This is a genomic window from Pseudomonas sp. P7548, from assembly GCF_013386585.1.
GTDB lineage: Bacteria > Pseudomonadota > Gammaproteobacteria > Pseudomonadales > Pseudomonadaceae > Aquipseudomonas.
Genome location: NZ_JACARO010000098.1, coordinates 1 through 53,259, shown reverse-complemented (window position 1 = coordinate 53,259; position 53,259 = coordinate 1). Strand labels below are relative to the sequence as shown.

Sequence of the window (53,259 nt, the reverse complement as noted above, 5' to 3'; positions counted from 1 at the left end):
TGGGGTGTGTGGGAGCCGGGCTTGCCCGCGATGCAGCCACCTCGGTGTGTCAGTCACACCGCGGTGGCTGCATCGCAGGCAAGCCAGCTCCCACACACCCCAGCTCCCACATTTTAGATCCGGTCTCTACAGCGACCGTGTCTTAACCGCCGAGGTACGCCTCGCGCACTTTCGGATCGGTCAGCAACTGCTCACCCGTGCCCTGCATCACCACCCGGCCGTTTTCCAGCACATAGGCACGGTCAGCGATTTTCAGCGCCTGGTTGGCGTTCTGCTCCACCAAAAACACCGTTACACCGTCCTTGCGCAGCTGTTCGATGATGTCGAAGATCTGCTGGATGATGATCGGGGCCAGTCCCAGGGACGGTTCGTCCAGCAGCAGCAGCTTGGGCTTGCTCATCAGCGCGCGGCCGATGGCGAGCATTTGCTGTTCGCCGCCGGACATGGTGCCGCCACGTTGGCTGAAGCGCTCCTTGAGCCGAGGGAACAGGTGCAGCACCTTGTCCATCTGCTCCTGGTAGTCGCCCTTGTCGGTGAAGAACCCACCCATGGCCAGGTTCTCTTCCACCGTCAGGCGCGAAAACACGCGGCGGCCTTCCGGCACGACCGCAATGCTCTTGCGCATGATTTCGGCGGAGTGCTTGCCGACCAGCTCCTCACCCATGTAGCGGATGCTGCCGCTGTGAGCCTGGGGCGAACCGCACAGCGTCATCAGCAAGGTCGACTTGCCAGCACCGTTGGCGCCGATCAGCGTGACGATCTCACCCTGGCGCACTTCCACGTTGACGCTGTGCAGGGCCTGGATCTTGCCGTAGAAAGTGGAAACGTTTTCGAATTGCAGCATTTTACGCTTCCCCCAGATAGGCTTTGATCACGTCAGGATTGTCGCGGATCTGCTCCGGCGTCCCGTCTGCCAGTGGCGTGCCCTGGTTGATCACCACGATGTGGTCGGAAATGCTCATGACCAGTTTCATGTCGTGTTCGATCAACAGCACCGTGGCGTTGTTTTCCTCACGCAACACGCTGATCAGTGCCTTGAGGTCTTCGGTTTCCTTGGGGTTCAGGCCGGCAGCCGGTTCGTCGAGCATGAGGATCCGCGGGCGGGTCATCATGCAGCGGGCGATTTCCAGGCGGCGTTGCTGACCATAGGCCAAGGTGCCAGCAGGGCGGTTGGCGAACTCAGTCAGGTTGACCTTGTCGAGCCAGTACTCTGCGTATTCCATGGCCTCGCGTTCGCTTTTGCGGAACGAAGGGGTCTTGAACAGGCCGGCGAAGAAGTTGGTGTTCAAGTGACGGTGCTGGGCGATCAGCAGGTTCTCGACCGCCGTCATGTCCTTGAACAACCGCACGTTCTGGAACGTACGCACCACGCCCTTGCGGGCGATCTCGTGACCGGCCAGGCCCTGGATCGGCTGGCCGTCCAGCAGGATGCTACCGCCGCTTGGCTTGTAGAAACCGGTGAGGCAGTTGAACACGGTGGTCTTGCCGGCGCCGTTAGGGCCGATCAAGGCAACCACTTGTTTTTCTTTCACGGTCAGGGCCACGCCATTGACCGCCAGCAAGCCGCCGAAGCGCATGCTCAAGTTTTCGACTTTCAGGATCTCGCGGCTCATTTGCGCAGCTCCATGTGTGGACGTTGCATGGGCAGCAGGCCTTGAGGGCGCCAGATCATCATCAGCACCATCATGGCGCCGAACATCAACATGCGGTATTCGCTGAACTCACGCATCATTTCTGGCAGCAGGATCATCACGATGGCCGCCAGGATCACGCCCAGCTGCGAGCCCATGCCACCCAGTACCACGATGGCGAGGATGATCGCCGATTCGATGAAGGTGAATGACTCCGGTGTCACCAGGCCTTGGCGAGCGGCGAAGAAGCTGCCGGCGAAACCGGCGAACGCGGCGCCCAGGGTGAACGCGGAGAGTTTGATGATGGTCGGGTTCAAGCCCAGGGCACGGCAGGCAATTTCATCTTCGCGCAACGCTTCCCACGCACGACCGATCGGCATGCGCAGCAGGCGGTTGATCACGAACAAGGCCGCCAGCGCCAGCAACAGCGCCACCAGGTACAGGAACACCACTTTGCTCACCGGGTTGTAGTCGATCCCGAAGTACTCGTGGAAGGTCTGCATGCCTTCAGCAGCGCTACGGTCGAACGACAGCCCGAAGAACGTTGGCTTGGGGATGCTACTGATACCGTTGGGGCCGCCAGTGATATCGGTGAGGTTACGCAGGAACAGTCGGATGATTTCACCGAAGCCCAGGGTCACGATCGCCAGATAGTCACCGCGCAAGCGCAGTACCGGGAAGCCCAGCAGGAAGCCGAACGTGGCCGCCGCCATGCCGGCCAGCGGCAGGCAGATCCAGAAGCTCCAGCCCAGGTAATGCGACAGCAGCGCGTAGGTGTAGGCACCCACCGCGTAGAAGCCCACATAACCCAGGTCAAGCAGCCCAGCCAGGCCCACCACGATGTTCAGGCCCAGGCCCAGCAACACGTAGATCAGGATCAGGGTGGCAATGTCGACTGCGCCGCGCGAGCCGAAGAACGGCCAGATCAACGCCGCGATGATCAACGCGATGATGATGTAGCGCTGGGTGCGCGGCAGGGTCAGGAATTGGCTGACCTTGGGCGATACCAACGGGCCACGGTTGCTCTTGAGCAAGGCATTGAACTGATCGCTGAACAACACGCGCAGGAACATCAGCACCGAACACAGGGCGATGACGGTCAGGGTCACGGGACCTGTGCCATGCACTTCAAGGTTGATGCCCACAATGCTCAGCTTGAGGCCGAGTACCGGGAAGGCCACTGCCCATACCAGCAAGGCGCTGAAAAACGCCGATTTAAGATATCTGCTCATACTTTCTCAACCTCCGGACGGCCCAGGATGCCGGTCGGACGGAACAACAGCACCAGAACCAACAGGCCGAACGCCACGACGTCCTTGTATTGGTCTCCGAAAATATCGGCGCCGAACGCTTCGGCCACACCCAGCACCAGGCCACCGAGCATCGCGCCCGGGATACTGCCGATGCCGCCCAATACCGCCGCGGTAAAGGCCTTGAGGCCTACCAGGAAGCCGGCGTTGGGGTTGATCACGCCGTACTGCATGCTCAGCAGCACTGCCGCGACGGCGGCCAGCGCAGCACCGATCACGAAGGTCAGGGCGATGATGTTATTGGTGTTGATGCCCAACAGGTTGGCCATCTTGATGTCTTCGGCGCAGGCCCGGCAGGCGCGCCCCAGACGGGAGCGGGAGATGAACAGCGTCAGGCCCAGCATCGCCACCAGGGTGACGACGAAAACGAGGACCTGCATGTACGAAATCAGCACTTCTTGTGCGCCACCTGGGCCGAAGGAGAAGCTCCCCGGAATCAGGTTGGGAATGGACTTGTCCTTGGAGTCCTGGGACAGCAATACAGTGTTCTGCAGGAAGATCGACATGCCGATGGCGGAAATCAGCGGGATCAAACGGTTGCTGCCACGCAAGGGGCGGTACGCAACGCGCTCGATACTGTAGCCATAGGCACTGGTCACGATGATCGATGCAAGGAACGCAGCAGTCATCAACAGCGGCAGGGAGTGGATACCCATCATGGCCAGCCCGGCAAGGGCGATGAAGGCCACGTAGGAGCCAATCATGTACACCTCGCCATGGGCGAAGTTAATCATTCCAATGATGCCGTAAACCATTGTGTAGCCAATGGCTATCAAGGCATAGGTGCTGCCAACGGTCATCCCGTTAACCAGCGTTTGGAAAAAATGATAGATCTCAGGCATTACAACGCTCCTAAAAACCCGATACGCATTTCACTGGTGGAGTCATGTTCCGGCCCTGTGCTGTGTTCTATGAGCACATTTGCACAAAGCGTTTGCCAGCGAACCGCTGGTGACGGTTTTAAGATTTTCAGGTGAGCCAGCGCCCGGATCGCGGGTGTCAGGCCCATAAACCTCGTAAAACAAAGCCCACTGCTCTCACAGTGGGCTTGTTGGACCAGTAACGCCTGGCTTACTGAGGGGAAACTTCGGTTTTTGGTTTACCGAAGTGCCATTCGTAGACCACGAACTTGAAGTCCTTCAGGTCGCCCTTGGCGTCGAAGCTCAGGTCGCCGGTTGGGGTCTTGAAGGTGCCTGCGTGGATGGCAGCAGCCACTTTGGCAGTGTCTTCGGACTTCGCGGCAGCGATACCGCCAGCGATGACTTCAACAGCCGAGTAGGCCGGGAACACGAACGGACCGGTTGGGTCCTGCTTGTTCTTGGTGAATTCTTCAACGATTGCCTTGTTGGCTGGATCGGTGTCGAACGACTTCGGCAGGGTGACCAGCAGGCCTTCGGAAGCGTTCTGGGCGATCTGCGAGATGGAGTCGTTGCCGACGCCTTCCGGGCCCATGAACTTGGCGTTCACGCCTTTTTCCTTGGCTTGGCGCAGGATCAGGCCCAGCTCCGGGTGGTAGCCGCCGTAGTAGACGAAGTCGACGTTGGCTTGCTTGAGCTTCTGGATGAGCGAGCCGAAGTCTTTGTCGCCCGCGTTGATGCCTTCGAAGAGGGCAACTTTCACGCCTTTCTTCTCAAGGGTCTGTTTAACGGCGGTGGCGATGCCTTCACCGTACTGCTGTTTGTCGTGGATGACCGCAACGACTTTTGGCTTCACGTGGTCGGCGATGTAGTTACCGGCTGCAGGGCCTTGGGCGCTGTCCAGGCCGATGGTGCGGAACACCAGTTTGTAACCACGGGAAGTGATTTCCGGGCTGGTGGCAGCCGGGGTAATCATGATGACGCCTTCGTCTTCATAGATATCCGACGCTGGCTGAGTGGAGCTGGAGCACAGGTGACCGACCACGAACTTGACGCCGTCGTTGACCACTTTGTTGGCGACGGCCACGGCTTGTTTAGGATCGCAAGCGTCGTCGTATTCCTTGGCTTCAAGCATCTTGCCATCTACGCCGCCTTTGGCGTTGATGTCGGCGATGGCTTGCTTGGCACCCATGAATTGCATGTCGCCGTATTGCGTCACAGGACCGGTTTTAGGGCCTGCGATGCCGATCTTGATGGTGTCGGCTGCGAACGAATGGCCGGCAACCCCAGCCAGGACCATAGCGGCAAACAGTTTGGAAATCTGCTTAGTAGCCTTATTCATAGTGCTCCACTCTTACTGTTGTATTTTTTATAGTTCTAGCGGCCTTGTGAGCTGCAGAACCGGATCAGATATCTCGGATATCCCCCCGGCAGTGCCCTGGCAACTGTACCGGTACAGTGTAGAGCGCCGGTTGATCGCTTGAAAAGCTGGCTGCTGGGGGCAAAACCCGGGGGTGTCGCTTTAATGAAAGAAAAAGACAGAATTGCGGCGGGGTGATGCCAGAGTTTCGGGCAATCCTTGGCTTTCCTGACACTTTCGTTCGATGACTCATTTGCAACTGGGTTTTTCTGCCTTGGGTTTTGCTGCAAGAGCCACGACGTTATGATTGCGCCGATTTTTTCCCAAGGTGAATTCCCATGACGCAAGAACCTAGCACCCTCTATGCCAAGCTGCTCGGTGAAACCGCCGAAATATCCTGGAAGGAGCTTGAGCCGTTCTTCGCCAAGGGTGCCCTATTGTGGGTCGACGCCGGCCTGGATTTGATCGAAGCCGCCGAGGGGATGGCCGAGGACAACCGCGACAAAGTCGCTGCGTGGCTGGCTTCCGGGAGCCTTGGCGAGGTGTCTGCGACGCGGGCATTGGACCTGGTGGAGCGCGATCCGAGCCTGTGGGCGGTGGTGGTTTCGCCGTGGATTCTGATCCAGGAAAGAGCAGCGTAAGAAAAGCCTGCACGAAAAAGGTGCGTCTTTTTTGCTGCCGTAAGTGTGTAGCGGAGTAACCGCTGAAGCGGTGATGGCATCTTGCCGTAGAGAAAGGTCACAGCCGAGGGTGACGTGCGCGTCACGGGAACAGTTGAAGCGGTGCTGGAATCGTCGAGGAATTGTTTCCAAGCGTGCCAGAGTTGTAGATATTTGTTGCTTGGACTAACGCATTCGCGAGCAAGCCCGCTCCCACATTTGACCGTCTGCATCCTGCAGGAATGCGGTCGAATGGGGGAGCGGGCTTGCTCGCGAAGGGCGCGCCTCGGTCTAGGCCGTCTTGCCGGTATGGTTATTCAAGGAAATGACCTTGGTCTTGCCAATCCGGTGACGGTAGATCTCGCGCAGGTACTTGATCGACTTCTTCACGCAATCCCGTGACAGGCGAATGTCATTGATCGACACGAACTTCTCCTTGTCGTTGATCAGCTCGCGGTACTTCTTCTCATACATCGGCTTGATCGCGTACCAGTTGGTATCGAGGATCTTCGCCGGGTTTTCGAACTCGTTGAGCAATTCGTCGATACGATCTTCGTCAAAGTTTTCGTGGATGATGAAGTCCAGGATCGAGTTGTCCAGCGTGTCGTCGAAGCGGTACGGGGTGCGTGCAAAGCAGCGTTTGATGAACGCCACGATCAGCGTCAGGAAATCATCCGACAGGCACGGGCTTTTGGCGATCAACGTGGTCAGCGACAGGTTGGCCGACGCGCCGATCACCAGGGCGTAGCGCTTGAGCGTGGTGTTGGGGAACAGGCTGTTGAGGTGGGTCTTGAGCCGATTCAGGTCCATGTAGGACAGCTTGTAGTCCTTGGGCAGCGAGACGATCGACACCACCGACGAGCAGTTCTTGAAGAAGTGCAGGTCGTGCAGCGCGGCGGCGTCGTAACCGGAATTCTTGTATTGCTCCAGGGAGGCCTTGTAACGCTTGGACTCGATCGGCAACAGGCTGATGCCCTCGATGGCCTGGGTGACCTTGTTGAAGTGCGGCAGGTCGATGGAGCGGAAGAACAGGTCGTCGATGTTCAGGCGCTGCGGCTCTTTATCGAACACCTTGAACTTGTCGTTGGACGGCGGCGGGGTTTCCGGTACCACGGATTCGGCGTAGGCAATGGCGACCGGGCCGGCCAGGCTCATGAACAGGTCGTTGGCATCCAGGCGGATGGTTTCGCCGATGTCGATGCCGGCACGCCGGAAATAGTTCTGGTCGTAGTCGGTGGTCACGGCCTGGGCCGTGAGGATGTTGAAGATCTGCTGGGAGATGTACTGGTTGGCGTGTTTTTCCATGGCATTGACGTCAATGTTCTGGATATTGCCGTCATCGCTCTCTTCGGCGTAACGCATGATGTCGTTGGAGATCAGCATCATGGCGTTCCATGGCCGGATACGCCCCTTCACGCTGGCTTCGCTGCTGTCTTCATTGGCGAAGTTGTACGAGAAATCCCATTCTTCCGACAGGTATTTGCACAGCAGTCGCCCGGCGTTGATATGCAGCGCCTCGGACATTTCGCTGCGGTGATCGGAAATATTCGGCAGCACGCAGATGCCGCTGGTGAAGATCGGCTCGAACACAAAGGCGTGGCCGCTCTTGCTGTCATGCTCGTCGGCGGGCTTGGTGTCGAACGTCTTGTTCATGTACGAGTGCTGCTGCGCCAGGCCGAACTCCGAGGCCATGCCCGAACCGGTACCGCCGCCGGCACTGAAGATCGAGAAGTACAGGCGCGACTGGTTGGCCTTGATGCCGCAGGAGTCGATCAGGTACGAATGGATCATCTTCCAGTCGGGGCTGGAAAAACGCTGGGTATCTTTATTGAGGATGATCTTGGCCAGGTACTGGCCGAGGATCGGCGCGTTACCGGCGCCACCGGCATGGACTTCCGAGAGGTCCATGATTTTCATCTTGCTGTAGTCGCGCAAAAAGCCGCTTTTTTCGCCTTTGCGCGAGAAGCGGATACGCCCGGCGATGTCCTTGTCCAGGTCGCCCAGCATCACCAGGGGTTCCACCAGGAACACCGGTTTGCTGGCCTTGCCACTGCCCAGGCGCAGGTTGTTGCGGATCCACTGGGCCGGGCTGTAGCCCTTGTCTTGCGATTTGTCTTCGTTGCTGAATTCGTTCAGGTAGAACTTGCGCGCGTTGTACACCAGTTCCGCCACGTCCAACGCGATGTTGGAGCCGCAACGGCCCAGGCCGATCAGGCACACCGAGGGAAATTCCTGTTCATTGCGCGGGTCGCCGTCGCCTTCCTGCTGGGGCAGGCGCGGGAACACCATGTCGCGCAGGCCGTCGAGGTTGTCGAGGATGCGATCAGTGTTGGTTTCGGTGAAGTACAAGTATTGCTGGGTCGCCAGCGGACGGGCGCTGCCCAATGACTTGGAACCTGAGGGTTTTTCCGCAGGAGCTGTCAGCAACACGTCGGAGACCACGGTGGCAGAGTTATTGTTGGAAGTCATTGGGCGCCATGTACCTGGACGGATGGCCGAAAAGAATCGAGGAGCCATCACTGAATGAGAGTTCGCGACTTTTACAGTGCGTCTTAGTCCGGGACAGTCGGGTTCAACCCTGATTTTTCACGGGAAATCCTGGCCGGACTCTGATGAATCGGCCGTTCGTCGGCGTTCTTTAGCCCAATGATGGCTAAATGCCAAAGTTTAGGCGTCAGCGAATTGGCCTGACGATCGAGGCGGGGCTTGCCCGTGTGGGGGAGGGATCCTTGGGTGATGGCGCCTCCTTGTTGCCTTCCACGCTGAAGGGGTAAAGCGGGTTGCGCATCTGGATGCCCTGCATCACGCCAATGATGTCGCTGGCCGCTACGGCCGGGCTCAGCAGGTAGCCTTGGATGTAGTCGCAACCATGTTTGAGCAGCAAATCGAATTGCGCCTGGGTTTCCACGCCTTCGGTGACGACTTGCAGGTGCAGGGTATGGGCCATGCCGATAATGGCCTGGACGATTTCGATGTCGGCGGTGGACTTGGGGATGTCCTGGATAAACGAGCGGTCGATCTTCAAGGTATTGAGGGGCAGGCGCTTGAGGTAGGCCAGGGAGGAATAACCCGTGCCGAAGTCGTCGATGGCCAGTGACACGCCCAGCGAGCGAATTTGCCGCAACAACGCCAGGGTGCTGCTGATATTGCCCATCAACGCGTTTTCGGTGACCTCCAGTTCCAGGCGGTTGGCGGCGACACCGGCGAAGCGCAGGGCGTCTTCGATTTCATCGGCCAATTCGTCTCGGGCCAGGTTCAGGGCCGAGCAGTTCACCGCCATGGTCAGTTCGGTGTAACCGCGATCCGACAACAGGCTCAAGTCGTGGCAGGCCTGGCGCAACACCCAGTGATCCAGTTCGGCAATCAGCCCGTTGCTTTCGGCGATGCCGATGAAGCGGTCCGGGGCGAGCAAGCCGTGTTGCGGATGCTGCCAGCGCACCAGCGCTTCCAGGCGGGTCACCTTGCCCAGTTTCATGTCAAAGATTGGCTGGTAGAACAGCACCAACTCATTGCGTGAACGCAGGGCGGCGCGCAGCTCTTCTTCCAATTGCAGTTCGAGAAAGGCGCGGGTTTTCAGATTGGAGCTGAAGAAGTTCAGGCTGTTGCGCCCGGTGTCCTTGGATTGATACAGCGCCAGGTCTGCGGTTTTCAGCAGCTCTTCGCAGGTCAGGCCGTCATCGGGGAACAGGCTGATGCCGATGCTGGTGGTCATCACCATGCGCCGTCCCGCCAGTTCGATGGGGTCTTTCATCCTTTGCATGATGCGCTGGGCCAGGTGCCGCGCTTCATCGCGATGGTGGATGCTGATCAGAATGCAGAACTCATCCCCGCCAAAGCGCGCGACCACGTCTTCATGGCTGCGCACTGAGCCCTTGATATGCCCGGCCAGCACGGTGAGCAGTTGGTCACCGGCGTCGTGGCCAAGGCTGTCGTTGATGCGCTTGAAGTGGTCTATATCGAGGAAGATGACCGCCATCATGCCGTGTGAGGCGGTTTTTTCGGCGAGTTTTTCCGCGAAGATCTGATTGAAACCGCGACGGTTGAGCAGGCTGGTCAGCGCATCGAAGTGCGCCACCTGCTGCAGCGAGGCCCGCGCCTGATCGAGTTCACTGAGCAGGGCGTTCACCCGGCGCAGGTCGCGCTCCTTGTGCTGCAGCTTCTTGTCCGCCAGGGCGGCACTGACGCTGCTGCCGATCACCAGCAAGGTGATCACCGCCACCGACAGGCCGAGTTGAATGGGGTTGTTGTCCACCGGCAACGACAGGTCGGCGCCATTGGGCACCAGCATTTGCATGGCGGCCATGCCGGTGAAGTGCATGCTCAGGATGCCTGCGCCCAGCACCAGGCTGGCGGCGTATTTGAGCAACTGGTGAAACACACCAGAGCCGTTGCGCAGGTAGCTGGACAGCAGCAACGCCGCCAGGCTTGCGCCAATCGCAATGCCGACCGAGGCCATGAACAGTCCCGACTCGAAATACACCTGGGCCTGGGAGCGCATCGCCGACATGCCGACGTAATGCATCAAGGCGATACCAAGCCCCATCCACACCGAGGCCAGCAGGTACTGATGGAACTTGAGCTGGGCGTGACTGAGGGTTTGCATGGCAAACAGCGATGCGATCAGGGCGATCAGCAGCGAGGCGAACGTCATGAGCAATTCGTAATGAATGGCGATCGGCGCCTGGAAGGCCAGCATGCTGATGAAGTGAGTCGACCAGATCCCCCCGGCGAGGCACCCCGCACCCAGCCAGCGCCAATGGCGGCGGGCGGTGGGGTCTTCCACATGGCCGACTCGTTCGGCCATGTCCAGCGTGCCGAACCCGGCCGCACACGCGACCAGATAGGCCAGTAGCACCAGAAAGGGGTTATGACTGCAATTGAGTAATAAGTGCCCGTTGTCTGGAAGGTCGGTAAAAAAATGCAGACCAAGCCATTCCATAGCATGTCCCGTCATAGCGTCATTACGTCATTGCCTACGGCGATGACCTACGCCTTCGAGTATAGAAGCCTCACGGGGTTTGCCATGGATAATGGCACTTTGCTCTCAACGATTTTGGCATGCTGACCATAGCGTTTGATGCTAAGCGCTGATGGGCAGCTCGATCTCGAATGGCGCTTCCAGGGGCGCCAGGCCAAAGGCGGCGCGGGCTGCATCGCAGTCGACGTTCTGCTCGCCTTGGCTCCAGGACGCATCGAATTCGCGGCAAGGGCTCGAGCGCAGCTCGTATATCGAGCAACGGGTGCTTTTGCCCACTTCTCCTTCAAGGCTGCAGCAGCGGGCGGGCTTCTGGTCGGTGCCGATCATTGCCACACGGGTGGGGTTGATCTGCACCACCAAGTCATCGGGCACCGTGCCCCCCGATGAGGCGCACTCACCCCAGAAGAAAGACACACGAAAGTGTGAACAGCAGGCACCGCAATTCAGACACGGACTGGCTTCGGACATGGGCGTCATCGATAAGAAAAGTAGGATTGGGGGGATACGGAAGGCTCGCCATTCTATCCGGGCCATGGCCGTTGGGAAGGGGGGCAGGAACTTATATTTTTGTAGGCGAAGTCCCGCGCTGCCGGGTGAAATCATGCCCTATCAGCTTTACGAATCATTACAGACAACCGGAGCCCGCCTGACTATGTTGCAGGTACCGGGCAGGATGCATCGGGCATCGCAGCTCTCATAACAATAAAAGAGACGGACCCATGCAGAACTCGACCCAAGCGGCGAATGCCTGGCGCATTCTGTTCCTGCTGTTCCTCGCCAACCTGTTCAACTTCTTCGATCGCACCATCCCGGCGATCATCATCGAACCCATCCGCATGGAATGGCACCTGAGCGACTTCCAGCTCGGCATCATCGGCACCGCTTTCACCATCGTCTACGCCATTGCCGGCCTGCCCCTCGGGCGCCTGGCCGACACCGGCTCGCGCAGCAAGCTGATGGGCTGGGGCCTGTTCGCCTGGAGCGGGCTGACGGCGGTCAATGGCATGGTCGGCAGTTTCTGGACGTTCCTGCTGGTGCGCATGGGCATCGGCATTGGCGAGGCCAGCTACGCGCCGGCCGCCAATTCGCTGATTGGCGATCTGTTCCCGGCCCATCGTCGCGCCCGGGCCATGGGAATTTTCATGCTCGGCCTGCCCCTGGGCCTGCTGCTGGCATTCTTCACCATCGGCGCGATGGTCAAGGCGTTCGACAGCTGGCGAGCGCCGTTCTTTATCGCGGCGGTACCGGGGCTGATCCTCGCGGTGTTCATGTTCTACATCAAGGAGCCCAAGCGTGGCGCGGCCGAAACCGTGCAAGTTTCCCAAGAGCGCGTCGACCGCCCGATCCGCCGCGTGCTCGCGGTGCCGACGTTCCTCTGGCTGGTGCTGGCCGGGTTGTGCTTCAACTTCGCCACCTATGCGTGCAACTCGTTCCTGGTGCCGATGCTGCAACGTTATTTCCTGCTGCCGTTGCAGGACGCGGCGGTGGCCACCGGTGTCATCGTCGGCATCACCGGCCTGGTGGGCCTGACCCTGGGCGGTTGGATAGCCGACAAGATCCACCAGCGCGTCGCCAATGGACGACTGTTGTTTGCCGCATTCAGCCTGATCATCTCCACCGTCACCACTGCCTGGGCGTTGCACGCCGGGCGCATCGAGATCGGTGTGTTCGTGGCGTTGTTCAGTGTGGGCTGGCTGTTTGCTTATAACTTCTACACCTGCGTGTACACGGCGATCCAGGACGTGGTGGAACCGCGCCTGCGGGCGACGGCGATGGCGCTGTTCTTTGCTGGCTTGTACCTGTTGGGCGGTGGCATGGGGCCGATTGTCGTCGGCGGCTTGTCCGATCATTTTGCCCAATCGGCGATGTATGCGGCGGGGGCGGAGCAGATGACCGAGGCCTATAAAGCGGTGGGGTTGCATGACGCCATGTACCTGATTCCGGTGGCGCTGTTCTTGACCATGCTGTTTCTGTTCCAGGCGTCGCGCAGTTTTGTACGCGATGCCAAGAAGATGAAGGAAGGGTTGGGGGCTGTGGAGGTGCCGGCTGAGGGGGTTCCGGCTTGAGACCGAGATGACGCCATCGCAGGCAAGCCAGCTCCCACAGTTGAATGTGTTCGCGATTCAAAATGTGGGAGCTGGCTTGCCTGCGATGAGGCCCTGAAGGCCAATAAAAAAAGGCCCGCATTGCGCGGGCCTTGTTTTTAGCAGGGCAGTGCAGTGATCAACCCGCGACCAGCACTCGAATCGCTTCCAATCGCAACGCCGCCTTATCCAGCATCGCCAAACCTTGCTCACGCTGATTACGCAACGCCACCAGCTCACTGTCACGCACGGTCGGGTTGACCGCTTGCAACGCGGTCAGGCGCGCCAGCTCTTCGTCGGTGTCTGCGGCCAGGCGACGTTTGGCCTCGGCCACGCGCTCGGCGTGTTGCGGGGTGACCTTGTCCTCACCGGCGTTGATCCGTGGCGTCAGCTGATCGCGCTGGGCCTGGATGAACTTGTTGGCGCTGGCCCGTGGCACGCTTTCGAGCTGGTCGTTGAGGGTCACGAAGGACACACGGCTCGACAGGTCGTTGCCATTGGTATCCAGCAGGCAACGCAGCGCAGCCGGTGGCAGGTAGCGGCCCAACTGCAGCGAACGTGGGGCAACCACTTCGCTGACGTAGAGCAGTTCCAGCAACACGGTGCCCGGCTTGAGCGCCTTGTTCTTGATCAGCGCCACGGCGGTGTTGCCCATGGAGCCGGACAGCACCAGGTCCATGCCGCCCTGCACCATTGGGTGTTCCCAGGTGATGAACTGCATGTCTTCGCGCGACAGCGCCTGGTTGCGGTCGTAGGTGATGGTCACACCTTCGTCGTCGCCCAGGGGGAAGCTGGCGTCGAGCATTTTTTCGCTCGGCTTGAGGATCAGCGCGTTTTCCGAATGGTCTTCGCTGTCGATGCCAAAGGCGTCGAACAGGGTTTCCATGTAGATCGGCAGGGCGAACTGGTCGTCTTGCTCAAGGATGTCTTCCACCAGCGCATCGCCTTCACCGGCACCACCGGAGTTGAGCTCCAGCAGGCGGTCGCGGCCGGTGTGCAGCTCTTCTTCCAGGCGCTCGCGCTCGGCACGGGCTTCGTCGATCAGGGCTTGCCACTCGCCATCGTCGGCATTTTCCAGCAGCGGCAGCAGGCGTGGGCCGAACTGATGCTGCAGGGCGTTGCCGGTCGGGCAGGTGTTGAGGAAGGCGTTGAGTGCCTCGTTGTACCACTGGAACAGACGCTCTTGCGGGCTGGTTTCCAGGTACGGCACGTGCAGTTCGATCACGTGTTTCTGGCCGATCCGGTCCAGACGGCCGATCCGCTGTTCCAGCAGGTCGGGGTGGGACGGCAGGTCGAACAGCACCAGGTGGTGGGAGAACTGGAAGTTGCGACCTTCACTGCCGATCTCGGAGCAGATCAGCACCTGGGCGCCGAATTCTTCGTCTGCGAAGTAGGCGGCGGCGCGGTCACGCTCAAGGATGTTCATGCCCTCGTGGAACACCGTGGCCGGGATGCCAGAGCGCACGCGCAGGGCGTCTTCCAGGTCCATGGCGGTTTCGGCGTGGGCGCAGATCACCAGGACCTTGGTGCGCTTGAGCATCTTCAGCTGATCGATCAGCCACTCGACACGCGGGTCGAAGCGCCACCAGCGGTTTTCTTCTTCGATGTCCGGCTGGGACTGGAAGCTGACTTCTGGGTACAGCTCGGCGTGTTCGCCCAGCGGCAGTTCCAGGTATTCGTCCGGGTTCGGCAGCGGGTAGGCGTGCAGCTTGCGCTCCGGGAAGCCTTGCACCGCGGCGCGGGTGTTGCGGAACAGCACGCGGCCGGTGCCGTGGCGGTCGAGCAGCTCGCGCACCAGGCGTGCACTGGCTTCGGTGTCGCCATCGTTGACGGCGGTGAGCAGGGCTTCGCCTTCGTCACCGAGGAAACCCTGAATGGTCTTGTGGGCGGCCGGCGACAGGCGGCCCTTGTCCAGCAGCTCCTGCACGGCTTCGGCCACCGGGCGATAGTTCTCGCTCTCGGCGCGGAAGGCGGCCAGGTCATGGAAACGGTTCGGGTCCAGCAGGCGCAGGCGCGCAAAGTGGCTGTCCTGGCCCAGTTGTTCCGGGGTGGCGGTGAGCAACAGGACGCCGGGAATCACTTCGGCCAGTTGCTCGACCAGCGCGTATTCCGGGCTGACCTTGTCTTCATGCCACACCAGGTGGTGGGCTTCGTCGACCACCAGCAGGTCCCAGCCGGCGGCGAACAGCGCATCCTGGGCTTTCTCGTCGTCCACCAGCCACTCCAGGGCCACGAGGGCGAGCTGGGTGTCTTCGAACGGGTTGGTGGCATCGCTTTCGATGAAGCGTTCTTCGTCGAACAGGGCCACTTGCAGGTTGAAGCGGCGGCGCATTTCCACCAGCCACTGGTGCTGCAGGTTTTCCGGCACCAGGATCAGCACGCGGTTGGCGCGGCCCGACAGCAGTTGGCGGTGGATCACCAGACCGGCTTCGATGGTCTTGCCCAGGCCTACTTCGTCAGCCAGCAATACCCGTGGCGCGATACGGTCGGCGACTTCACGGGCAATGTGCAGTTGGTGAGCAATGGGTTGTGCACGCACGCCACCCAGGCCCCACAGCGAGGACTGCAATTGGCGGCTGGTGTGTTCCAGGGTGTGGTAGCGCAGGGAGAACCAGGCCAGCGGGTCGATCTGCCCGGCGAACAGGCGGTCGCTGGCCAAGCGGAACTGGATGAAGTTGGAGAGTTGGGTTTCCGGCAGGGTGACCTGCTCGTTCTGCCCATTGAGGCCGTGGTACACCAGCAGGCCGTCGACGTCGTCGACTTCCTGGACGGTCATTTTCCAGCCTTCGAAATGGGTAATGGTGTCACCCGGCGAGAACCGCACGCGGGTGAGGGGCGCATTCCGTAGCGCGTACTGGCGCGTGTCGCCAGTGGCCGGATAGAGCACGGTCAACAAGCGGCCGTCCTGTGCCAGAACGGTGCCTAACCCCAGCTCTGCTTCGCTGTCACTAATCCAGCGTTGCCCCGGTTGATACTGCTGCGCCATGCTGCCTGACTCCCGCCGTGAAAAAGCCGACTATCTTAACGGAACAAGGCCCTCATCCAAAGGACTCTGGCAAAAACTACTCCGTTTGAATGGGCAACCGGGAGTCGAATCGACGGGTGGCGGGCACTTGCAAGTGTCGACTGAGTCACAGCTTGGCGAGCCTATGCTCAAGTCGCCCTGCAACCCGCCGACAGCCTGTTGATCAGGAGAACAAACCTTATGCTGCCACCCATGCTGCCCGTCAGCGTTGTGCCGGTCACGTCACAACTCGATCCGGTGCGCCAGAAGCCGGATATCCCGCCCGTGGTGCCAGTCCAGGCGGGCTCCAACGAAAGCACGATCGACCTGAAAAAGGGCGATGCCGAGCAGTCGACCTTTCTGCTGCGCGAAGAACAACGCCGCCAGCAGGAGCAGCAGAAGCGCCGGCGTGAAGCCGACGAAGACCCCGAGGCGCACCTGGCAATCCCCGGCGATGTGCTTAACGCCGACAACACCGTGCCGGTGGTGCCGCTGATTGAAGATGCGCCGCGCCAGGGCCTGTGGGTGGACATCGAGATTTAATCGCGCAGCTCCCGCAGCGCCGCCATCAACAATTCAACGTCGTTTTCGGTGTTGAGTGGGCTGACGGAAATTCGCGCAATGCTGGCAAGGCCCCGCGCCTGCATGTCCAGCGGGGTGTAGGCCACACCGTTGGCGCCAATGTTGATGCGCTTGAGCCCCAGCCGTCGCTTGAGTTCAAAGGCGTCCCAGCCGTCCAGGTTGAAGGCGATCAGCCCTGAATGCTGCGTGCCCAGGTCATGCAGGGAAATCCCTGGCATCTCGCGCAACGCTTCGCGAATGTGCCCACTGATGTGCAGAACCCTTTCCCACGTCCGTTCCACCCCCAGTCGATTGGCTTCCTGTAACGCATTGCCCAATCCGGCCAACAGGGCGTAGGAGGCTTCGCTGGTTTCAAAGCGTCGGGCGTCGTCGCGCAGGTCGAAACCTTCCTCGGTCCAAGGCGCGGAGAGCACATCGCGCTGGGCCGGGTTCAAGCGCGGGAGAAAATCCGGCCGCACATACAACAGCGCCGTGCCCCGTGGCCCGCGCAGGTGTTTGCGACCGGCCGACTTGAGCACATCGCAGTGCAAGGCCTGTACATCCACCGGCAACTGGCCGACGGCCTGGCCGGCGTCGATGAAGTAGGCGATGCCGTGGCGCCGGGCCACTTCACCGATAGCCTGGGCCGGGTTGATCAGGCCGCCGTTGGCCGGCAGCCAGGTCAGGTCGATCAGCTTTACGCGCGCGTCGATCATGGCGTCCAGCGCCTGTGGGCACACCGCGCCCGTCTCATCGCAGGGGATCACTTCCACCTGTGCGCCGGCTTGCAATGCCACCTGCATGCTCGCCAGGTTGCCGCCCCATTCATGGCGGCCCACCAGAATGCGATCACCCGGTTGCCACGGGCCCAAGGCCTGGAACGCCATGCTCCAGGCGGTCGAGCCGCTGCTGGTGAAGGCAATCGAGGACGCCGGCGCGTTGAGCAATTGCCCGGCTGCGCGACGGGCTTTTTCCACCAGTACGGCGCCATGTTCACCGGCTTCCATCGGGCCATCGCGGGCTTCACGTTGAAGTTGGTCGATGATGGCATCGAGGGTCGCCTGGCTCGGCAGGGACGCACCGGCGTGGTTGAAGTGCACGATGCCGGATTGGCAGCCGGGCGTGTCGTCGCGCAGGTGCTGGACTTCCAGCGGGCTCACGGCAGTAACTCGAAAATCCCGTCCACCTCCACCGCAACCCCGGCCGGCAGGCTGGACACCCCCACGGCGGTCCGCACATGGCGGCCCTTGTCGCCCAGGGCGTTGACCACCAGGTTCGAAGCGCCATTGGCGACCACGCTCTGACGCTGGAAGGCGCCGCTGCTGGCGATGAAGACGCCCAAGCGCACGGTGCGCATCAGACGCGACAAGTCATCGCCCAAGGCGTGGCTCAATTGCCCCAGCAGGCCCAATGCGGCCAACTCTGCGGCCTGGGCGCCTTCTTCATCGCTGAGGGATTCGCCCAGGCGGCCGACGTAGGCAGGGTTGCCGTCCACCAGCGGGATTTGCCCGGAAACGAACAGTTGGTTCCCGCTAACCATATAGTTGATGTAGTTGGCGATCGGCTGGCCGGGCGTGGGCAGGGTCAGGCCGAGGGCTTGCACGCGTTCGCGGATGGAGTTGCTCATGGTGAATCCTCCTGGGTTGAGAGGTTCCAGCATGTTGGCTGCATCGATGGGCGACAAACGGATAGATCTCACCCGACGTATCAAAATAACTCACGCGTCGTTGCAGGCTTCTTTCAACCACGCGCTGAAGCAGGCCGCCGCTTCGCTGGATGGGCCTTGCGGGGCGATCAGCCAGTAGCCGATTTCACTGTGGTAGGGCGGCCAGTCGAAGGCTTCTACCAGGCTGCCGTCCTGGAGCCTGCGCTCGATCAAGCGATGGCGGCCCATGGCGATGCCTTGTCCGGCCACGGCGGCTTCGACCACGATGTTGTAGTCATGCAGCATGACGCGGGGGTGGCGCTCCAGGTCGACCTGATAATGGGCGGACCAATCCGTCCATTCAAACGGGCGATGGGAGGTGGCCATCAGCAGCGGCCCGTTTTGCAGGTGGCTGGCCTTGAACGCCGGGCTGCACACCGGGGAGATCACTTCGGGCATCAGTCGTGTGGCCTGCACGTCGGGCCAGTCGCCCTTGCCGTAGCGGATCGCCAGGTCGACCTCGGCGGCCGCGACGTCTGCCAGTTGAATCGCCGGCAGCAGTTCCACCTGGATGTGCGGGTAGCGATTGAGAAAACCCGCCAGGCGCGGTGCCAGCCACAGCGTGGCAAAGGAGGCCAGCAAACCGACGCGTAGCACGGTGCTGCTGGGGGCTGTTTTCTGGGCGCGGGTGGCGGCGGCGATGGCATCGAGGGCAGGGCGGATTTCGTCGTAGTAGTGTTGGCCGTCGGTGGTCAGGTCGATCGCACGGGTGCGTCGGATAAACAGCGCTTTGCCCAAGTGCTGTTCCAGTTTTTGCACCTGATGGCTCAGGGCACTCTGGGTCACTGACAATTCGTTCGCCGCCTTGATAAAGCTCAAGTGCCGCGCCACGGCTTCAAAGGCGCGCAGGGCCAGCAGCGGGGGAAGGTCCTTGTGCAGTGCCACCAGAATGCGCCTCTTGAGCCGGGGAGATGGGCCGATTTTGTGCGATGGCCCGCCTTTTGTCGCCCGCTGATTTGCCGTCGAGAAGAGGAGGCCGCATTATTGAGCCATTCCCGCCACGACGTAAGCCAAGCCATGAGTGATGACGACAAGCTGATCGACCTGAATGCCGAACGAGCCAAACGGGTTCATGACCTGAACGACAAGCGCCTGAATGAAGTGCGCCAGGCGTTTGAACAGGCGATGCCGCTCGGCAAAGTTAAGAAAAAGCCAAAGAATAAACCGAAAAAGCGTTGAAGCACCCTGCATCTATTGATGCAGGTCAGTTATTGCCCTTCTTTACGCCCCGTTGCGGGCGACATTGATCCCCGTCAATTTTCCAATGTGCCTTCTCCATTAACTTAGCCCTATCGCAACAGGGCAAGCACGGGAGGCCGGTCATGTTTATCGATAATGTGGTATTCGCCGGAGTGCTGACAGTAAGCCTCATGGTGATGTTTTTTGTAGGGTTTGGAATTTTTATCTGGAAAGACGCGAATAAGCGGAAAAAACCTTAGTTCTTTCCAGGTTACATGAGCACGCAAGGCATTTTGGGCGACTTCGGTCGCCCTTTTTTTTGGCTGCTATTTAACAATCGAAGATCAACTGTGGGAGCCGGGCTTGCCCGCGATTGCGGAGTGTCAGTCGATGATGTTTTGGCTGACCCCGCGCAATCGCGGGCAAGCCCGGCTCCCACAGTTGGACCGCGACGGGTCAAAAGTCGTTAAATAAAAAAGGTGCGAACCTCGCGGATCGCACCTTTTTTCATGGCCGGGACACTATCAACTGCCCAGCGCCTTCGACGCCAGCCAGAACAAACCGGCCGACAGGCCAACGGTGGCGGGCAGGGTCAACACCCAGGCCATCAGGATGGTCTTGACGGTGCCGCCTTGCAGGCCGCTCTTGTTGGCAACCATGGTGCCGGCCACACCGGACGACAGCACGTGGGTGGTCGACACCGGCAGGCTGAAGATGTTGGCCAGGCCGATCATGCTGGCGGTGGTGATCTGTGCCGACATGCCTTGGGCGTAGGTCATGCCTTGCTTGCCGATCTTCTCACCGATGGTCAGTACCACGCGCTTCCAGCCGACCATGGTGCCCAGGCCCAGGGCCAGTGCAACGGCCAGGATCACCCAGAACGGCGCGTACTCGGTGGTGGCGGTCAGGTCTTTGCGCAGCTTGTCCAGATCGGACTTCTCACGCGCATCCAGGCCCGGCAGCTTGCCGACTTTCTTCGCGGTGTCGTCCAGGCAGAGCAGGTAGCGACGCACTTCAATGCGGTGCTCGGCGGTCAGCGAGTGGTAGTCGGACACACCTTTGAGGGTCTCCATCAGCGCGCTGATGGTCGGTTCGGTCTGCTGCGGGTTGCACTGGAACTTGCCCGGCAGGTCGTTCTTCACGCTTTTGCCCAGGGCCAGGAACTCGCCGAGGGTGGCGTTGTTGCGCTGGTAGAACTGGCTCAGGTGCACGGTGGCGTCACGGGTGCGTTCGATCTGGTAGGTGGTGCTGCCCAGGTCGAGCACGAACTGCGCCGGCACGATACCGATGAGCACCAGCATGATCAGGCCGATGCCTTTCTGGCCATCGTTGGAGCCATGTACGAAACTCACGGCCATGGCGGAAATCACCAGCACCAGGCGGTTCCAGAACGGCGGGTGTTTCTTGTCGTCAAGCTTGCGGCGCTGGTCCGGGGTCTTGTGCATCTTCGACAGCGGGCGCCACCATTTCAGGCCGATCAGCACCAGGGCTGCGACCAGGAAACCGGCCATCGGCGAGAACACCAGGGAAGCGCCGATGTCGATCGCTTTCTGCCAGTTCACACCGTCCGCCAGGGGAATGTCGTTGATCAGGGCATTGGCCAGGCCGACACCGAGGATCGAGCCGATCAAGGTGTGGGAGCTGGATGCCGGGATCCCGAAGTACCAGGTGCCCAGGTTCCAGGTGATCGCGGCTGCCAATAATGAGAAGACCATGGCCAAACCGTGGCCGGTGTTCACATTGATCAGCAACTCCACCGGCAGCAGGTGCACTATGGCGTAGGCGACGCCCACACCGCCGAGCAACACGCCGAGGAAGTTGAACACCCCGGAGAAGAACACGGCCAGGTGCGGCGGCATGGCTTTGGTATAGATGACTGTGGCCACCGCGTTAGCGGTGTCATGAAAGCCATTGATGAACTCGAAGGCGAGGACAAAGGCCAGGGCGAGCAACAGGCTCACTAGAACCCAAGCATCCAGTCCGCTGAATAAATCGATCATGAAGGTTTTCTGACCCGGTCGTAAGGGGGCGCGATTATGCCAGAAAACCTCAGTAATCGATGCATTAGCTGCTCATCGGTAACATTTCTCGACCCAAAAACGCGCAGAAAAGGGGCGCATCCCAGGGTTTTCGGGGCTTTGGCAAGTCTTTGATTTCTAACGTGCGGGGCTGAAAAGGCGGGTTTTTGTCAGGCAAATGCCTTGCGTGAAACATTTGTATGAAATTTCGCTGCAGGCAGCAGAAAATTGAATAATCACGTGTAAGCCAGGTGCCCTCCGCCGGCGGTGGACCGGCAGAGACAGCAAACCCTGGAGGCTCGAATCGAAGGGCTTATGGCTCTTCGGCTTTGAGCTCCTGTTCAATCTTTTGGATTTCCTGGGCAAATGCCTGATCCAACAGGCTGGCTCGTTTGCGCCATGGCTTGCGCTCAGGTTCAGGCTGGGCGGCGTAGGTGGTGACTTCCCCGCCGTAAACGTCCTTGTAACGTTGCTCCTGGCGCTCAAGTTCCGCGCGCAGTTCATCTTTCGTCACAGTGTTACCTAATTGAGTTGAGTTTAATTACCGTGCAGCGTCTTGCCTGAAAGTCGCCCTCGGGGTGTTTCAAGTTGAACGATTGAGCGGTTCAAGTTTGAAAGGGCTGCCGAACGTGATTTCGTTTAATCCGGTACTTGTGGTCGGTGATGCACATAGCCTGCATCGTCCGGCGAGCTCCGATCCCGATAATGACACCGGGCCGACCTCCGCACAGGTTGCATTATAGCGGCGTGTTTGAATAACACTATCTCCATCCAGTTAAAAGGTGCCAGCGTTGTGTGAGCTTTTTGTTACATGCCTGCGCCAGTAGTTGCACAATTCTGACGCCATAAATTCCGCGCGTGTTCTAACTGCCCCGGTATGCGCTCTTTTTATCGCGTTATTGGGTAACGCCCGAACTTGTTCAATCTGCCCGTCGCCGGCGCGGGGCGGCCAAATTGCGATAATCGAATGATCGTCCGATAATCGCCCAATGTTGCCGGCCCCGCCTTGTGCATCCCAAGCGGCGCGGCTTGTAATAGCGGCCAACCCTCCCTGCGGTTGAAAACAAGAGAAAGGACCCTTGAAATGAACGATCAATTGCGCAACTCCTTCGCGTCAGTGGCGCCGCCGATCGTGGCCTCGCCGGCCAAGCGCATCCAGGCGTTCACCGGTGATCCGGATTTCATGACGTCCCTGGCCCGTGGCCTGGCGGTGGTGCAGGCCTTCCAGGAGCGCAAGCGCCACCTGACCATTGCCCAGATCAGCCATCGCACGGAAATCCCGCGCGCCGCCGTGCGCCGTTGCCTGCACACCTTGATCAAGCTCGGTTACGCCACCACCGACGGGCGTACCTACTCACTGTTGCCCAAGGTGCTGACCCTGGGCCATGCCTATTTATCTTCCACGCCACTGGCGGTGTCGGCCCAACCCTACTTGGACCGCATGAGCGAGCAGCTCCACGAAGCCTGCAACATGGCGACCCTGGAAGGCGATGACATCCTCTACATCGCCCGTTCGGCGACGACCCAGCGCCTGATTTCCGTGGACCTGTCGGTGGGCGGGCGGCTGCCGGCGTATTGCACGTCCATGGGCCGCATCCTGCTGGCGGCGCTGGATGACGCGTCGCTGCGTGACTACCTTGACCACGCCGACCTGCAAACCAAGACCAGCCGCACTCTCACCACGCCTGACGCCTTGCTCGAATGCCTGCAACAGGTGCGTCAGCAGGGCTGGTGCATTGTCGACCAGGAGTTGGAGCAGGGCCTGCGCTCCATCGCCGTGCCGGTGTATGACGCATCCGGCCAGGTGCTGGCCGCGCTGAACGTCAGTACCCACGCCGCACGGGTCAGCCGCAGCGAGCTTGAACAGCGCTTTTTGCCGAACATGCTCAGTGCCAGCCGTGAGCTGAGTGCGCAGTTATTTGCCTAAGTGTGCGGTGACCGCACAGATCCCGGTTCGATGAATTGACGGTGTTTCCCCAGGCTTATTAAGGTGCGGCAGCGCTCTGTGCGCCGCCCAATAATAATGACGACCCCAGGTCGTTAGCCCGCCCATCGGTGTGGAAATAAGAATAATGAATCAGCCTTCTGTCGGTACCAACCTGGACGTACAGTCCTTTATCAACGCCCAGCCGCTGTCGCGCTATCAGTGGCGCGTGGTCATCCTGTGTTTCCTGATCGTCTTCCTCGACGGCCTCGACACCGCCGCCATGGGTTTTATCGCGCCCGCCCTGTCCCAGGACTGGGGCATCGACCGCGCCAGCCTTGGCCCGGTGATGAGCGCTGCGCTGATCGGCATGGTGTTCGGCGCACTGGGCTCCGGCCCGTTGGCCGATCGCTTCGGGCGCAAAGTAGTATTGGTGGGCGCGGTGTTGGTATTCGGTGCGTTCAGCCTGGCCTCGGCCTACAGCAGCAACGTTGACCAGTTGCTGGTGCTGCGCTTCCTCACCGGGCTGGGCCTGGGGGCTGGCATGCCGAACGCCACCACGCTGCTCTCCGAATACACGCCTGAACGCCACAAGTCGCTGTTGGTGACCAGCATGTTCTGCGGCTTCAACCTGGGCATGGCCGGTGGCGGGTTTATCTCGGCCAAGCTGATCCCGGCGTTCGGCTGGCACGCGTTGTTGATGATCGGCGGCATCTTGCCGTTGATCCTGGTGGTGGTCCTGATGCTGTGGCTGCCGGAGTCGGCGCGCTACCTGGTGGTGCGCAACCGTGGCACTGACAAGGTGCGCAAGACCCTGTCGCCCATCGAGCCCAATGTGGTTGCGCAGGCCACCCGCTTCAGTGTCCCCGAACAGAAGAGCGTGAAGGCACGCAACGTCTTCGCGGTGATTTTTTCCGGCACCTACAGCGCCGGCACCTTGTTGTTGTGGCTTACCTACTTCATGGGGCTGGTGATTGTTTACCTGCTGACCAGTTGGCTGCCGACCCTGATGCGCGACAGCGGCGCCAGCCTGGAGCAGGCCGCCTTCATCGGCGCGCTGTTCCAGTTTGGCGGGGTCCTCAGCGCCGTGGGCGTGGGCTGGGCGATGGACCGGTTCAACCCCCACAAGGTCATTGGCACTTTCTACTTGCTGGCGGGGCTGTTTGCCTACGCAGTAGGGCAGAGCCTGGGCAACATCACGCTGCTGGCGACCCTGGTGTTGATCGCGGGGATGTGTGTGAACGGCGCGCAATCGGCGATGCCGTCACTGGCAGCACGTTTCTACCCGACCCAGGGGCGGGCCACCGGTGTGTCGTGGATGCTCGGCATTGGTCGCTTTGGCGCCATTCTTGGTGCCTGGATGGGCGCCACTTTGCTGGGCCTGGGCTGGAACTTCGAGCAGGTGCTCACCGCGCTCGTCATCCCCGCCGCACTGGCCACCACCGCCGTCGTGATCAAGGGCATGGTCAGCCACGCCGACGCTACCTGAGGCCTGACGCGGTAAAAAAAGTGGGGGCGGGCTTGCTCGCGAAAGCTGTGTATCAGCCAACACATATGGCGACTGACATTGCGCATTCGCGAGCAAGCCCGCTCCCACATTGACCGAGTCAGCACAAAAGGTTAGCAAGACAACAATCCGTTCGATAATCGAACACTGCGTCGATTATCGGATTGTTTGGGCCATTTCCCCGGCTTAATCTTCAAGCACTCCGGCGCCACCTCAGCGCCTTTTTCGATCCACACCGGGAGCCCGAACCCCATGGCTGAAATTCTTGCGCTGCGCGACGCGGTGAAGCGATTCGTGAACGACGGCGATACCGTCGCACTGGAAGGCTTCACCCACCTGATCCCTACGGCAGCGGGTCATGAAATCATTCGTCAGGGCAAGAAAGACCTGACACTGGTACGTATGACGCCTGACTTGATCTACGACCAACTGATCGGTGCCGGTTGCGCAAAAAAGCTGATTTTCTCCTGGGGCGGTAACCCAGGTGTGGGTTCCTTGCATCGCCTGCGGGATGCGGTCGAGAAACAATGGCCGCAGCCGTTGGAGATTGAAGAACACAGCCATGCCGACCTGGCCAACGCCTACGTCGCCGGGGCATCCGGCCTGCCCTTCGCGGTGCTGCGTGCCTACGCCGGTTCCGACCTACCCAAGGTCAACCCGCTGATCAAGACCGTGACCTGCCCCTTCACCGGCGAAGTGCTGGCGGCGGTGCCGTCGGTCCGTCCGGATGTCACCGTGATCCATGCGCAAAAGGCCGACCGCAAGGGCAACGTGCTGCTCTGGGGCATCCTGGGTGTGCAGAAAGAAGCGGCCCTGGCGGCCAAGCGTTGCATCGTCACCGTCGAGGAAATCGTCGATGACCTCAACGCCCCCATGAACAGCTGCGTGCTGCCGACCTGGGCCCTGACAGCGGTGTGCCATGTACCCGGTGGCGCGCATCCGTCCTACGCCCATGGCTACAACGAGCGTGATAACCGCTTCTACCAGGCGTGGGATCCGATTGCCCGCGACCGTGGGACCTTTACCGCCTGGATCGACGAATACATCCACGGCACTGCCGACTTCACCGAATTCCAGGCCAAGCTGGCCACCGCGCAGGAGGCCAAGTAATGGCTTACTCCACCAATGAAATGATGACCGTCGCCGCCGCGCGCCGCCTCAAGAATGGCTCTGTCTGCTTTGTCGGCATTGGCCTGCCGTCGAAGGCGGCCAACCTGGCGCGCCTGACCTCGTCGCCGGACGTGGTGCTGATCTACGAGTCCGGCCCGATTGGCGCCAAACCTTCGGTACTGCCGCTGTCCATCGGTGACGGCGAACTGGCAGAAACCGCCGACACCGTGGTGCCGACCGGCGAGATCTTCCGCTACTGGCTGCAAGGCGGGCGCATTGATGTGGGCTTCCTCGGCGCGGCCCAGGTCGACCGCTTCGGCAATATCAACACCACCGTGGTCGGTGACTATCACCAGCCCAAAGTGCGCCTGCCGGGTGCCGGTGGCGCGCCGGAGATCGCCGGTTCGGCCAAGAGCGTGTTGATCATCCTCAAGCAGTCGGCCCGTTCGTTTGTCGACAAGCTGGACTTCATCACCTCCGTGGGCCACGGCGAGGGCGGCGATTCGCGCAAGCGCCTGGGCCTGCCGGGCGCTGGGCCCGTGGGAATCATTACCGACCTGTGCATCATGGAACCCGAAGCCGGCACCCATGAATTTGTCGTCACCGCCTTGCACCCTGGCGTGACCCGCGAGCAAGTGGTTGCCGCTACGGGCTGGCCGATCCGGTTTGCCCCGCAAGTGAGCACTACCGACGAACCCACCGAAATCGAATTGACGGCCTTGCGTGACCTCGAAGCCCGCACCGCCGCCGCCCATGGCCAAGCGCCGGGAGAAGCCTGATGCGCGACGTATTTATCTGTGATGCCATTCGTACCCCCATCGGCCGTTTTGGCGGTGGCCTGTCCACCGTGCGCGCCGATGACCTGGCAGCGCTGCCGATCAAGGCACTGATCGAGCGCAATCCGTCGGTGGACTGGAGCGCGGTCGATGAAGTATTCCTCGGCTGCGCCAACCAGGCCGGCGAAGACAACCGCAACGTGGCGCGCATGGCGCTGTTGCTGGCGGGCTTGCCGGAGAGCATTCCCGGCGTGACGCTCAACCGTTTGTGCGCCTCGGGGATGGACGCCATTGGCACCGCTTTCCGCGCCATTGCCAGCGGCGAAATGGAACTGGCGATTGCCGGTGGCGTCGAGTCGATGTCCCGCGCCCCGTTCGTGATGGGCAAGGCCGACGCGGCGTTCTCGCGCAATATGAAGCTGGAAGACACCACCATCGGCTGGCGTTTTATCAACCCGCTGATGAAGGCCCAATACGGTGTGGATGCGATGCCGCAGACCGCCGATAACGTTGCCGATGACTACAGCGTGTCCCGTGCCGACCAGGACGCGTTTGCCTTGCGCAGCCAGCAACGCACCGCTGCCGCCCAGGCTGCCGGTTTCTTCGCCGAGGAAATCGTACCGGTACGCATCGCCCATAAAAAAGGCGAGACCGTGGTGGAGCAGGATGAGCATCCCCGCGCCGACACCACCCTGGAAGCCCTGGCCAAACTCAAGCCCGTCAACGGCCCGGACAAAACCGTGACCGCCGGCAATGCCTCGGGAGTGAACGACGGCGCGGCGGCGCTGATTCTGGCCTCCGCCGAAGCCGTCAAGAAACATGGCCTGACCGCCCGCGCCCGGGTACTGGGCATGGCCAGCGCTGGCGTGGCGCCACGGGTGATGGGCATCGGCCCGGTGCCTGCGGTGCGCAAGCTGGTGGAGCGCCTGGGTTTGGCGGTCACCGATTTTGACGTGATCGAACTCAACGAAGCCTTCGCCAGCCAAGGCCTGGCGGTGTTGCGCGAGCTGGGCATTGCCGACGACGCGCCGCAGGTCAACCCGAATGGCGGCGCCATTGCCCTCGGTCACCCGCTGGGCATGAGCGGCGCGCGGTTGGTACTGACAGCCCTGCATCAGCTGGAAAAAACCGGCGGCAGCAAAGGCCTGGCAACCATGTGTGTGGGCGTCGGCCAAGGCCTGGCGCTGGCGATTGAACGCGTCTAATAAGAGAGGATTGCTCCATGAGTGACAAGCCCGGTTACCGGCGCCCGCAAGCGGGCACTCAACCTGATTACCTGCACCCGGCCTATCAGTCGACGAACCTGCGTTCGCCGTCTCAGCCGTTGGTGTTCCTGCCCCATTCGTTGTCGGAAATCACCGGCCCGACCCTCGGTGCCGAGCGGGTCAATGAGAAGGATAATGACCTCACCGCCCAGCATGACGGCGAGCCGCAAGGCGAGCGCATCATCATCCACGGCCGCGTGCTGGATGAAAACGGCTTGCCGGTGCCGGGCATCCTCGTGGAAATCTGGCAGGCCAACGCGGCCGGCCGCTACAACCACAAGCGCGATGTGCACGACGCGCCCCTGGACCCGAACTTCACCGGCACCGGGCGTACCGTCACCGATGCCGACGGCTGGTACCAGTTCCAGACCATCAAGCCCGGCGCCTACCCCTGGGGCAACCACCACAACGCGTGGCGCCCGGCGCATATCCACTTTTCGCTGTTCGGCCCTAGCGTGCTGACGCGCCTGGTCACGCAGATGTATTTCCCCGGCGACCCGCTGCTGGAATACGACCCGATCTACAACTGCGTGCCGGACACTTCGGCCAAGGAGCGCCTGATCGCGCGCTTCGACTTGGAAAAAACCATTCCTTCCTATGCCCTCGGCTACCGCTGGGACATCGTCCTGCGCGGCCGCGACGCCACGCCGATGGAGAAATGAGATGACACTCAACGCGACCACGTCCCACACCGTCGGGCCGTATTACCACATCGGCCTGACCTGGCTGAACCGTGAAGACTTGACCACCGCCGCCACCCTCGGCGAACGCGTGGCAATCAGCGGGCAAGTGGTGGATGGCAACGGTGATGTCGTCAACGACGCCATGCTGGAAGTCTGGCAGGCCAACGCCGCCGGCAAGTACGACCACCCGGAAGATGAACAAGACAAGGCCGTTGACCCGCACTTCGAAGGCTTCGGCCGGGTGCCGGTGGATGGGGAAGGGCGGTTTCGCTTTACCACCATCAAGCCCGGTGCCGTACCGGGGTTAAAGGGCACGACTCAAGCGCCGCACTTGGTGGTGTTGGTGTTCGCCCGTGGGTTGGTGAAGCACCTGCTGACGCGGATCTATTTCGACGGTGAAGCGTTGAATGGGGATGACCCGCTGTTGGCCTGTGTACCGGCAGAGCGGCGTGGCACCTTGATTGCCAAGCCTGATGCAGAGGGTGTGCATCAGTGGAATGTGATTTTGCAGGGTACCGATAAGGAAACGGTGTTCTTCGATTATTGAGATGGCCTTGAGGACGCTATCGCAGGCAAGCCAGCTCCCACATTTGATCGAGTTCCAACTCTGGAATGCAGTCAACTGTGGGAGCCGGCTTGCCGGCGATGAGGCCCGCTCAGGCAACTCCTATCCAAAAGTCTTCTTGCGGAACATGGTTGTTGCAAAGTATGTCTAGGCTATAACCGTTCCCACTGAGTGAAAAAAACATGACAACAACAACGAGTCACTACACCGGAGAAGAACGCAGCAAACGGATTTTTGCGATTGTCGGTGCTTCCTCCGGCAACCTTGTCGAATGGTTCGACTTCTACGTCTACGCCTTCTGCGCCATCTATTTCGCCCCGGCGTTTTTCCCCTCGGATGACCCGACGGTGCAGCTGCTCAACACCGCCGGTGTGTTCGCCGCCGGCTTCCTGATGCGCCCCATCGGCGGCTGGTTGTTTGGCCGGGTAGCCGACAAGCACGGGCGTAAGAACTCGATGATGATCTCGGTGCTGATGATGTGCGCCGGTTCCCTGGTCATCGCCTTCCTGCCGACCTACAAAGACATTGGCGCCTGGGCCCCGGCCTTGCTGCTGGTGGCGCGCCTGTTCCAAGGCCTGTCGGTGGGGGGTGAATACGGCACCACCGCGACCTATATGAGTGAAGTCGCGCTCAAGGGCCAGCGCGGCTTCTTCGCCTCGTTCCAGTACGTGACCCTGATCGGTGGGCAACTGCTGGCGGTGCTGGTGGTGGTGATCCTGCAACAAATCCTCACCGAGGAAGAGTTGCGCGCCTGGGGCTGGCGGATTCCGTTCGTGATCGGCGCCATTGCGGCGGTGATTTCCCTGCTGCTGCGTCGTACCCTCAAGGAAACCACCAGCAAGGAAACGCGCCAAGACAAAGACGCCGGCAGCATGGCGGCGCTGTTCCGTAACCACAAAGCGGCGTTCATCACCGTGCTGGGCTACACCGCTGGCGGTTCGCTGATTTTCTACACCTTTACCACGTACATGCAGAAGTACCTGGTGAACACCGCCGGCATGCACGCCAAGACCGCCAGCTACATCATGACCGGCGCGCTGTTCGTGTACATGTGCATGCAGCCGCTGTTCGGCATGCTCTCGGACAAGATCGGCCGTCGTAACTCCATGCTCTGGTTCGGCGCCCTCGGCACCCTGTGCACCGTGCCGATCCTGCTGACCCTGAAAACCGTCACCAGCCCGATCCTGGCGTTTGTGTTGATCTCCCTGGCCCTGGCCATCGTGAGTTTCTACACCTCCATCAGCGGCCTGGTGAAAGCCGAGATGTTCCCGCCGCACGTGCGTGCCCTGGGTGTGGGCCTGGCCTACGCGGTGGCCAACGCGATCTTCGGTGGTTCGGCGGAATACGTGGCCCTGGGCCTCAAATCCATGGGCATGGAAAACACCTTCTACTGGTACGTCACCGGCATGATGGCGGTGGCCTTCCTGTTCAGCCTGCGCCTGCCGAAGCAGGCGGAGTACCTGCACCACGATTTGTAAGGGACGCGTTATGACTGTGCGCACGAGCAATCAATTGTTCGACGCTTACTTCACGGCGGGCAGCATGGCCGAGGTGTTCTGCGACCGGGGACGCTTGCAGGGCATGCTGGATTTTGAAGCGGCGCTGGCCCGGGCCGAGGCCCAGGTGGGGGTGATTCCCCAGGCCGCCGTCGCACCGATTGCCCAGGCGTGCCTGGCTTCGTTGTACGACGTGGATGCCTTGGGTGTGGCGATTGCCACGGCGGGCAACTCGGCAATTCCGCTGGTGAAGGCGCTGGGCAAGTTGATCGCCAGTGAAGATGCCGGCGCCGAGCGCTATGTGCACCTGGGCGCTACCAGCCAGGACGTGATGGACACCGGCCTGGTGCTGCAACTGCGTCAGGCCGTGGCTCTGATCGAAACCGACCTGGCGTGCCTGGGCGACATCCTGGCGGCCCAGGCTCAGCGTTATGCCGACGTGCCATTGGCGGGGCGCACCTGGTTGCAGCACGCAACGCCCGTCACCCTGGGGATGAAAATCGCCGGGTGGCTGGGGGCGGTGACTCGCAGTCGGCAGCGTCTTGCCCAATTGAAACCGCGCCTGCTGGTGCTGCAATTTGGCGGCGCGTCCGGCACGTTGGCGGCGCTGGGGGAACAGGCGATGCCCGTGGCCGAGGACTTGGCCGCCCACCTGCAACTGAGCTTGCCCGAGCAGCCCTGGCACACCCAGCGTGATCGCCTGGTGGAATTCGCCAGCGTGCTCGGGCTGATTGCCGGCAGCCTCGGCAAACTGGGCCGCGATATCAGCCTGCTGATGCAGACCGAAGCGGCCGAGGTGTTTGAGCCTTCTGCGCCGGGCAAGGGCGGTTCGTCGACCATGCCGCACAAACGTAACCCGGTGGGCGCCGCTGTGCTGATCAGCGCCGCCACCCGTGTGCCGGGGCTGGTGTCGACGATGTTCAGCGCCATGCCCCAGGAGCACGAGCGCAGCCTGGGCCTGTGGCATGCCGAATGGGACACCCTGCCGCAGATTTGCCTCTTGGTCTCCGGTGCGTTGCAACAGGCGCTGCTGGTGAGCGAAGGGCTGGAAGTTGACGCTGAGCGCATGGGCAAAAACCTCGACCTGACCCAGGGCCTGGTGCTGGCCGAAGCCGTCAGCATCGTGCTCGCCCAGCGCCTGGGCCGGGAAACCGCGCACCACTTGCTGGAGCAGTGCTGCAAGCGTGCCGTCGCCGAAGGTCGTCATTTGCGGGCGGTGCTGGCGGACGAAGCACAGATCACCGCCGAACTGTCCGTAGACGAACTCGACCGCCTGCTCGACCCGGCCCACTACCTGGGCCAGGCCCGTACCTGGGTCACCCGCGCCGTGACCGAACACTTTGCTTGAGGAGACCACCGTGGCCTTTGTACAACTCGCCGAGGGCGAACTGCATTACCAACTGGACGGCCCTGAGGGGGCACCGGTGTTGGTGCTGTCCAACTCCCTGGGCACTGATCTGCATATGTGGGACATCCAGATTCCGGCCTTCACCGAGCATTTCCGTGTGCTGCGTTTTGATACCCGTGGCCACGGTAAATCCCTGGTCACCGAAGGCCCTTACAGCATCGAGCAACTGGGGCACGACGTGATCGCGCTGCTGGATGCGCTGGATATTCAGCGTGCGCATTTTTGCGGCCTGTCCATGGGCGGTTTGATTGGCCAATGGCTGGGGATTAACGCGGGCGATCGCTTGAACCGCCTGGTGGTGTGCAACACCGCCGCCAAGATCGGCACGCCCGAAGTGTGGAACCCACGCATTGAAATGGTACTGCGCGATGGCGCGGCGGCCATGGTCGCCCTGCGTGATGCATCGATTGCGCGCTGGTTTACCGCTGATTTTGCGGCGGCCAATCCGGACCAGGCCAAGCAGATCACCGACATGCTGGCGGCCACTTCGCCTGAGGGCTACGCCGCGAACTGTGCGGCGGTGCGGGATGCGGATTTCCGTGAGCAACTGGCGTCGATCCAGGTGCCGACCCTGGTGATTGCCGGCACTGAAGATGCCGTCACACCGCCTGCCGGCAGTCACTTTATCCAGGCCCATGTGCGAGGCGCCGAGTACGCCGAGTTCCCTGCGGCGCACCTGTCCAACGTCCAGGCCGGCGCCGCGTTCAGCACGCGCGTCCTGGCATTTCTGTCAGCCCAATAATGGAGTGAGCGGGCTTGCCCCGCGCGGCGGTGTATCAGGTTGATTTGAAGTGCCTGGCACACCGCGGCGCGGGGCAAGCCCGCTCACTACAGGTGTAGAGGAGTACTTTTTTTGGACGAGAAACAACGTTATGCCGAGGGCCTGCAAGTGCGCCGCGAAGTGCTGGGCGATGCCCATGTCGACCGCAGCCTCAATGCCCTGACCGAGTTCAACAGCGAGTTCCAGGCAATGATCACCCGCCACGCCTGGGGCGACATCTGGACCCGCCCCGGCTTGCCGCGGCACACCCGCAGCCTGATCACCATCGCCATGCTGATCGGCATGAACCGCAACGAAGAACTCAAGCTGCACCTGCGCGCCGCCGCGAGCAACGGCGTGACCCGCGCTGAGATCAAGGAAGTGCTGATGCAGAGCGCGATCTACTGCGGGATTCCGGCGGCGAACGCGACGTTTCACCTGGCCGAGTCGGTGTGGGATGAGCTGGGCGTAGAGTCCCGCGAAGCCTGAATTGAAATGCGGTCAACCTGTGGGAGCTGGCTTGCCTGCGATAGGATCACCCTGGTCTGCCTGACAGACCGAGGTGCTTGCATCGCAGGCAAGCCAGCTCCCACAGAAAAGCTCATTTAACCGTGGGGTCAGCGGGTATCGGCATCCCACACCCAATTCCACACGCCGGGCAGGTGCACCGGCTCATTCACGTCCTTGACCGTGCGCGCCAGCGCCGCTCGCTGAAGCTGGGCCGTGTCGGTATAGAACGGCTCGGCCGCCGTCTTCATGCCATTGATCCGCGCGCTGTCCAGCAGGATCTGCAGGTATTCCTGCATATGCCGTGCGGTGTAGCGATTGATGTCGTGGAACGTCACCACCACCGGGATCACCCCGTCCACCGTCGGCAGCTCACCCAAGGCAATGTGCTCACGCAACACTGACAATTGCCGGTACAGGTTGGCGCGGCGACGCGGGCTGCCATTGAAGCCCCAGATCTTGCCATCGTTGGCGCTCAGGTCGGTCAGCAGCACGTGCATGCCGTGGCGTTGGTAGGCGGCGAAGGTGCGCTTGTCGTAGTTCCAGAAGGGCGGGCGCACCAGATTGGGCGGGCTGCCAGTGATCGCGGCAATGTCCGCCGCACCCTGGGTGAGGGTGCTTTCCAGCTCGGCATCATTCAGCCAACGGTGATTGGTGTGAAACGCCGTCGCCGTGTGGAAGGCCAGGATGTGCCCAGCGGCGTATTCACGCTCCATGGTCTTGTGACCGCGCGAGCTGCCACCGGAGCGTGAGGCTTCGGTCTGCAGGAAAAACACCGCCTTGATGCCCGGCAGTATCGGGTTGTTCGCCAGGTCAGCCACCACCGAGCGGCTCGGGTTGTTGTAGCCCGACGCGCTGGGGCCGTCATCGAAAGTCAGCAGGAAACGGATCGGTGCCTGGGCTTGCAGGCGTTGCTCGGTCTGCGGCGTCAGGGCGATGGGCGCGCCGATGCAGCCGCTGAGCAGCATCGACAGAATGACAATGAGGTAGTTCATGGCAGCCTGGGCTAAGAGGTGGTCATCCGTGTCGTTGAGATCCCTGTGCCGGGCGAAGGGCGTGTGCACGATACAGCATGAGAGTGCCAGGCATTACCGAAAATACAGTGCAGGCGTGAGGATGACGGGCTGGTATGCCAACCCGCCTCAATAGGTCAGCTATACCCTGTTCGTATTGTCCTGCCCATTTCCTTATTCAACGTATTCTCGGTGAACGGCTCTGGATTGGTTGTGGTGGGCGGCGTAGAGGGGTCGTTATCGAAGTCGAAGGGCGCTGTTTCAGTCGGTAGACCTATGGCCTGCAGTTCGGCGTTGGCTGGGCCTAAGCGGCTGGGGTTGTCGGCTGGCGGGGCACTTAAACCTGGCAGGAATGTTCCGTTAGCACCGTTCCAGGCATGCACCATCTCATGGTAGAACTGGATAATAGGCGACGTGTTCTGGGTACTTTGTTCGATATGGGTCGGGTTAAAGTAGATCGTAGCGCTGTTCGCCACGGACCCCGGCTTACCATCCTTGATAGCCCCCTTCCTTGGGTCGCTCCGTTTGATGTCCGCCCGTTCCTCTTCGTTCAGTGCATCCAGCTCGGTATTTGAGAATGTGTAAGTAGTGGCGTACTTATCGTCCTGCTGAATATTGACCGGCGCTCCATTGCGCTCGGCCGCCTTATCCATAGCCTCAAGCATTTTTTTCCCGGCGGGCGAGGCTCGGAGTAGTTCCAAGTCGTCTTCAACCCGTTGCTTGAACGCGTCCGAACCCTTGATGTTGAAAGCTTTGCGACCTGCGTCGTTCGGATTGACTGTTGTGACGGTCGATTGTCCGGCATTGATCAGGCGATCTCCGTCGGTGGCATAGATGCGCGCTTTTCGGAAGTTGGCCCACACAGTGTCGCGCCCCTTTCCTGTGTAGACAATGTTGTTGTCATAAGGGACCAGTACGTCGTTTCCGAGGCCACCGTTCAGTACTGCAGTGCCATCGCCCCCGTGCAATTGGTCGTCGTCTTCACCGCCATCCAGATGAGTTGTCTTATCGGAAGGGCCGGAGCCGGCATACATACGATCCTTGCCTTTGTTGCCGTACATAACCGAAGGCCCGGTGCCGGCAATCATGGTGTCATCACCCTCGTTGCCTTCGGCATAACCCGCGCCGCTGCCAAGTCGAATGTGGTCGTTGCCGCGGCCTCCATAAACTTCAGTGGTTCCGCCTCCGGCTTGAACGGTGTCATCGCCATCGCCTGCGTCGATTTTCACTTCAGTGGTGACATTGGGGTCAATCGTTATATTGTCGTTGCCGCCTCCGGATTTGATCTGAAGATTGAAGAAAGGCTTTGGCTGATTCTGGGACGAAGAATCAGGGGCGCCGTCAGACGGGGCGAAGGTGTAAACCCGGCCATTCACATTGACGCTCAGTTGCCCATCTGGACGTTGACTGACATGAATATTGTCCGAAGCGTCACCCGTTTCAAGTATCAGCGTGTTTCCCATGACTACAGGTTTTTTCGGGTCTTCAGCGTATTCGAGGGTCTTGCGGCTGGCTCGCAGATTACCGTCATCCAGCAATACCTGTGTCTTTGGGCGTATGTGGGGATTGTCGAAGGGGTGTTTAGACGCTGCAGTATCCGTGGATGGGGCTGACGGCGGTGGGGGTGTCAATTGAGGTTGTTGTTGAGTGATTGAGTTCATCGGGAGGCCACCTGTTGTTATCGTTTGTTGTTTGTCCTAGCCAGCGCATGCGGCGGCCAGGATGCCTATCAGTGGATATTTTGCAGGTGACAGTTCCCTCTACCCTTGACGATAGGTACTACAGCAATCTCTTAAGAGTTCTCCGTTGTACCTATCCGAAAGGGCGCGTATATGGGTATCAAAGATGCGGTGCGATCGTTCGATACCCGCCGGTTCACAGCAAACTGATCGGGTAACTGACGATCAACCGGTTTTCATCGAACTCATTGTTGCTGTAGTCGCGGCGCATGCTCGAATTGCGCCAGCGTACGTTGAGGTCGCGCAGTGGCCCGCTTTGCACGGTGTAACCCAGTTCACTCTCGCGGCCCCATTCCTTGCCATCGGTGACGGTGCCGGTGTGTACGTTGCTGCCGCTGATGTAGCGGTTCATCAGGGTCAGCCCCGGCACGCCGAGGGTGACGAAGTTGAAGTCGTGGCGCACTTGCCAGGATTTTTCCTGGGCATTGTCGTAGCTGGCGTTGTAGCTGTCGTTGGCCAGGGTGCCGCCGCTGGTGCCGTTGACGCGCATCCAGGCGCTGTTGCCGGTGAGTCGTTGCAGGCCGACGTAGAAGGTGTTGCCACCGTAGCGCGCCGAGAACAGGCCGGACCAGGTCTTGTTGTCCAGTTCCCCGGCGCGGGCGCTGCCGTCGTCCTTGCCGTAGAAGAAGCCGAGGTTGGCGCCCAGGGTCCAGTCGCCCACGGGTTGGCTGTGGGTCAGGTTGAGGTATTGCTGGCTGTAGATGTCCTTGAGCTGGGCATTCCACAGGCCGACCTGGGTGCGTTTGTCGTTGAACGCGTATTCCAGGCCCTGGAAGTTGAAGCGGTCGGAGGTGAAGGCGGTTTTACCGAACATCGACATATCGCTCATGCTGCTGTCGTCACGCGGGCTGTTGGCGCGGAACTGGCCGCCGTACAGCGTCAGGCCGCTGATTTCCTTCGAGGTGATCTGCCCGCCGCGCAGGGTTTGCGGCAGGGAGCGGCCATCGTCGGAGCGCAGGATCGGCAGCACCGGCATCCACTCGCCGACCTTCACTTCGGTCTTGGAAATGCGCGCCTTGAACGCCACGCCCAGGCGCCCGAACTCATCGGCGGGCCGACCGTCGTGGTCCAGCGGCAGCAACTGCGTACCGCCCGTGCCGCGCCCGCCGTCGAGCTTGAGCGAGTACAAGCCGAGCACGTCCACGCCGAAACCCACGGTGCGCTGGGTGAAGCCGGACTTGGCGTCGAGGATGAAACTCTGCGTCCACTCCTGCGCGCCGCCCTGGGCCTTGGTCGGGTTGGTGTAATTGCGGTTGAAGAAGAAATTGCGCAGGTTGAGGTTGGCGCTGGCGTCTTCGAGAAAGCCGTGTTCTTCGGCGACGACGGGTAGGGTAACGCACGCGACAGCGGTCGCCAGCACGAACTGGCGCGGGTGGAGAATGCTCATGGTGTAGGACCTGTTGTTATTGGGGTTATGCAGGTGCCGGCCATGGTGCGTGGGAGGGCGGAGGGGGTTCAATTGGGCAAATTTGTTTCTGGGCGGTGATCGAACGAAATTGATCTAATAGGTCTTTGTCATAAGTTATTTGTTTATAACTTGAATTTAAGTCCAGTTTTTAACTTTGAATGAGAGGGTTGAACCGTCAACCTGTTAGATTTGACAGTTGCCGATCCGAAATCCGCAGCTATAGTGTCAGTGCTGACTCAATGTTAAATGTGAGGGTGCTGATATGGATAAGTCTCTGGGGTCTGGAAGTGAGTTTGGTGAGGGTAAGGTAGTCCCTGTTTTTTGTGAGTTTGTTATCACGAAGGATGGCGAAGGTTACGATGTGCGTCATTGGGATGATGTCTATTACATTCAGTATCCCAACTCCGACTTTTTCATCCGATGCAGACCGCCAGAAGGTGGGCCCTTCGAGAGCCTCGAATTCCGCGGGAATCCACTCAAGTCCTATACGTCATACCGGATTTCGGGTGAGGTGCAAGAAGGGCAGGTAGGTGTGAATTTTGTATTGCCCGAGTTTGCGGCAGGCGGTCACTCAGATCCTGAGGGAACATTTAAAGTAGGCCAAATCAATGGCGAGGGATTAGGTGCTTGGTTTATTGGTGAGTTTGAGTTCTCAGTTGTGCACTTTTTGTCTGAAAGCAAAGAAGTAAAGTATTCAATAAAAAGCTCGGCGTTTCAAGTTCAAGTAAATCAGGTCGCTTAAATGTTTTGTACTTAAATAAAAGCTCGCACTTGATGAAAGCATTATGGACGAGCTTTAACTGCTAACGCGGTAGTGTTAGATGAGTCCAGGGAACCGCCGGCAAGTAATGCTGGGCCGCAACAATCGCGCTCACCATCACCACCAGGAACACCACCTGCAGCGGGCTCCAGAACGCCCAGTGCAAACCGTTCAGCCACGGGTAGCCGTGGCTGAACGCCTGGCTGATGTGGCCGATGCGTTTTTTATGCAGCAAGTTGAACAGCACCATGCCGGCGTAGGTGACCATGCCCAGCACGCCGAGCATCAGCCCGCAGGCCACCAGCATGACGGCCTGCGGCACGCCGTGACGTATCACCAGCCAATAACTGTTGGGGTTGAATCGCTTGGGCACCAGGCGCTCAGTCAGCCACAGGTCCGGGACCTTGAAGGTCGAACTCATGCCCGCCCACAGCTGTGTGACGCGAAAGCCAATCCCGGCCGGTACGAACGCCATCATCATGAAGATCACGATCGACATCAGGTCCATGCGGTCGGGTTTGTCGTGGGCGATGCTCAGGCCGAGGCCCAATGCAAAGACGGCCCACAGTCGGATAAACACCTGGGTGTAGATCGGCCGAGGGACAAATCTGCGCCAGAAAAACAGGTCGTCTTGCGGCACGCGTTCAGCCAGTTGCGGGTAGCGCCAGGTCAGTGTTTCGGCCAGGTGCTGGCACGCGTTCCACTCGTTTTCGCCGAACTGGTCGATGATGCGTTTGTGTTGGGTGGCCGACATCGGTGTGAGCAACAGCCGCGCCGCCAGCGCATCCGGGGACGTACGCCGAGGGTCCTGGGCCTTCTCTTGGAGGTTGGCGAAGAAGCTTTCCTGCTCGCAGCGCGAGACCAGCTGGCGCCACATCCACGCGGGTTCCGGGAACACGCCTTTCTGGTCGTCCCAGCCGAACGCCTGGCACACCCGCTCGAACAGCGGCACGCTCCATTGGGTGTCGTAGAGCAGTTGCAGGACGATGCGTTGCCACTGTTGCTGCAGGTCGAACACGCGCAGCCAGGGCTGGGTGTTGTACTGCGTGAGTTGGGTGATGAATTCGCGTTCGGCCTTTTGCTCCAGCAGCTCCTGCAAAGTAAGGCGGTAGTCCTGCAGCAGTTCGGCACTCAGGGCCTCGTGCTGCCAGGGCGTCATGCTCACCTGTTGCCAGGGCGTCAGCCATTCCAGGTGCTGCACCGCCCAACGGGCGATGGCGCTGCGCTCGCCTGGCGCGTCGAAGCAGTGGCGCAACAGACCGTCTTGAAAGGCGTCGGCGCACCCTTGAAGTTGGGCGTGGGCCCAGCGTTCATCGAGGTTGTGCACGTTGAGGCCGGCGAGTAGGGCTTGGGCCGGGCTCGGTGCTGGGGCGTCGAACGGCGCAGGGCTGAGCGGGCGCACGTCCATCAGTTCGGCCAGGTCGTTGAGGTTGGCGTAGGCCGGTTCGGCGATAGGCGCGTGAACGGTCTCCTCGGCCTCGTCGTCCGTGCGCCAGCGTGCTTCATTCAACGCTTCTTCGTAGGCTTCGCGCAGGCGCTGGAAACCTTCGGGATCATCGTCCGGCCGGCAGCCCTTGAGCAGGCGCGCGTAGGTGCGCTTGATCGTGCGCTCGTCGGCATCGTCTGCCAGTTGCAACACTGTCCAACAATCCATGTTGTTTTCCCTTAGCGCCAGAACCCGTTGTCGAGGTGTTCAAGTTGGCGGGTGAGTTCGCTGCGGGCCTCGCGGATACGGCGCTCATCCTGGGTGTCGAGTACTTGCTGGAACTGTGCGGCCCAGTGGCCGAGCTGCTCGCGCACCTCGCCGAGGCTTTCCTGGTAGAGACGTTCGAGGCGGGCGACCAGCACGGTGTTGACCTGTTGGTCGCGCGGGTGAACCTTCAACTGCGCCAGGGCTTGCAGGCGTTGCTGGATTTCCTCCGGGCTCAACACGCCAGGGTTGTTCTCGATGACCAGTGAGTGTTGCTCGCCGGTCAGCGGGATCTTTACCTGGGCTTCCAGCAAGCCGTTGTTGTCGTAGGTGAAACGCACGTCCAGCGAGACTTCGCCGGCCTTGCGCTTGGGCACCGCGATGTCCAGTTGGCCGAGTTCGATGTTGTCTTTGACCAGGCGGCTTTCGCCCTGGAAGATCTTGAGCAGCACCTGGCTCTGGTTGTCATGCAGGGTCACGACCGTCTTGACCCGGCTCACCGGCACGCTGCTGTTACGTTCGATCAACGGCAGGTAGTGGCCGCTTTCGATATGGCCGCCGTACTGGTTCGAGGTCTCGATGCCCAGGGTGTAGGGGCAGACGTCGGTGAGCACCACCTCTTCAAGAGCCGCCGAGCGGGCTTTCAGCGCCGCCTGAATCGCCGCGCCGTGGGCGACGACCTGATCCGGGTCGAGGCTGATGGACGGGAAGCGCCCGAACAGGCCGGCGGCGAGCTTGCGCACCAGCGGCATGCGCGTGGTGCCGCCGACCAGCAGGATCTCATCGAGGTCGCCGACACGGATCCGCGCATCACGCAGGGCGCGTTCGATCGGGGCGCGCAGGCGTTCCAGCAGGGGCGCATAGAGCTTGGCGAGTTCCTGCTGGGTGATGGTCTTGACCCATTGCTGGCCGTCGACGCGCAGGCTGAACTCGGCGCTGTCGTCCTGGCCCAGGGCCTTGCGTACGCGCTCGGCTTCGCGGCGCAGGGCTTGCAGCACGCTGCGGGTGGGCGGGAAGCCTGGGGCGTTGCGCTGGCTGTCGACGAAGTGTTCCAGCAGCAGGGTGTCGAAATCTTCACCGCCAAGGAAGTTGTCGCCGGCGCTGGCACGCACTTCCATCACGCCGTCGAACAGCTCGATGATCGACACGTCGAAGGTGCCGCCGCCCAGGTCGAACACCAGGAACGAGGTTTCCTTGTCACGCTGGTGCAGGCCGTAGGCCAAGGCGGCGGCGGTGGGTTCGTTGATCAGTTTTTCAACGTTGAGCCCCGCCAACTCACCGGCGATGCGCGTGGCCTTGCGTTGGCCGTCGCTGAAGTAGGCGGGCACGCTGATCACGGCGTCGGTGACGGTCTGGCCGTAGGTGCGCTCGATGTCTTCCTTGAGGCTCTTGAGCACCAGCGCCGAGAGTTCTTCGGGGCGGAACGAGCGGTCGCCCAGGCGCACTTCAGTGGCGCTGCCCATGTAGCGCTTGAACAGCGAGGTGGTCAGGTGCGGGTGGGTGTGCAGGCGTTCCTTGGCGGCTTGGCCGACCAGGACGCGGCCTTGATCATCCAGGCCGACCACACTGGGGGTCAGCAGCTGGCCAAGGGCATTGGGCACCATTTCGGCGGCATCGCCGCGCCAGACGGCGGCCAGGCTGTTGGTCGTCCCCAGGTCGATTCCTACGATCATTACGACAAGCTCCCTCTGTGGTCTGTAAGAATCTGTTACCAATTTTACCCTGAAGGGTTGGGCGAAAAGCAAGGCAACAACGCAACGCCGATCACCTGTAGGAGCCGGCTTGCCGGCGATAGCGGTGTGTCAGGTAGTGTTGTTCACAGGGAAAGACCGCCATCGCTGGCAAGCCAGCTCCTACAGAGAGCGGCGGGCATAAAAAAACCGCTTCCGGTGAGGGAAGCGGTTTGGTGTACAGCGCTGCTATCAGAACAACTTCAACGGCGGCGCTTCTTCTTTCAGCGGCTCGTTCTTGGCCGTCTGCTCGTTCCAGCCACCGCCGAGGGCCTTGTACAGGTTAACCTCGCTGGTGAGCTGCGCCAGGCGGTCGGTGATCAGCGATTGCTGGGCACTGAACAGTTGGCGCTGGGCGTCGAGGAACGTCAGGTTACTGTCGACACCAATGCGGTAGCGACGCTCGGCCAGGCGGTAGTAATCCTGGTTGGCCGCGACGAAGCCACGTTGGGCATCCAGCTGCTGCTTGTAGGTCTCACGCGCGGCGAGGCCGTCGGAGACTTCCTGGAAGCCGGTCTGGATGGCCTTCTCGTAGTTGGCCACGTTGATCTCTTTCTGGATCTTCGAGTAGTCCAGGCTTGCGCGCAGGCTACCGGCGTTGAAGATCGGGATGTTGATCTGCGGGGCGAACGACCAGGTACCCGAACCGCCTTTGAACAGGCCGCCCAGGGTCGGGCTGGCGGTGCCGGCGCTGGCCGTCAGGCTGATACTCGGGAAGAACGCTGCCCGGGCTGCACCGATGTTGGCGTTGGCGGCCTTGAGGTTGTACTCGGCCTGCACGATGTCGGGACGACGTTGCAGCAGGTCCGAAGGCAACCCGGCGGGCACTTCGCTGAGCAGGTCATCCGCCAGCGGCTTGCTGGTGATGTTGGCCGGCAAGCCGGTGCCCAGCAGCAGGGTCAGGCTGTTTTCGTCCTGGGCTACCTGGCGCGTATAACGTGCCAGTTGCACGCGGGCGTTTTCCACCGAGGTGCGCGCCTGGCTGAGGTCGAGGGCCGAGGCCACGCCGACTTCATTGCTGCGCGAGGTCAGCTTGTAGCTCTGCTCGAACGCGCCCAGGGTGTCCTGGGTGAGCTTGAGCAGCTCTTTGTCGGCCTGCCAGGTCAGGTAGGCGTTGGCCACGCTGGCCACCAGGCTGATCTGGGTGCTGCGCCGTGCTTCTTCAGTGGCGAAGTACTTCTGCAGGGCTTCTTCGCTCAGGCTGCGCACGCGACCGAACAGGTCCAGCTCATAGGAGCTGATACCCAGGCCGGCCGAGTATTGGCTGCTGATGGTCGATTCGCCGGTCTGCGACAGCTTGGCCGGGGTACGCGAACGGCTGCCGCTGCCCGTGGCCGAGACGGCCGGGAACAGATCGGCGCGCTGGATCTGGTACTGCGCGGCGTAGGCATCGATGTTCAGGGCCGCGACACGCAGGTCGCGGTTGTTCACCAGTGCGGTCTGGATCAGCTGTTGCAGGGCAGGGTCATGGAAAAACTGCTTCCAGCCTTGCTCCGCCGCGGCCTGGCTCGGCGCCTGGGCCGACGAATACGCCGGCCCCTGCGGGAACTGGGCGGCCACCGGCGCCTCAGGGCGCTGATAGTCAGGTATCAGCGAGCAGCCACTGAGCACGAATGCGGTGACGGCTAAGGAGAGTAGCGACTTGCTCATTGGCCAGCCTCTTTAGGAGTTTCAGTAGTGTCTTTCTTTTTACGTTCGCCAGCCGAGGACACGGTTGCATAGAACAGTGGCACCCAGAAGATCGCCAGCACGGTGGCGGTGATCATACCGCCAATCACGCCCGTACCGATGGCGTGCTGGCTGCCTGAACCGGCACCCGTGGAAATCGCCAGGGGCAGTACGCCGAGCATGAACGCCATGGAGGTCATGATGATCGGACGCAGACGCATGCGGGACGCCTCGATGGCCGCCTCGACGATGCCCTTGCCTTGTTCATGCAGCTCCTTGGCGAACTCGACGATAAGGATGGCGTTTTTCGCCGCCAGGCCCACCGTCACCAACAAGCCCACCTGGAAGAACACGTCGTTGGACAGGCCGCGCAGGCTGGTGGCGATCAATGCACCGATCACACCCAGTGGCACCACCAGGATCACCGCGATCGGGATCGACCAGCTTTCGTACAGGGCCGCAAGGCACAGGAACACCACCAGCAGCGACAGCGCGTACAACGCCGGAGCCTGGGAGCCGGACAGGCGCTCTTCGTACGACAGGCCGGTCCAGGCGTAACCCACGCCGGCTGGCAAGTCTTTGGCGATACGCTCGACTTCCGCCATCGCGTCACCGGTACTGTAGCCCGGTGCCGGAGTACCGAGGATTTCCATCGCCGCTACACCGTTGTAACGCGAGAGCTTCGGCGAGCCGTAGATCCACTTGCCCGACGAGATGGCCGACAACGGCACCATCTTCCCGGAGTTGCTGCGCACGTACCATTTGTCCAGGTCTTCCGGGGACATACGGCTGGCGGCGTCACCCTGCACGTACACCTTCTTCACACGACCACGGTCGATGAAGTCGTTGACGTAGCTGCCACCCAGGGCAATCGCCAGGGTCTGCTGGATGTCCGACAGGCTGATGCCCTGGGCGCTGGCTTTTTCGTCGTCAACGGTGAGTTCGTATTGCGGCTCATCGTTCACGCCGTTGGGGCGCACGCCCGCCAGGACCTTGCTTTGCGCTGCGGCACCGAGGAACTGGTTACGTGCAGCCATCAGCTTCTCGTGGCCGACGCCACCCTGGTCTTGCAGGAACACGTCGAAACCGGTGGCGTTACCCAGCTCCAGAACCGAAGGCGGCACGATGGCAAAGACCATAGCGTCCTTGAAAGCCCCGAAGAAGTAACCCTGGGCACGCTTGGCCACTTCAAATACCGACTGGGTGGCATCACGCTCGCCCCACGGCTTGAGCATCACGAACGCAAGGCCCGAGCTCTGGCCACGGCCGGCGAAGTTGAAGCCGTTCACGGTGAACACCGACTTAACCGCTTTGCCTTCGCCAGGTTCGCCTTCTTTGTCGTTGAGCAGGAAGGCGCGCATGTCGTCGATGACTTTTTGCGTCCGTTCAGCCGACGAACCGACCGGCGTCTGCACCTGGGCAAAGATCACACCCTGGTCTTCCTCGGGCAGGAACGCGCTCGGAATACGGGTGAACATCCAGATCATGCCGGCCAGGATCAACGCGTACACCAGGAACGCCGGGATCTTGTGCTTGATCATGTTGCCGACGCCACGCTCGTATTTCAGCACGCCGCTGTCGAAGGTACGGTTGAACCAGCCGAAGAAACCGCGCTTGGGTTGGCCGTGTTTTTCCGGGTCGATGTCCTTGAGCATGGTGGCGCACAAGGCGGGGGTGAAGATCAGGGCAACCAGTACCGACAACGCCATCGCCGACACAATGGTGATGGAGAACTGCCGGTAGATCACACCCGTGGAACCGCCGAAGAAGGCCATCGGCAGCAGTACCGCCGACAGTACCAGGGCAATACCCACCAGGGCGCCCTGGATCTGGCCCATGGATTTGATCGTCGCCTCTTTAGGCGACAAATGCTCCTCGGCCATCACCCGCTCGACGTTTTCCACCACAACGATGGCGTCGTCCACCAGCAAGCCGATGGCCAGGATCATGCCGAACATGGTCAGGGTGTTGATGGTGAAGCCAAAGGCCGCGAGGATCCCGAACGTACCCAGCAATACCACCGGAACGGTCATGGTGGTGATGATGGTGGCGCGGAAGTTCTGAAGGAACAGGAACATCACCAGGAACACCAGCACGATCGCTTCGACCAGGGTGTCAACCACACCGGAGATCGATTCGGTCACCACAGGCGTGGTGTCGTACGGCACCACGGCCTTCATGCCTGGCGGGAAGAACGGTTCCAGAGAGGCCACGGTGGCGCGGATAGCCTTGCCGGTGTCCAGGGCGTTAGCGCCTGCTGCCAGCTTGATCGCCATGCCGGAAGCCGGCTTGCCGTTGAACTGTGCACTGATGCTGTAGTTCTGGCCGCCCAGCTCGATCCGGGCAACATCGCCCAGTCGAACCTGCGAGCCGTCGGCATTGACCTTCATCAGGATCTTGCCGAACGCTTCAGCGGTTTGCAGGCGGGTCTTGCCGATGATGGTGGCGTTCAGTTGGGTGCCAGGCAGGGCAGGCAGGCCGCCGAGTTGGCCTGTGGCCACCTGGACGTTCTGGGCCGCGATGGCGTTGCTGACATCCACCGGCGTGAGCTGGTAGTTGTTCAACTTGGCCGGGTCGAGCCAGATGCGCATGGCGTACTGCGAACCGAAGACCTGGAAGTCACCCACACCCGCGGTACGCGAGATCGGGTCTTGGATGTTGGACACGATGTAGTTGGACAGGTCGTCCTTGGTCATGCTGCCGTCTTCCGACACCAGACCGATCACCATCAGGAAGTTCTTCACCGACTTTGTCACGCGGATACCCTGCTGCTGCACTTCTTGCGGCAGCAGTGGGGTCGCCAGGTTCAGCTTGTTCTGCACCTGAACCTGGGCGATGTCCGGGTTGGTACCCTGGTTGAACGTCGCGGTGATGGTCATGCTGCCGTCGGAGTTACTGTCCGAGGCCACGTAACGCAGGTTGTCGATACCGTTGAGCTGTTGCTCGATCACCTGCACCACGGTGTCCTGCACGGTTTGTGCAGAGGCACCCGGGTAGGTCACCTGGATATCAATGGCAGTTGGCGCGATGGCCGGGTACTGGTTGATGGGCAACTTCAGGATCGACAGTGCCCCGACCAGCATGATCACCAGGGCAATTACCCAGGCGAAAATGGGACGGTCGATAAAAAATTTAGACATGGGTTACTCCCCTTTGCCCGTAGTGGCAGCAGGAGTAGCAGCGGTTCCAGCAGGCTTGGCGTTATCGGCGTCCTTGACCTTGACTTCGATGCCCGGCTTGATGAACTGCAGGCCTTCGGTGATCACGCGGTCACCGGCGTCCAGGCCTTTTTCCACCAGCCAGTAGGCGCCGGCTGTACGGTTGGCGACCAGTACGCGTTGCTCGACCTTGTTGTCCTTGTTCACGATCAGCGCAGTCGGAATGCCCTTGAGGTCGCGGGTCACGCCTTGCTGAGGGGCGAGGATGGCCTTGCTGTTCACGCCGGCTTGCAGTTGGGCGTGTACGAACATGCCCGGCAGCAGGGTGTGGTCAGGGTTGGGGAACACGGCGCGCAGGGTCACGGAGCCGGTGGTCTGGTCAACCGACACTTCGGAGAATTCCAGCTTGCCGTCCTGGGCGTAGGAACTGCCGTCTTCCAGGGTCAGCTTGACCTTGGCGGCATTGTCGCCGGCTTTCTGCAGTTGGCCGCTTTCCAGGTCGCGGCGCAGTTTCAGCATTTCGGCCGAGGACTGCGTGACGTCGACGTAGATCGGGTCGAGCTGTTGGATTACCGCCATGGCGTCGGTCTGGCCGTTGCTGACTAGTGCGCCTTCGGTCACCGAAGAACGGCCAATACGCCCGGAGATCGGCGCGAACACTTTGGTGTAGCGCACGTTGATCTGGGCGGTTTGAACGTTTGCTTCGGCGGTCATGCGGTTGGCGACGGCGGTGTCGTATTCCTGGCGGCTGACGGCTTGTTCATCGACCAACTGCTTGTAGCGGTCGGTGATGGACTTGGTCTGGGTCAGGCTGGCTTGCGCGCTTTTCAGGGTGGCGTCATACACCGACGGGTCGATCTGGTAGAGCTGTTGCCCTTCCTTCACGTCGCCGCCTTCCTTGAACAGGCGCTTGAGAATGATGCCGTTGACCTGTGGGCGAACTTCCGCAATGCGGTAGGCGGTGGTGCGGCCTGGCAGTTCGGACGTCAGGGTAAAGGCTTGCGGTTGAATAGTGACCACGCCGACCTGAGGGGTTTGAGCGGGCGGAGCCGCTTCTTCCTTTTTACATCCGCTGAGCAGCGATGCCAGGGCGACGGCAGTAACCAGAGCGGTAACAGCTGGCTTAAGTTGCATGAAGATCCTCGGGTCAGGCGCGCAGACTGCGCACAAGAAGTGTGGAAGGGTAAAAAACAAGCCGTGAGTAGATAAGTAGCTTGCTACGCAATATACTTACGTTCACGGTTGTTTGTAAACTCTTGACAGGCTTCGCGAAATGTTGACAAAGCAGCTCCCAAAGCCTCGATTTTAGTACGTTCGGCGCCCATGACGGCGTCGTCCCACAATTATTCAGATGATGGTCCAGCACCATCCACAGTGTCCTGATAGAGGTTTTACTGCCATGGTTCGTCGCACCAAAGAGGAAGCTCAGGAAACGCGCAGCCAGATTCTCGATGCCGCCGAGCAAGCCTTTTACCAACGCGGTGTCGCGCGGACCACGCTGGCAGACATCGCTGCGCTGGCGGGCGTGACGCGGGGGGCCATCTACTGGCACTTCAGCAACAAGTCCGACTTGCTCCAGGCGCTGCTCGACACGCTGCACGAGCCGCTGGACGAGTTGGCCCGGGCGAGTGAAAGCGAGGATGAAGTCGACCCGCTGGGCTGCATGCGCAAGTTGCTCATTCATCTTTATCATCAAGTGGCACTGGACCCGAAAACCCGGCGCATCAACGAAATCCTGTTTCATAAGTGCGAGTTCACCGATGAAATGTGTGACATGCGGCGTCAACGCCAAACCCACAGTCTTGAGTGCAACCTGCGCATCGGGCTGACATTGCGCAACGCGGTCCATCGCGGGCAGCTTCCGGAAAACCTGGACACAACCCGCGGTGCGGTGTGCATCCATGCCTACATTCACGGGCTGATCGGCCAGTGGCTGCTGGTGCCCGACAGCTTCCAATTGCATCAGGATGCCGAACGCTGGGTGGATGCAGGGTTGGACATGCTGCGCTTGAGCCCCAGCCTGCGCAATTAAGACAAAATGCGTAATTGCATCCAGTTGTGTCAACAGTAAAGCCCAGAGGCAGTCAATCGCCCCTTCGACTGATAGGTGGGGTGACTTTATATACGGGCTGGCGGGCGGTTGATAGGTAGCCGCCTAAGTATTTTGTAGCGATTTTGTTGCAAGGCTGTGAAGGAATGTTTCCCCGCGCCAATGAAAAAGCCCCGGTTCCTGCGAACCGGGGCTTTTTCGTTTCAGCGGGTTACATCAGATCGCCAGCGTCGGGTAGTCGATGTAGCCGACCGGGCCTTTGCCGTAGAAGGTTTCCGGATGCGCTTCGTTCAATGGCGCATCGGCCTTCAAGCGAGCCGGCAGGTCCGGGTTGGCAATGAACGGTACGCCGAAGGCCACCGCGTCTGCCTTGCCCGACGCCAGCCAGGCGTTGGCGCTGTCCTTGGTGAAGCGTTCGTTAGCGATGTACGGGCCGCCGAAGGCTTTTTTCAGTTGAGGGCCGAGGCTGTCGGCGCCTTCTTTTTCTCGGGAGCAGATAAACGCGATGCCGCGCTTGCCCAACTCGCTGGCCACGTAGGTGAAGGTTTCTGCCAGGTTATCGTCGCCCATGTCGTGGGAGTCGGCGCGTGGTGCCAGGTGCACACCCACACGGCCTGCGCCCCAGACTTCGATGGCAGCGTCAGTCACTTCCAGCAGCAGGCGCGCACGGTTTTCCAGGGAGCCACCGTAGTTGTCGGTACGCTTGTTGGTGCTGCTCTGCAGGAACTGGTCAAGCAGGTAGCCGTTGGCACCGTGGATTTCTACACCGTCAAAGCCGGCGGCCTTGGCGTTTTCGGCACCGGTGCGGTAGGCGTCGACGATGTCGGCGATTTCAGCGGTTTCCAGGGCGCGTGGAGTTGGGTAGTCGGCCAGCGGGCGAACCAGGCTGACATGGCCTTTGGGCTGGATCGCACTCGGGGCCACCGGGCTTTCGCCGTTCAGGTACGACTCATGGGAGATACGGCCCACGTGCCACAGTTGCAGGAAGATCTTGCCGCCTGCGCCGTGGATAGCCTTGGTCACATTGGCCCAGCCGCGCACCTGGTCGTTGGACCAGATGCCCGGGGTGTCCGGGTAGCCCACGCCCAGGGGCGTCACGGAAGTGGCTTCGCTGAGGATCAGGCCCGCAGAGGCGCGCTGCACGTAGTACTCGGCCATCAGCGCGTTGGGTACACGACCGTCATCGGCGCGGCAGCGGGTCAGCGGTGCCATGATGATGCGGTTCGACAGTTCCAGGTCGCCCAGTTTGATGGGATCGAAAATCGTCGTCATGGGATAACACCCTTCTCTTTAAGTGGATTGATCAGTGGGTCGCAGGGGCCAGGTCGGCATCGCCGCTCTGACGGAAGGTAATCAGGGTCACCAGCAGCGCGAGGATCGCCAGGGCGGCCGCGGCCAAGGGCACGCTGGTCAGGCCGAAACCGTGGGCGATCACCGTGCCGCCGACCCAGGCACCGAGGGCGTTGCCGATGTTGAATGCGCCGATGTTCAGGGTGGACACCAGGTTCGGTGCCGCCTTGCCGAAGGTCACCACGTTGATTTGCAGCGCCGGCACGGCGGCAAACGAAGCGGCAGCCCACAGGAACAGGGTGATTTCAGTCGGGATCACCGCAGCACTGGTCCAGGTCAGCAGGGTGGAGACCACCGCCATGCTGGCGAACACGCCGAGCAGGGTGGCCGCCAGGCGCTTGTCCGCCAGCTTGCCGCCGATGATGTTGCCCACAGTGAGGCCCAGGCCGATCAGCAACAGGGTCCAGGTCACACCTTTGGGCGACACGCCCGTCACATCGCCCAGCAGCGGTGCGACGTAGGTGAAGAGGGTGAACATCGAGGCGGAGAACAGCGCGGTCATGGTCAGCGACAACCAGATGCCGGCGCCCTTGAGGGCCTTGAGTTCGGCGCGCATGTCGAGTTTTTCTTCGTCACGTTTGGCCGGCAGGAAGCGGATCAGCCCGATCAGTGCCACAACGCCAATCACGGTCACAGCCCAGAAGGTCGAACGCCAGCCGGCTTCCTGGCCCAGCGCGGTACCCAGTGGCACGCCCAGCACGTTGGCCAGGGTCAAACCGGTGAACATCAAGGCCACGGCCGAAGCCCGCTTGTTGGCCGGCACCAGGTTGGCCGCTACCACAGAACCAATCCCAAAGAATGCACCGTGGCACAGCGCGGTGACCACACGGGCAAACATCAGCACGTTGTAGTCACCTGCCAGGGCGCAGAGCAGGTTGCCAATAATGAAGATCCCCATCAACGCTACCAGGGCGGCCTTGCGCGGCAGCTTGGCGGTGGCCAGTGCCATGAAGGGCGCGCCGATGGCCACGCCCAGGGCGTAGCCGGTTACCAGCCAGCCGGCGCCGGGGATCGATACGCCCAGGTCCGTCGCCACATCGGGCAGCAGGCCCATGATGACGAACTCGGTGGTGCCGATGGCGAAGGCGCTCAGGGCCAGTATGAGTAGCGAGAGGGGCATTATCGTTTCCTTGGTTACAGCGGTTCGCTGATGTCGGGGGTTAGCTCAGTGATGAGCGCATCGAGGAACGCGCGAATGGTGTCCTCGTTGCGTTTGAAAAAGTTCCACTGCCCGGCCTTCTGGCTGCTGATCAAACCCGCCCGTTGCAACGTGGCCAGGTGGGCCGACACGGTCGACTGGGACAAGCCGCAGCGCTGGTCGATCTGCCCAGCGCAGATGCCGTATTCGTGGTTGTGCACTTGCTCGGGGAATTGCACTTTCGGGTCTTTCAGCCAGTTGAGGATGTCTCGCCGTACTGGGTGCGCCAGGGCTTTTATTATTTCGTCGAGGTCGATGGACATGGCAGGTGCTCGGTGTCGTGCAGCGTTATATCGCGATGAGGCGAACTTTAAATCGTTGTATCCCGATATACCAATATGAATTTGATCTGAGTCCCGCTCAAATCGGTATATCGGGTTATAACGATACGTTGATGGCAGTGATAGACTGCGCACCATGAATTATCTCGCACATCTGCACCTGGGCGGCCAACTTCCTGCGCAACTGCTGGGGAGTTTGTATGGCGACTTCGTCAAAGGCCGCCTGCAGGGCCAGTTCAGCCCGCAAATCGAGGCGGCAATTGCGCTGCACCGCAGCATCGACCGTTTCACCGACAGCCACCCGTTGGTAGGGGAGGCACTGTCGCGTTTCACCCTGACCCGCAAGCGCTATGCCGGGATCGTCCTTGATGTGTTTTTCGACCATTGCCTGGCGCGGGATTGGGCGCTGTATGCCGACCAGCCGCTGGAGCATTTCACATCGCAGGTGTACCGCGTATTGGCGGCCGAGCCGCAATTGCCGGGGCGACTGGCGCAGATTGCGCCGTGGATGGCGGCGGATGACTGGTTGGGGTCGTATCGCGAGTTTGCGGTGATGGAGCAGGTGTTGCGGGGGATTTCGCGGAGGCTGTCGCAGCCGGAGGAATTGGGGTTTGCAATGCAGGAGTTGCGCGAGCTCTATGAGCCGTTAAGCGAAGACTTCCGGATCTTTTATCCCGAGCTGCAGGCTTTTGCACAAAAACAACTGACCACTGAGGTCTAAATGTGGGAGCTGGCTTGCCTGCGATGGCGTCGGTGAATTCAACACCGCCATCGCAGGCAAGCCAGCTCCCACATGTTTAACCGTGCCCGCTTTAAGCCGCGAATGCCGGTCGAACCGCGATTGGCTCTGCTTCCGGCACCGGCCCAAACAACGCCTTCTGCACCGCCTGCTGCGCCTGGAACGCCAGCGCCGCGCGCTCCTGCCCGGCACAGGCAATCGGCTTGAGCACATGGATTTCCACATCGCCCTGGTCATTGGCAAACAGCCGCATCAGGTGCGACAGCAAATCATCATCGCCAATAAACGGTGCCAGCGGGTCCACCTGGCCGTCACGCAGATAACGGATCGCCACCGGTTGCAGCGACACCTCGGCATCAATCGCGCTGGCCAGCAAACGCCCGTGGAAGGTGCGCAGGCTGCGCCCGTCGGTGGTCGTGCCCTCGGGGAACATCAGCAGCGGGTGCTGTTGCTCCAGATGGCGGGTCATCTGCTTGCGGATCAATTGGCTGTCGCCCGAACCGCGGCGGATGAACAAGCTGCCGGCCTTGGCCGCCAACCAGCCGGCCACCGGCCAGGTGCGCACTTCGGCCTTGGACAGGAACGACATGGGCGTGACCATCCCCAACAGCGGGATGTCAGTCCAGGACACGTGATTGCTCACCCACAGCATCGGGGTTTGCGGCAACTCGCCGTGCACCGTCACGCGAAAGGGCAGGGCGTTGGTCAGCCGCGCCATGAAAAACCGCGACCAACGCTGGCGCCGTACCATCGAGTTGGCAATGCCTAAGCGCTCGAACACACCAAACACACTGGCCATGCTCAAGCCCAGCGCCACCACCAGCAGCACGCGGGCAATGCGCCCGTACACCCGCAGGCGGCTCATCACATTGCAGCCTTGAAGTGGCGTGCATAACGCGGGCACAACTCGTCGCGCTTGAGCAAGATGAACACGTCGGCCACCTGGAAGTCTTCATCCCAGCACGGCTCGCCGCAGATCTTCGCGCCCAGGCGCATGTAGGCCTTGAGCAAGGGCGGCATCTCGGCGATCACGTTGGACGGCAGGTCCAGCGCCGGCAAGGGCTTCTTCGGTTCGGCGCGCAGGTGTTCGTTGCACAGGTAGCGTTCGCGCAGGCGCTGCATGATCGC

At 61.0% G+C, this 53,259-nt stretch carries 45 protein-coding genes and 1 pseudogene; 19 read left to right on the top strand and 27 right to left on the bottom strand.

What is annotated here, in order from left to right:
• Positions 1–142: 142 nt before the first annotated feature.
• The 5 genes from HX803_RS29815 to HX803_RS29795 all read right to left on the bottom strand — a co-directional run bounded on the left by HX803_RS29815 (position 143) and on the right by HX803_RS29795 (position 5,140).
• Positions 143–844, bottom strand: a complete 702-nt coding sequence (locus tag HX803_RS29815) for an ABC transporter ATP-binding protein (protein ID WP_065932826.1) — start codon at positions 842–844, stop codon at positions 143–145.
• Between the two features lies 1 nt (position 845).
• Positions 846–1,613 (bottom strand): high-affinity branched-chain amino acid ABC transporter ATP-binding protein LivG, encoded by a 768-nt coding sequence (livG, locus tag HX803_RS29810; protein ID WP_178925704.1) that lies wholly within the window; start codon positions 1,611–1,613, stop codon positions 846–848.
• Complete coding sequence (locus tag HX803_RS29805) at positions 1,610–2,863, bottom strand: high-affinity branched-chain amino acid ABC transporter permease LivM (RefSeq protein WP_058425230.1); 1,254 nt, start codon at positions 2,861–2,863, stop codon at positions 1,610–1,612. Before HX803_RS29805 ends, livG begins: the two co-directional genes overlap by 4 nt.
• Entirely contained in the window at positions 2,860–3,783 is a 924-nt protein-coding gene (livH, locus tag HX803_RS29800; RefSeq protein WP_025855194.1) for a high-affinity branched-chain amino acid ABC transporter permease LivH, read from the bottom strand. Before livH ends, HX803_RS29805 begins: the two co-directional genes overlap by 4 nt.
• A gap of 229 nt (positions 3,784–4,012) precedes the next feature.
• Positions 4,013–5,140: a branched-chain amino acid ABC transporter substrate-binding protein gene (locus HX803_RS29795; RefSeq protein WP_058425228.1), complete on the bottom strand. Its 1,128-nt coding sequence runs from the start codon at positions 5,138–5,140 to the stop codon at positions 4,013–4,015.
• 356 nt (positions 5,141–5,496) lie between these two features.
• Between HX803_RS29795 and HX803_RS29790 the strand changes: the two genes are divergently transcribed.
• A complete protein-coding gene (locus HX803_RS29790; RefSeq protein ID WP_017735930.1) occupies positions 5,497–5,799 on the top strand; it encodes a DUF2288 domain-containing protein in 303 nt (100 codons plus the stop codon).
• A 309-nt stretch (positions 5,800–6,108) separates the two neighbouring features.
• On the opposite strand, the gene HX803_RS29785 is transcribed toward HX803_RS29790, so the two are convergent.
• The 3 genes from HX803_RS29785 to HX803_RS29775 form a co-directional block, all read right to left on the bottom strand.
• The gene (locus HX803_RS29785) at positions 6,109–8,286 is read right to left on the bottom strand and encodes a hypothetical protein (RefSeq protein ID WP_178925703.1); all 2,178 of its coding nucleotides are present in this window, start codon (positions 8,284–8,286) and stop codon (positions 6,109–6,111) included.
• 205 nt (positions 8,287–8,491) lie between these two features.
• Positions 8,492–10,756, bottom strand: coding sequence for a bifunctional diguanylate cyclase/phosphodiesterase (locus HX803_RS29780; RefSeq protein ID WP_178925702.1), 2,265 nt, complete (start codon positions 10,754–10,756; stop codon positions 8,492–8,494).
• A gap of 141 nt (positions 10,757–10,897) precedes the next feature.
• Entirely contained in the window at positions 10,898–11,263 is a 366-nt protein-coding gene (locus HX803_RS29775; protein ID WP_178925701.1) for a YkgJ family cysteine cluster protein, read from the bottom strand.
• A 251-nt stretch (positions 11,264–11,514) separates the two neighbouring features.
• On the opposite strand from HX803_RS29775, the gene HX803_RS29770 reads away from it, so the two are divergent.
• A complete protein-coding gene (locus tag HX803_RS29770; RefSeq protein ID WP_178925700.1) occupies positions 11,515–12,861 on the top strand; it encodes an MFS transporter in 1,347 nt (448 codons plus the stop codon).
• A gap of 157 nt (positions 12,862–13,018) precedes the next feature.
• Here HX803_RS29770 and rapA read toward each other — a convergent pair whose 3' ends face one another.
• The gene (gene rapA / locus HX803_RS29765; protein WP_178925699.1) at positions 13,019–15,865 is read right to left on the bottom strand and encodes an RNA polymerase-associated protein RapA; all 2,847 of its coding nucleotides are present in this window, start codon (positions 15,863–15,865) and stop codon (positions 13,019–13,021) included.
• A 219-nt stretch (positions 15,866–16,084) separates the two neighbouring features.
• Here rapA and HX803_RS29760 point away from each other — a divergent pair, with 219 nt between their 5' ends.
• Positions 16,085–16,426: an aspartate-semialdehyde dehydrogenase gene (locus HX803_RS29760; protein ID WP_176994760.1), complete on the top strand. Its 342-nt coding sequence runs from the start codon at positions 16,085–16,087 to the stop codon at positions 16,424–16,426.
• Here HX803_RS29760 and HX803_RS29755 read toward each other — a convergent pair.
• The 3 genes from HX803_RS29755 to HX803_RS29745 form a co-directional block, all read right to left on the bottom strand.
• Positions 16,423–17,604, bottom strand: coding sequence for an aminotransferase class V-fold PLP-dependent enzyme (locus tag HX803_RS29755; RefSeq protein ID WP_178925698.1), 1,182 nt, complete (start codon positions 17,602–17,604; stop codon positions 16,423–16,425). The two genes, HX803_RS29760 and HX803_RS29755, sit on opposite strands and share 4 nt — an antisense overlap.
• Positions 17,601–18,071 (bottom strand): RidA family protein, encoded by a 471-nt coding sequence (locus tag HX803_RS29750; RefSeq protein ID WP_178925697.1) that lies wholly within the window; start codon positions 18,069–18,071, stop codon positions 17,601–17,603. Before HX803_RS29750 ends, HX803_RS29755 begins: the two co-directional genes overlap by 4 nt.
• Before the next feature lie 90 nt (positions 18,072–18,161).
• A complete protein-coding gene (locus HX803_RS29745) occupies positions 18,162–19,034 on the bottom strand; it encodes a LysR substrate-binding domain-containing protein (RefSeq protein WP_178925696.1) in 873 nt (290 codons plus the stop codon).
• A gap of 132 nt (positions 19,035–19,166) precedes the next feature.
• On the opposite strand from HX803_RS29745, the gene HX803_RS29740 reads away from it, so the two are divergent.
• The gene (locus tag HX803_RS29740) at positions 19,167–19,328 is read left to right on the top strand and encodes a hypothetical protein (protein WP_017844811.1); all 162 of its coding nucleotides are present in this window, start codon (positions 19,167–19,169) and stop codon (positions 19,326–19,328) included.
• Between the two features lie 143 nt (positions 19,329–19,471).
• Entirely contained in the window at positions 19,472–19,588 is a 117-nt protein-coding gene (gene ccoM, locus HX803_RS33000) for a cytochrome c oxidase subunit CcoM (RefSeq protein WP_010212341.1), read from the top strand.
• A 264-nt stretch (positions 19,589–19,852) separates the two neighbouring features.
• Here ccoM and HX803_RS29735 read toward each other — a convergent pair whose 3' ends face one another.
• Positions 19,853–21,328 carry an inorganic phosphate transporter gene (locus tag HX803_RS29735; protein WP_176994764.1) on the bottom strand — a complete coding sequence of 492 codons (1,476 nt, stop codon included), beginning with the start codon at positions 21,326–21,328 and terminating at the stop codon, positions 19,853–19,855.
• A gap of 331 nt (positions 21,329–21,659) precedes the next feature.
• Positions 21,660–21,860: a hypothetical protein gene (locus HX803_RS29730; protein WP_003172389.1), complete on the bottom strand. Its 201-nt coding sequence runs from the start codon at positions 21,858–21,860 to the stop codon at positions 21,660–21,662.
• A gap of 570 nt (positions 21,861–22,430) precedes the next feature.
• On the opposite strand from HX803_RS29730, the gene pcaR reads away from it, so the two are divergent.
• The 11 genes from pcaR to pcaC all read left to right on the top strand — a co-directional run bounded on the left by pcaR (position 22,431) and on the right by pcaC (position 33,329).
• Positions 22,431–23,273 (top strand): pca regulon transcriptional regulator PcaR, encoded by an 843-nt coding sequence (gene pcaR, locus HX803_RS29725; RefSeq protein ID WP_178925695.1) that lies wholly within the window; start codon positions 22,431–22,433, stop codon positions 23,271–23,273.
• Positions 23,274–23,418: 145 nt separating this feature from the next.
• Entirely contained in the window at positions 23,419–24,759 is a 1,341-nt protein-coding gene (locus HX803_RS29720; RefSeq protein WP_178925694.1) for an MFS transporter, read from the top strand.
• A 270-nt stretch (positions 24,760–25,029) separates the two neighbouring features.
• Complete coding sequence (locus tag HX803_RS29715) at positions 25,030–25,887, top strand: CoA transferase subunit A (RefSeq protein ID WP_178925693.1); 858 nt, start codon at positions 25,030–25,032, stop codon at positions 25,885–25,887.
• Positions 25,887–26,666 (top strand): CoA-transferase subunit beta, encoded by a 780-nt coding sequence (locus HX803_RS29710; protein WP_178925692.1) that lies wholly within the window; start codon positions 25,887–25,889, stop codon positions 26,664–26,666. Before HX803_RS29715 ends, HX803_RS29710 begins: the two co-directional genes overlap by 1 nt.
• A complete protein-coding gene (pcaF, locus tag HX803_RS29705; RefSeq protein WP_178925705.1) occupies positions 26,663–27,868 on the top strand; it encodes a 3-oxoadipyl-CoA thiolase in 1,206 nt (401 codons plus the stop codon). Before HX803_RS29710 ends, pcaF begins: the two co-directional genes overlap by 4 nt.
• A 17-nt stretch (positions 27,869–27,885) precedes the next feature.
• A complete protein-coding gene (gene pcaH, locus HX803_RS29700) occupies positions 27,886–28,590 on the top strand; it encodes a protocatechuate 3,4-dioxygenase subunit beta (protein WP_178925691.1) in 705 nt (234 codons plus the stop codon).
• A gap of 1 nt (position 28,591) precedes the next feature.
• Entirely contained in the window at positions 28,592–29,158 is a 567-nt protein-coding gene (gene pcaG / locus HX803_RS29695) for a protocatechuate 3,4-dioxygenase subunit alpha (protein WP_178925690.1), read from the top strand.
• A gap of 200 nt (positions 29,159–29,358) precedes the next feature.
• Positions 29,359–30,654, top strand: a complete 1,296-nt coding sequence (locus HX803_RS29690) for an MFS family transporter (protein WP_178925689.1) — start codon at positions 29,359–29,361, stop codon at positions 30,652–30,654.
• A gap of 10 nt (positions 30,655–30,664) precedes the next feature.
• Positions 30,665–32,020, top strand: coding sequence for a 3-carboxy-cis,cis-muconate cycloisomerase (locus HX803_RS29685; protein ID WP_178925688.1), 1,356 nt, complete (start codon positions 30,665–30,667; stop codon positions 32,018–32,020).
• A 10-nt stretch (positions 32,021–32,030) separates the two neighbouring features.
• Positions 32,031–32,822 carry a 3-oxoadipate enol-lactonase gene (pcaD, locus tag HX803_RS29680; protein WP_178925687.1) on the top strand — a complete coding sequence of 264 codons (792 nt, stop codon included), beginning with the start codon at positions 32,031–32,033 and terminating at the stop codon, positions 32,820–32,822.
• Between the two features lie 111 nt (positions 32,823–32,933).
• Positions 32,934–33,329 carry a 4-carboxymuconolactone decarboxylase gene (gene pcaC, locus HX803_RS29675; protein WP_178925686.1) on the top strand — a complete coding sequence of 132 codons (396 nt, stop codon included), beginning with the start codon at positions 32,934–32,936 and terminating at the stop codon, positions 33,327–33,329.
• A 128-nt stretch (positions 33,330–33,457) separates the two neighbouring features.
• Here the strand turns inward: pcaC and HX803_RS29670 are convergent, their stop codons facing one another.
• The 3 genes from HX803_RS29670 to HX803_RS29660 all read right to left on the bottom strand — a co-directional run bounded on the left by HX803_RS29670 (position 33,458) and on the right by HX803_RS29660 (position 37,486).
• Positions 33,458–34,342 (bottom strand): polysaccharide deacetylase family protein, encoded by an 885-nt coding sequence (locus HX803_RS29670; RefSeq protein ID WP_178925685.1) that lies wholly within the window; start codon positions 34,340–34,342, stop codon positions 33,458–33,460.
• Between the two features lie 155 nt (positions 34,343–34,497).
• The gene (locus HX803_RS29665; RefSeq protein ID WP_256732971.1) at positions 34,498–35,898 is read right to left on the bottom strand and encodes a M91 family zinc metallopeptidase; all 1,401 of its coding nucleotides are present in this window, start codon (positions 35,896–35,898) and stop codon (positions 34,498–34,500) included.
• A gap of 337 nt (positions 35,899–36,235) precedes the next feature.
• Positions 36,236–37,486 carry an OprD family porin gene (locus tag HX803_RS29660; protein ID WP_178925683.1) on the bottom strand — a complete coding sequence of 417 codons (1,251 nt, stop codon included), beginning with the start codon at positions 37,484–37,486 and terminating at the stop codon, positions 36,236–36,238.
• Between the two features lie 283 nt (positions 37,487–37,769).
• Between HX803_RS29660 and HX803_RS29655 the strand changes: the two genes are divergently transcribed.
• A complete protein-coding gene (locus HX803_RS29655) occupies positions 37,770–38,249 on the top strand; it encodes a hypothetical protein (protein ID WP_178925682.1) in 480 nt (159 codons plus the stop codon).
• 61 nt (positions 38,250–38,310) lie between these two features.
• On the opposite strand, the gene HX803_RS29650 is transcribed toward HX803_RS29655, so the two are convergent.
• The 5 genes from HX803_RS29650 to HX803_RS29630 form a co-directional block, all read right to left on the bottom strand.
• The gene (locus HX803_RS29650; protein WP_178925681.1) at positions 38,311–39,921 is read right to left on the bottom strand and encodes a J domain-containing protein; all 1,611 of its coding nucleotides are present in this window, start codon (positions 39,919–39,921) and stop codon (positions 38,311–38,313) included.
• A gap of 11 nt (positions 39,922–39,932) precedes the next feature.
• Positions 39,933–41,630 (bottom strand): molecular chaperone HscC, encoded by a 1,698-nt coding sequence (locus tag HX803_RS29645; protein WP_178925680.1) that lies wholly within the window; start codon positions 41,628–41,630, stop codon positions 39,933–39,935.
• Between the two features lie 249 nt (positions 41,631–41,879).
• A complete protein-coding gene (adeC, locus tag HX803_RS29640; protein WP_176994778.1) occupies positions 41,880–43,337 on the bottom strand; it encodes an AdeC/AdeK/OprM family multidrug efflux complex outer membrane factor in 1,458 nt (485 codons plus the stop codon).
• Positions 43,334–46,495 (bottom strand): efflux RND transporter permease subunit, encoded by a 3,162-nt coding sequence (locus HX803_RS29635; RefSeq protein ID WP_178925679.1) that lies wholly within the window; start codon positions 46,493–46,495, stop codon positions 43,334–43,336. The genes adeC and HX803_RS29635 overlap by 4 nt, the downstream gene beginning before the upstream one ends.
• A gap of 3 nt (positions 46,496–46,498) precedes the next feature.
• On the bottom strand, positions 46,499–47,647 hold the full coding sequence (locus tag HX803_RS29630) for an efflux RND transporter periplasmic adaptor subunit (protein ID WP_178925678.1): 1,149 nt from the start codon (positions 47,645–47,647) through the stop codon (positions 46,499–46,501).
• A 265-nt stretch (positions 47,648–47,912) separates the two neighbouring features.
• On the opposite strand from HX803_RS29630, the gene HX803_RS29625 reads away from it, so the two are divergent.
• A complete protein-coding gene (locus HX803_RS29625) occupies positions 47,913–48,545 on the top strand; it encodes a TetR family transcriptional regulator (protein ID WP_056857447.1) in 633 nt (210 codons plus the stop codon).
• A 234-nt stretch (positions 48,546–48,779) separates the two neighbouring features.
• Here the strand turns inward: HX803_RS29625 and HX803_RS29620 are convergent, their stop codons facing one another.
• The 3 genes from HX803_RS29620 to HX803_RS29610 are packed head-to-tail and all read right to left on the bottom strand — an operon-like array spanning position 48,780 to position 51,374.
• Positions 48,780–49,835, bottom strand: coding sequence for an alkene reductase (locus tag HX803_RS29620; protein WP_178925677.1), 1,056 nt, complete (start codon positions 49,833–49,835; stop codon positions 48,780–48,782).
• A gap of 31 nt (positions 49,836–49,866) precedes the next feature.
• Positions 49,867–51,033, bottom strand: coding sequence for an MFS transporter (locus tag HX803_RS29615; protein ID WP_178925676.1), 1,167 nt, complete (start codon positions 51,031–51,033; stop codon positions 49,867–49,869).
• Between the two features lie 14 nt (positions 51,034–51,047).
• Positions 51,048–51,374 (bottom strand): helix-turn-helix transcriptional regulator, encoded by a 327-nt coding sequence (locus tag HX803_RS29610; protein ID WP_176994783.1) that lies wholly within the window; start codon positions 51,372–51,374, stop codon positions 51,048–51,050.
• Between the two features lie 154 nt (positions 51,375–51,528).
• On the opposite strand from HX803_RS29610, the gene HX803_RS29605 reads away from it, so the two are divergent.
• Entirely contained in the window at positions 51,529–52,113 is a 585-nt protein-coding gene (locus HX803_RS29605) for an ACP phosphodiesterase (protein WP_178925675.1), read from the top strand.
• A 91-nt stretch (positions 52,114–52,204) separates the two neighbouring features.
• Here the strand turns inward: HX803_RS29605 and HX803_RS29600 are convergent, their stop codons facing one another.
• Together HX803_RS29600 and HX803_RS29595 are read right to left on the bottom strand one after the other, a co-directional pair.
• Complete coding sequence (locus HX803_RS29600; protein WP_178925674.1) at positions 52,205–52,996, bottom strand: 1-acyl-sn-glycerol-3-phosphate acyltransferase; 792 nt, start codon at positions 52,994–52,996, stop codon at positions 52,205–52,207.
• Positions 52,996–53,259: pseudogene (locus HX803_RS29595) on the bottom strand (hemolysin); the annotation flags it as partial. The gene HX803_RS29600 and the pseudogene HX803_RS29595, both read right to left, overlap by 1 nt.

Coding starts and splice junctions, on each gene's coding strand:
- HX803_RS29815 (WP_065932826.1), bottom strand. CDS start 844: ATGCTGCAATTCGAAAACGTTTCCACTTTCTACGGCAAGATCCAGGCC.
- livG (WP_178925704.1), bottom strand. CDS start 1,613: ATGAGCCGCGAGATCCTGAAAGTCGAAAACTTGAGCATGCGCTTCGGC.
- HX803_RS29805 (WP_058425230.1), bottom strand. CDS start 2,863: ATGAGCAGATATCTTAAATCGGCGTTTTTCAGCGCCTTGCTGGTATGG.
- livH (WP_025855194.1), bottom strand. CDS start 3,783: ATGCCTGAGATCTATCATTTTTTCCAAACGCTGGTTAACGGGATGACC.
- HX803_RS29795 (WP_058425228.1), bottom strand. CDS start 5,140: ATGAATAAGGCTACTAAGCAGATTTCCAAACTGTTTGCCGCTATGGTC.
- HX803_RS29790 (WP_017735930.1), top strand. CDS start 5,497: ATGACGCAAGAACCTAGCACCCTCTATGCCAAGCTGCTCGGTGAAACC.
- HX803_RS29785 (WP_178925703.1), bottom strand. CDS start 8,286: ATGACTTCCAACAATAACTCTGCCACCGTGGTCTCCGACGTGTTGCTG.
- HX803_RS29780 (WP_178925702.1), bottom strand. CDS start 10,756: ATGGAATGGCTTGGTCTGCATTTTTTTACCGACCTTCCAGACAACGGG.
- HX803_RS29775 (WP_178925701.1), bottom strand. CDS start 11,263: ATGTCCGAAGCCAGTCCGTGTCTGAATTGCGGTGCCTGCTGTTCACAC.
- HX803_RS29770 (WP_178925700.1), top strand. CDS start 11,515: ATGCAGAACTCGACCCAAGCGGCGAATGCCTGGCGCATTCTGTTCCTG.
- rapA (WP_178925699.1), bottom strand. CDS start 15,865: ATGGCGCAGCAGTATCAACCGGGGCAACGCTGGATTAGTGACAGCGAA.
- HX803_RS29760 (WP_176994760.1), top strand. CDS start 16,085: ATGCTGCCACCCATGCTGCCCGTCAGCGTTGTGCCGGTCACGTCACAA.
- HX803_RS29750 (WP_178925697.1), bottom strand. CDS start 18,071: ATGAGCAACTCCATCCGCGAACGCGTGCAAGCCCTCGGCCTGACCCTG.
- HX803_RS29740 (WP_017844811.1), top strand. CDS start 19,167: ATGAGTGATGACGACAAGCTGATCGACCTGAATGCCGAACGAGCCAAA.
- ccoM (WP_010212341.1), top strand. CDS start 19,472: ATGTTTATCGATAATGTGGTATTCGCCGGAGTGCTGACAGTAAGCCTC.
- HX803_RS29735 (WP_176994764.1), bottom strand. CDS start 21,328: ATGATCGATTTATTCAGCGGACTGGATGCTTGGGTTCTAGTGAGCCTG.
- pcaR (WP_178925695.1), top strand. CDS start 22,431: ATGAACGATCAATTGCGCAACTCCTTCGCGTCAGTGGCGCCGCCGATC.
- HX803_RS29720 (WP_178925694.1), top strand. CDS start 23,419: ATGAATCAGCCTTCTGTCGGTACCAACCTGGACGTACAGTCCTTTATC.
- HX803_RS29715 (WP_178925693.1), top strand. CDS start 25,030: ATGGCTGAAATTCTTGCGCTGCGCGACGCGGTGAAGCGATTCGTGAAC.
- HX803_RS29710 (WP_178925692.1), top strand. CDS start 25,887: ATGGCTTACTCCACCAATGAAATGATGACCGTCGCCGCCGCGCGCCGC.
- pcaH (WP_178925691.1), top strand. CDS start 27,886: ATGAGTGACAAGCCCGGTTACCGGCGCCCGCAAGCGGGCACTCAACCT.
- pcaG (WP_178925690.1), top strand. CDS start 28,592: ATGACACTCAACGCGACCACGTCCCACACCGTCGGGCCGTATTACCAC.
- HX803_RS29690 (WP_178925689.1), top strand. CDS start 29,359: ATGACAACAACAACGAGTCACTACACCGGAGAAGAACGCAGCAAACGG.
- HX803_RS29685 (WP_178925688.1), top strand. CDS start 30,665: ATGACTGTGCGCACGAGCAATCAATTGTTCGACGCTTACTTCACGGCG.
- HX803_RS29670 (WP_178925685.1), bottom strand. CDS start 34,342: ATGAACTACCTCATTGTCATTCTGTCGATGCTGCTCAGCGGCTGCATC.
- HX803_RS29660 (WP_178925683.1), bottom strand. CDS start 37,486: ATGAGCATTCTCCACCCGCGCCAGTTCGTGCTGGCGACCGCTGTCGCG.
- HX803_RS29655 (WP_178925682.1), top strand. CDS start 37,770: ATGGATAAGTCTCTGGGGTCTGGAAGTGAGTTTGGTGAGGGTAAGGTA.
- HX803_RS29650 (WP_178925681.1), bottom strand. CDS start 39,921: ATGGATTGTTGGACAGTGTTGCAACTGGCAGACGATGCCGACGAGCGC.
- HX803_RS29645 (WP_178925680.1), bottom strand. CDS start 41,630: ATGATCGTAGGAATCGACCTGGGGACGACCAACAGCCTGGCCGCCGTC.
- adeC (WP_176994778.1), bottom strand. CDS start 43,337: ATGAGCAAGTCGCTACTCTCCTTAGCCGTCACCGCATTCGTGCTCAGT.
- HX803_RS29635 (WP_178925679.1), bottom strand. CDS start 46,495: ATGTCTAAATTTTTTATCGACCGTCCCATTTTCGCCTGGGTAATTGCC.
- HX803_RS29630 (WP_178925678.1), bottom strand. CDS start 47,647: ATGCAACTTAAGCCAGCTGTTACCGCTCTGGTTACTGCCGTCGCCCTG.
- HX803_RS29625 (WP_056857447.1), top strand. CDS start 47,913: ATGGTTCGTCGCACCAAAGAGGAAGCTCAGGAAACGCGCAGCCAGATT.
- HX803_RS29620 (WP_178925677.1), bottom strand. CDS start 49,835: ATGACGACGATTTTCGATCCCATCAAACTGGGCGACCTGGAACTGTCG.
- HX803_RS29615 (WP_178925676.1), bottom strand. CDS start 51,033: ATGCCCCTCTCGCTACTCATACTGGCCCTGAGCGCCTTCGCCATCGGC.
- HX803_RS29610 (WP_176994783.1), bottom strand. CDS start 51,374: ATGTCCATCGACCTCGACGAAATAATAAAAGCCCTGGCGCACCCAGTA.
- HX803_RS29605 (WP_178925675.1), top strand. CDS start 51,529: ATGAATTATCTCGCACATCTGCACCTGGGCGGCCAACTTCCTGCGCAA.
- HX803_RS29600 (WP_178925674.1), bottom strand. CDS start 52,996: ATGAGCCGCCTGCGGGTGTACGGGCGCATTGCCCGCGTGCTGCTGGTG.